Raw genomic sequence first — 55,802 nt, 5'->3', positions numbered from 1 at the left:
CCGAAACACAGTAGCCATCCGCATGCGCGGTTTGGTCTTTCGAAAATACGTTTGGTTCAACCGGACAGAGGCAATAAAAGCGCTTGAAATTGGTGTCTGGTTTGTGTTTGGTTTTTCGCGCAAAACCCCATATCTAGGGTTTTTTTTGCGCCGGGCTACAAGATAATGCGTTTTAGGGGGGGATTGCAACGTACTACCTGTGGATAAACCTGTGCGTAAATTGTGTGTGAAAGAGGGAACCAGCGTGTAGGCCGCGACGCTGCTGGACCGGACCTTTTTTCAGCGATTTTCTGCGATCGAAAACGGTCGGTCGGATTTTTAAGGGCGCGAACCCTATCACAAAAAACCGCGTTGTCCGAACGCATTTACCCGCTTGTGTTCTCGACGGGCGGCGTTTATACATTCGGCCCAGCGTGTATACATATTTGTCCCCCCCGAATCATTACAAAAAAACGGGCGGATCCTTCCTTATTAGTGGTTTTGGCAAGCAGAGGTCACCCGTGGAGCAAGAAGCCTGGCAGGTATTGATTGTGGAGGACGACCAGCGACTGGCCGAACTGACCCGCGACTACCTGGAAGCCAATGGCCTGCGTGTGTCGATCGAAGGGGATGGTGCCCTCGCTGCGAACCGCATTATCAAGGAGCAACCGGACCTGGTGATTCTCGACCTGATGCTCCCCGGTGAAGATGGCCTGAGCATCTGCCGCAAGGTTCGCGCCCGTTATGACGGCCCGATCCTGATGCTCACCGCCCGAACCGATGATACCGACCAGATCCTCGGCCTGGACCTGGGGGCTGACGACTATGTCTGCAAACCGGTACGCCCGCGCCTGCTGCTGGCACGCATCCAGGCCCTGCTGCGCCGTAGCGAAACCCCCGAAGTCGCCCCGGAAAAACAGCGGCGTCTGCAGTTCGGCCCGCTGATCGTCGACAACGCCTTGCGCGAAGCCTGGTTGCAGGGCAACGGCATCGAGCTGACCAGCGCCGAATTCGACTTGCTCTGGCTGCTGGTGGCCAATGCCGGGCGCATTCTCTCCCGGGAAGAGATCTTCACTGCGCTGCGAGGTATCGGTTATGACGGTCAGGACCGTTCCATCGATGTGCGCATCTCGCGCATCCGCCCCAAGATCGGCGATGACCCGGAGCATCCACGGCTGATCAAGACCGTGCGCAGCAAAGGCTATCTGTTCGTTCCCGAGGCTTGCGTAGACCAGACCCTGTGAACTCGATCTTCCTGCGTATCTATGGCGGCATGTGTGCCGCGCTGATTCTGGTGGCGGTGCTCGGTGTGCTGGCCTTGCACCTGCTCAATCAGGTGCGCAGCGAGCAATACCGCGAGCGCCTGGCCCATGGCACGTTTTCGCTGATGGCCGACAACCTGCAACCGATGAACCCGACCGAGCGCCATCGGGCCTTGCTGGTGTGGGAGCGGTTGCTGGGCATTCCGCTGGCGTTGAAAACCTTTGCCGAGACTGACCTGGACCTTACCCAGCGCACTCGTGTGTTGCGCGGCCAGGCTTTGGTGGAGCAGACCGGCCCGCACGCGGCGAAGGTCTACAAGCTGGTCAGCGACAAGGAACAGTTGATGCTGACCGGGGAAGTGCAGCAGATCAGCGAGCAACTGGCCCGGGCGACCATCTACCTGTTGACCGATGAGCTGGTGCGTACCCCCGTTGCTGATCAGCCCCTGCGTCTGGCGCAATTGAAGCAGGACAAGGGCTTTGGCTTCGACCTGCGGCTGGTCACGGTTGACGAGGCGGACATGGACGAAGACCAGAGCCGCCGGGTGTCCGAGGGCGACACCGTGATGGCGCTGGGCAAGGAGGGCGATTCGATCCGGGTGTTTGCCGGCATGGTCGGCACGCCGTGGGTCCTGGAAATCGGCCCGTTGTATCAGATGAATCCTTATCCCCCGCAATGGCTGGTGCTGATCGCCGCGCTGGGCCTGACGCTGATCGGTTTGATCGTTTATCTGTTGGTGCGCCAGCTCGAGCGGCGTTTGCGTGGCCTGGAGGCCGCCGCCACGCGCATTGCCCAGGGCAGCCTGGAAACCCGCGTGCCGGCGCGTGGCGCGGACTCGGTGGGACGGCTGGCCTCGGCGTTCAACGGCATGGCCGAGCACTTGCAGCAGTTGTTGGCGATCCAGCGCGAACTGGTGCGCGCGGTGTCTCACGAATTGCGCACGCCGGTGGCGCGCCTGCGCTTTGGCCTGGAGATGATCGGCTCGGCCACCACGCCGCAAGCCCTGGAAAAATACTGCCAGGGCATGGATAACGACATCGAGGATCTCGACCGGTTGGTGGACGAGATGCTGACCTACGCGCGGCTCGAACAGGGTTCTCCGGCACTGAACTTCCAGCGGATCGATCTGGATGCCTTGGTCAACCAGGTGATTGAGGAACTGGCGCCGTTGCGTGCCGATGTCACGGTACAGCGGGGTTTGTGCCTGTCGGCCGCTGATAACGACGATGCCTGGGTCGAGGCCGAACCGCGTTATCTGCACCGGGCGATCCAGAACCTGGTGAGCAATGCCATGCGCCATGCGCAATCACGGGTGACCATCAGCTATCAGGTAGGGCAGCAACGCTGCCGGGTGGATATCGAGGATGACGGACCGGGGGTGCCGGAGTCGGCGTGGGAGAAGATCTTCACGCCGTTCCTGCGTCTGGACGACAGCCGCACCCGTGCGTCGGGCGGGCATGGGCTGGGGTTGTCGATCGTGCGGCGCATCATTCATTGGCACGACGGGCGTGCGTTGATCGGCAAGAGCAAGAGTCTGGGTGGGGCGTGTTTCAGCCTGAGCTGGCCGCGTAATCAGGAGAAGCGTTGAGATTTCCGGTGAATGTTCAACCGCTTTCGCGAGCAAGCCCGCTCCCACAGGTTTTGTGTCGTACACAAGTCAACTGTGGGAGCGGGCTTGCCCGCGAAGGGGCCCTGCCAGTCGCAAAAAACCTCAGGCCTTGATACTGACCAGACTCAACAACTGCCCATCCTTGACCCCGAACTGCGCATCCAGCTCGGTGCCGTTGCGCCATTCGCGGGACAAATCCGTGAGCAGTCGCAACCGCACCTCACCCGACTCACGCCACTCCAGCACTTCGGCGTGTTCGAAATAAAACCGTTGCTGAACGATCGGATAGAGTGCCTTGAACAGGCTTTCCTTGACCGAGAACGTCAGGGACACCAGCAACGCCCGTTGCTCGCGAGGACCGAGCGCCATGCGCTGTAGCTCCGGCGGGTTGAGGATTTCCCCGGCCAGGCGTTCGGCGCGTTCGACATTGAGCAGGTTTTCCAGGTCCATGCCCAGGCCGCGCCAATGGCTTTTGTTCGCGACAATCGCCGCGGCCCGGCCCGTGCTATGGGTGATCGAACCCGTGATATGAGCAGGCCAGACCGGTGCCCGGTCTTCACCAATGGCCGGAATGACGCTCAAACCTTCCAGACGCTGTAACGCGGCCCGGGCACACACCCGCCCGGCGAGAAACTCCGCCTGCCGCTTGGCGACAGAGCGCTGAATGCTCGCCGGTACTTCCACTGCACTGCGCTGAAAGTCATCGCTGGCCAGTCGGGCGCTATCGAAGTGAGTGCTCAGCAGGACCGTATCGGGCAGCACCAACGGCAGCGGCCAGTGGTCATCGAGGGGGGTGCAGCAGACGGGCAGGGCGGGGGTTGAATTCATGTCAGGCATTTTGCCGGGTTGGCTTGGGACTGGGTAGTAGCCGATGGCGGCGATTTTATGTGGATCGGTCTGCGGTTGTCTTTTCAGTAGTTCGAGCCCGGCCTGGAACCTTGCGCTGGGATGGCAGCCTGGCTGAGCCCGCTCAAGGCCAGCAGAAGGGCAGCGAAGAACATGCGCAGGGTCGGGTCTCCTGTTGAAACGTGTCGAAACATTCGGGAAAGGGCGGTTCAGCTCAGGTTCAGAGTGCGTTCAGGGGGAGTTCAGGGCGCGGTGCGTAACCTTGCCCCGTACCCAAAAAACAACGGAACATGAGGTAACTCGCAATGACTGCATTCAAAAAACTGCTTCTGGCATTCACGGTTCTGAGCGCAAGCACCGCAGCCTTCGCCTCCGACGACAACTTCGCCAGCCTTACTCTTGGGCAGACCAGCGACAAGATCAAAAAATCCCACGCCCTGAACGACAACCTCAATCACCCGAACGCCGATGGTGTGATCGGCAAGGACACCACCTGGGGTGTTCGTCTGGGCCAGCAGAACAGCCAGGGCCGTTACTACGCCACTTATGACAACGTGTCGGGCTCGCACAGCGGCATTAAACTGCGTCAGGAAAACCTCCTGGGCAGCTACGATATGTTCTACCCGGTGGGCGGCAGCACCAAATTGTTCGGCGGCGCCACGGCGGGCCTGACCAAAATGACCCAGGAGTCGCCAGGTTTCAGCCGCGACAGCAATATCGGCTACGCCATCGGTGGCCAGGTGGGTGTGCTGCAACAGGTTTCGCAGAACACCTCGGTTGAACTGGGTTACCGTTACCTGCGCAGCAACGCCAGCACCGAGATGAGTGAGCGCGGTGGCAGCAAGCAGGGTTCGCTGGACCTGACCAGCAGCGCCCAGACTTACCTGTCCGCCAACTACGCTTTCTGACAAGCGTTTCGTGAACGGCCTGCGCCGGATCAGCCCGAGTGACTGATCCGGCGTTGCCCTGTTAGCCATTGAGGTGCGACGTTGTGCCTCTGGAGATGTTGATTTGCCCGGGAGAGCGTTATGAAACTGCTGGTTGTCGAAGATGAAGCGTTGCTGCGTCATCACCTGCAAACCCGCCTGACGGAGAGCGGCCATGTGGTCGAGTCCGTGGCCAACGCCGAGGAGGCGCTGTACCAGACCGCGCAATTCAACTTTGACCTGGCGGTGATCGACCTCGGTCTGCCGGGTATGAGCGGGCTCGACCTGATCCGCCAGTTGCGTTCAAGTGGCAAGGTCTTCCCGATCCTGATCCTCACCGCGCGTGGCAACTGGCAGGACAAGGTTGAAGGCCTGGCCGCCGGCGCCGACGATTACGTGGTCAAGCCGTTTCAGTTCGAAGAGCTGGAAGCTCGCCTGAATGCCTTGCTGCGCCGCTCCAGCGGTTTCACCCAGTCGACCATAGTCGCCGGTCCCTTGCTGCTGGATCTCAACCGCAAGCAGGCGTCCCTCGACGAGCAGCCGCTGGCACTGACCGCGTATGAGTACCGCATTCTCGAATACCTGATGCGCCACCATCAGCAAGTGGTGCCCAAGGACCGCTTGATGGAACAGCTCTACCCGGATGACGACGAGCGTGATCCGAATGTGATCGAGGTGCTGGTCGGCCGTCTGCGCCGAAAACTGGAGGGACCGGGCGGATTCAAGCCGATCGATACCGTGCGCGGCCTGGGTTACCTGTTCAATGAGCGTTGCACTTGATCCGTTCGCTGCGCATTCGCTTGATGCTCGCCGCCACGCTGTTGGCGGTGTTGTTCATGCTGGCGTTGCTGCCGGCGATGCAGGGTGCCTTCAGCCTGGCGTTGCAGGACTCCATCGAGCAGCGTCTGGCATCGGACGTGACTACGTTGATCTCCGCCGCCCGGGTGGAGAACAACAGCCTGCAGATGCCGGCGCAATTGCCCGACGAACGCTTCAACCTCACCGATAGCCGACTGCTTGGCTATATCTATGACCGTGAAGGGCGTCTGGTCTGGCGCTCAAAGGCGACCCGGGAAGAGCGCATCAATTACAAGCCACGCTATGACGGACGTGGTAACGAGTTTGCGCGCATCCGCGAAGCCAACGGCCAGGAGTTCTTCGTCTATGACGTCGAGGTCAAGTTGCTTGGCGGCAAAAGTGCAGCCTTCAGCATCGTGGCGTTGCAGCCGGTTCGCGAGTACGAACTAACCCTCGAGGGCCTGCGGGAAAACCTCTATCTGGGTTTTGGTGCGGCTCTGCTGGTGCTGTTGGCGTTGTTGTGGATCGGCCTGACTTGGGGTTTGCAGGCATTGCGGCGCTTGAGCCAGGAGCTGGACCAGATCGAAGGTGGCACCCGCGAAAGCCTCAGCGAGGAACATCCCAGGGAATTGCTGCGCCTGACCGGTTCCCTCAACCGCTTGCTGCACAGTGAACGTGAGCAGCGCAGTCGCTACCGTGATTCCCTCGACGACTTGGCCCATAGCCTGAAAACGCCCCTGGCGGTGTTGCAGGGCGTCAGTGAAGACATGGCCCAGCGTCCCGAGGATCGCGATCAGGCCTGGGTGCTGCAAACCCAGATCGAGCGCATGAGCCAGCAGATCAGTTACCAGTTGCAGCGCGCCAGTCTGCGCAAGAGCGGTCTGGTACGTCATCAGGTGCACTTGCACCCGGTGCTGAAAAGTCTGTGCGACACGCTGGACAAGGTCTATCGCGACAAGCGCGTGCACGTTGCGTTCGACCTGCCCGACCCGTGCCATGTACCGATCGAGCAGGGTGCTTTATTGGAAATGATGGGTAACTTGCTGGAAAACGCCTATCGCCTGTGCCTCGGCGAAATACGCATCAGCGTGCGTGAAACCCTCAGCGGCACCGAGTTGTGTGTCGAGGACGACGGCCCCGGCGTACCGCTGGATCAGCGCGCACGGATTCTCGAGCGCGGCGAGCGGCTGGATCGTCAGCATCCGGGGCAGGGCATCGGTCTGGCAGTGGTCAAGGACATCATCGAGAGCTACAGCGCCCAGCTGACCCTGGGGGATTCACCGATGGGCGGGGCGGCGTTCCGGATTCACTTTCCGGTGGTTTGACCGGAGTCTGATAGTGCTTCTACTGGCCTCTTCGCGAGCAAGCCCGCTCCCACCTTCGACCGCGTTCCCTCTGCCGGAACAGGGCCAAATGTGGGAGCGGGCTTGCTCGCGAAGAGGCCAGTGAAGACAGCAAAAAAATCGGCCTTGAAATTCAGTGTTCCTGCGCCCGATAAGCCCCCGGTGTCAGCCCGGTCCACTTCTTGAACGCCCGGTGAAACGCCGACGGTTCGGAAAACCCCAGTTGCTCGGCGATCTGTTGCAACGACAGGTCAGCGCGGCTCAGGTGGTAAATCGCGATGTCCCGGCGCAACTGGTCCTTCAGTTCCTGAAAGCTCGAACCCTCTTCCCGCAAATGCCGGCGCAAGGTTTGCGGGCTGATGTGCAAGTGCGCGGCCACGGCTTCCAGGTCGGGCCAGCGTGAACTGTCGCGACTGAGCAAGCGCCGCAAGCGGCTGCTCAAACTGTCGCCATCATCCGGGCGCGAGAGCAGGTCGGCGGGGGAGCGCTCGAGGAAATGCTTGAGGGTGCGCTCATCCTGCAACAGCGGCATGGCCAGGTAGCGGCTGTGAAACAACAGGCTGCTCTGGGGGCTGGAAAACTCAAGCGGGCAGGAAAACAGCAGGTCGTACTCGGCGCCGTGTTCCGGTCGGGAGTAGCTGAACCTGGCCTGCTCCAGGCGAATGCGCTGGCCGATCAGCCAGCTGCCGAAACGGTGCCAGATCACCAGCAGAGCTTCGGTCAGAAAGTGGTCCGGGTCCCAAAACTGCGAGTCGTCCAGGCTCAGGCGGACCCATTCGTCCTCGTGAGTCAGGGTCAAGCGTGGAGCCCCGGGGAATAGGCTGTAAAACAATAAGCCGCGATTGAGTGCCTTATCCAGGCTGCGGCAGTGGATCACGGCATGGCACATCATCGCGAAACTGCCCGGTCTGCTCGGGGCTTGCCCGAACCCCAGGTACTCGTCGTCCAGTGCCAGCCATAAGGCCTGAATCAGTTGGGTGAATTGCTCTGGAGCGATGCGCGCCCGGGGTTCATCAAGCAACTCGGGGCTGATCCCCAGTTGTTGTAGCAGGCCCGAGTAATCGTAGCCGTGCCGACGCGCACCACCGAGGGCGGCGAGGGCGAAATGACTGGCGATGGTGCGTTCGCGCATGGCAGCAGGCCTGACCGTTGAACGACGGATGGTAGCTGCGCACTGCGGGCATGAACAGGGCGGATATCCGCCAAATTGCAGGACGACTTTTAGTGGAAGGGCGGAAATCCGCCACATGCATCTAACCGTTCGGTGACAGGGAGTTTGCTGCGACCCTGATATCAAAAGGCATGCAGGGATTTTACGGAAGGTGGCACGGGCCTTGCGATACAACGTCCAGAGGCCTGCCGTTGCGCAGCTCGAAAAAACAAATCCCTCCAGTGCAGGAGGGTTCGCAATTGCGGTGTTGCGGGCAACAGATGGATGTTGTCACCGGGCACCCTTGAGGAACTTTGCAATGACGACTCGTCAGCCACTGTACAAATCCCTGTATTTCCAGGTGATCGTTGCAATTGTCATCGGTATCGCCCTCGGTCACTACTATCCACAGCTCGGTGTGGCCGTTAAGCCACTGGGCGACGGGTTCATCAAGCTGATCAAAATGATCATCGCCCCGATCATCTTCTGTACCGTTGTCAGCGGCATCGCCGGCATGCAGAACATGAAGTCCGTCGGCAAGACCGGTGGTTATGCGCTGCTGTACTTCGAAATCGTGTCGACCATTGCCTTGCTGGTCGGTCTGGTCGTGGTCAACATCGTGCAGCCAGGTAATGGCATGCATATCGACGTCGCCACCCTCGATGCCTCCAAGGTTGCCGCTTATGTGGCGGCCGGTGCCGACCAAAGCGTCGTCGGCTTCCTGCTGAACGTGATCCCTAGCACCATCGTCGGCGCCTTCGCCACCGGCGACATCCTGCAAGTGCTGATGTTCTCGGTGATCTTCGGTTTCGCCCTGCATCGCCTGGGTGCCTACGGCAAGCCGCTGCTGGACTTCATCGATCGCTTCGCCCACGTGATGTTCAACATCATCAACATGATCATGAAGCTCGCGCCCATCGGTGCCTTTGGTGCCATGGCGTTCACTATCGGTGCCTACGGTGTTGGTTCGCTGGTGCAACTGGGTCAACTGATGGCGTGCTTCTACATCACTTGCCTGCTGTTCATCCTGATCGTGCTGGGCTCCATCGCCCGCATGCACGGTTTCAGCGTGTTGAAAATGATCCGTTACATCCGTGAGGAGCTGCTGATCGTGCTCGGTACTTCTTCTTCGGAATCGGTGCTGCCACGCATGCTGATCAAGATGGAGCGTCTGGGCGCGCAAAAATCCGTAGTAGGCCTGGTGATCCCGACCGGTTACTCGTTCAACCTCGACGGTACTGCGATCTACCTGACCATGGCCGCGGTGTTCATTGCCCAGGCAACCGATACGCCCATGGACATCACGCACCAGATCACCCTGCTGGTGGTGTTGCTGCTGTCTTCCAAAGGCGCTGCGGGTGTGACCGGTAGCGGTTTCATCGTACTGGCTGCAACGCTGTCCGCCGTCGGCCACCTGCCGGTTGCCGGCCTGGCGCTGATCCTCGGTATCGACCGTTTCATGTCCGAAGCACGTGCCCTGACCAACCTGATCGGTAACGCCGTGGCGACCATCGTTGTGGCCAAGTGGGTCAAGGAACTGGACACTGACGTGCTGCAAGCCGAACTGGCTTCGGGCGGGCGCGGCATTGCCGACGAGCCTAAAGACGATGTTTTGGGCCACGTCGAAGAGGTAGCCCCGGCTAGCGCCAGGTAAGCCTTGTCCTGATGAAAAACCCGCTTCGGCGGGTTTTTTCATGTCTGGCGTTTGAGCGTAACGGTCACTGCACGTGGCGCATAAGGTGATTGCTGCAAAGTGATCGGCTGCCTAGGCTGGAGGCATCGTTAGAGGAGAACGTTCATGCTTGGTCCATTGGCATCACTCAAGGTTCTGGATTTCTCGACACTGCTGCCGGGGCCGTTCGCCTCGTTGCTACTGGCGGACATGGGCGCCGAAGTGCTGCGCATCGAATCACCGACCCGCATGGATCTGCTGCGGGTGTTGCCGCCCCACGATCAAGGGGTGTCGGCCAGTCATGCCTACCTCAACCGCAACAAGCGCAGCCTGGCCTTGGATCTCAAACAGCCTGAGGCGCTGGATGTCATCAAGCAGCTGTTGCAGGACTACGACATCGTGCTGGAGCAATTCCGCCCCGGTGTCATGGAGCGACTGGGGCTGGGGTATGAGGCCCTGAAGGCGATCAACCCAAAACTGATTTATGTGTCGATCACCGGCTACGGCCAGACCGGCCCCTACAAGGACCGCGCCGGCCACGATATCAACTATCTGGCCTTGTCCGGGCTGGCGAGTTACACCGGCCGAACCGACAGTGGGCCACTGCCGTTGGGCATGCAGGTGGCGGATGTCGCCGGTGGTTCGCTGCACGGGGTGATTGGCTTGCTGGCGGCGGTCATCGCCCGGCAGCAAACCGGTCAGGGCCAGCACCTGGATGTCAGCATGACCGACTGCGCGTTCAGCCTGAATGCGTTGGCGGGTGCCGGATACCTGGCTTGTGGTGTCGAGCCGGGGCCGGAAAACCAGGTGCTCAATGGTGGCAGCTTTTACGATTATTACCGCACCCGGGATGGGCGCTGGCTGTCGGTGGGCAGTCTGGAGCCGGTGTTCATGAAGCAGTTGTGCACGGCGTTGGGGCTGGAGGAACTGGCTGAGCTGGGCCTGTCACCGCAACCGGCGCATCAGAAAAAGCTGAAAGACGCGCTGAAGGTCGAATTCGAAAAGCATGATTTTGCCGAGTTGCGTGCGCTGTTCGCGGAACTGGATGCGTGCGTCGAACCGGTGTTGAGCCTGGGAGAGGCGCTGTGTCATCCGCAGTTGCAGGCGCGGGAGTTGGTGACCGATGTGCCGCGGGGCGATGGCTCAACCCAGGCGCAGATGGCGTGCCCGTTGAAATTTTCGCAAGGGTTGCCTGAGCCGAAGCATATCGGCGCGGCGCTGGGGCAGCATACCGATCAGGTGTTGGGGGAGTTGGGGTTTAGCGTTGAGCGAATTGAAGAGCTGCGGAGTAGCAAAGTGATTCTTTAGTGTTTGTACTGGCCTCTTCGCGGGCAAGCCCGCTCCCACAGGGGACCTCCGGTATGGCTTAGATCGAGTGTGGGAGCGGGCTTGCTCGCGAAGAGGCCAGTACAGCCACCGCAAATCTCGCTACTCGACCCGCATCTCCCCACTGAACACCAAGGTGTTGCGACACCGCCGGCACAGATACCGCCGTCCTTGCCGCACCAGGCTGTGGCGCTGGGCCGAGAACGGGAAGTCGCTGTCGGCGCACGGGCATTTGTAGATGTAACGGGTCACGCTGCGGCGTTTGACGTCATAGGTGTGGCAGCGGTTGGGTGGCAGTTCGTATACGCCACGCATGATCAATTGCCACTCTTCGCCATGGGGCTGGATGCGGTCGCCGAACAGTTGGTGGGCGATCAGGTGCGCGACTTCATGGGCCACGGTCTGCTTGAGGAAATCCTCGGTATTCTCCCGGTACAGCTGCGGGTTGAAGCGCAGCAGATTCTCGTGCAAATGCGCGACACCGGCTTTTTGCCCACGCAGCTTGAGGCTCACCACGGGGCGCTTGAAAGGTCGTTTGAAAAAGGATTCGGCTAGTTGGAAACAGTCTTCGACGCGGGAATTGAGTTGCTCGGGCATGCTTGATGGATCTCCAGAGCGCTCGAGTATGCCGCAACCCTCGGGCCGTGCGAATCACCAGGTTGCCGAATGGTCGTGGACTTTCTCCTTGCTGAAGAATGAAAAGGCCGCCTCGCGGCGGCCTTGATCGGCATTTCTGACTTTCGGTGATGGGCGGCTAATTGGTGTAGACCGGCCCTACGCCGAGTCCCCAGACAATCACAGTGAACGCCATGATGGCGACCAGCACCACCAGGCCTACGGCGAGCACTGAACTTGAAAACAGGAAGCCCTCGTCAGATGGAATGTTCATGAACGTCGGTAAGCCCACATACAGCAAGTACACCGTGTAGCAGATGGCTGCGGTGCCGACGATCATCCCCAGCCACAAGTGCGGGTACAAGGCCGCGAGGCCGCCGATGAACAAGGGGGTCGCGGTGTAGGTTGCAAATGCAATGCAGCGGGCCAGGCTTGGGTTGGCGTCATAGGTACGGGCCATCCAGTGAATGAATGCGCCCATTACCGCTACACCCCCGAGCATCGCCAGGTACGACATGACCGTCATCCATATCGCGCTTTCTACGGTCAACATCACGGGAGGCCGATTGCCGATGACCCAGCCGACCTGTGTGGTGCCTATGAAGGCAGACACGGCGGGGATGGCCGCCAGGATCAGCGTATGGGTCAGGTACATGTGGCTGATGCTTTCCTCCTGGTCGCCACGGATTTCTTTCCATTCTTGGTCAGGGTGGGTGAAGAGCCCCACTACGTGATGGATCATGCCAGTCACTCCTCTTGTCTTTACCGTCGCCCCCCAGTGGAGCGCCTACGGGCCAATGCGGCCAAGCAAGTCACAGGTCTGAAATATGTAAGCGACCTTATGTCGCAGTATAGGGAGGAGTTTCCCCAGAGGGTGTAGGGGCTTTAGAGCAAATTGCGCTGTAAACCCGGTTGTTAATCGCTGCAGGGTCTGTAGTGAGCTAGAGATGTTGCCCCCTCGCCACAAGTGCAAAGAATTTGCGTAAAATGCCCGCCTTTCGTCACACCTCACGGATTTCGCGTCATGGGCACTCTCACGGTCAACCAGAACAAACTGCAAAAGCGCCTTCGCCGACAGGCCGGTGAGGCGGTTGCCGATTTCAACATGATTGAAGACGGCGACAAGGTCATGGTCTGCCTGTCCGGTGGCAAGGACAGCTACACCATGCTCGATGTGCTGATGCACTTGCAGAAGGTCGCGCCGATCAAGTTCGAGATCGTGGCCGTGAACATGGACCAGAAGCAGCCGGGCTTCCCGGAGCACGTGCTGCCGGCCTACCTGAAAGAACTGGGGATCGAGTACCACATCGTCGAGAAAGACACCTATTCGGTGGTCAAGGAGCTGATTCCGGAAGGCAAGACCACGTGCTCGCTGTGCTCGCGCCTGCGTCGCGGCACGCTCTACACCTTCGCCGATGAAATTGGTGCGACCAAGATGGCCCTGGGTCACCACCGCGACGACATCGTCGAAACGTTCTTCCTGAACATGTTCTTCAACGGTTCGCTCAAGGCCATGCCGCCGAAGCTGCGCGCCGACGATGGTCGTAACGTGGTGATCCGCCCGCTGGCCTACTGCAACGAAAAAGACATCCAGGCCTACTCGGACTTCAAGCAATTCCCGATCATTCCGTGCAACCTCTGTGGTTCCCAGGAAAACCTGCAGCGTCAGGTGGTCAAGGACATGCTGCAGGACTGGGAACGCAAGACCCCGGGCCGTACCGAGAGCATTTTCCGCAGTCTGCAGAACGTGATCCCGTCGCAACTGGCGGACCGCAATCTGTTTGACTTCACCAGCCTCAAGATCGACGAAAGCGCCGCATCGCGCTTCGTCAACGTGGTCAACCTCTGATTAAAGCTGTGGGAGCGGGCTTGCTCGCGAAGGCGTAGTGTCAGTCGACGTCAATGTTGAATGATGCACCGCCTTCGCGAGCCAGCCCGCTCCCACATTTGTTTTTCGTTTCAATCCTCAGGAGAGGGCATGCGCGATTACAAGTGGCTCAATGAATACTGCCTGAACCGCTTCGGTTCGGCGGCTGAACTGGAAGCCCATCTGCCCGTTCCCAAGACTCCCGCGCAACTGCGCAAGATCAGCGACGATCGCTACCTCTCGATGATGGCGCTACGGGTATTTCGCGCCGGGCTCAAGCACAGCCTGGTGGACGCCAAGTGGCCAGCCTTCGAAGAGGTGTTCTTCAGGTTCGACCCGGAAAAAGTCGTGCTGATGAGCGCCGAGCACCTTGAGCGGCTGATGCAGGACACACGGATCATCCGTCACCTGGGCAAGCTCAAGAGTGTGCCGCGCAATGCGCAGTTCATACTGGACGTGGCCCATGAAAAGGGCAGCTTCGGCGAACTGATCGCCGACTGGCCGGTGACCGATATCGTCGGGCTCTGGACCTTCCTGAAAAAACGCGGACATCAGTTGGGTGGCCTGTCAGCCCCGCGCTTCCTGCGGATGATCGGCAAGGACACCTTTGTGCCGAGCTACGACGTGGTCGCGGCTTTGAATGCACAGGACATCATCGACAAGGTGCCGAGCAGCCTGCGCGACCTGGCGTTGGTGCAGGACGTGTTCAACCAGTGGCATGCGGAAAGTGGCGGGCGGCCGATGAGTCAGATTTCGATGATGCTGGCTTACACAGTGAATCATTAAGACCGAGTCGCCCCCTTCGCGAGCAAGCCCGCTCCCACATGGGATCTGTGTCGTTCACAAATTCCCCTGTGGGCTTGCTCGCGAAGGCATCAGATCAGGCGGCGGAGGGCCCGCCTTCGCCCGCCAGCTTGCGGTTCAACTGATAACGCCAGCGCACATACAGCAGTGCCGAGCAAAACACCGCCAGGCTTGCGCCCATCTCCAGCAAACCGAAGATTTGCCGGTTCGGGTCATAAGCGGCCAAAGCACCCTTGATGAAATACAGGTTCACCACAAAGCACATCCATGAATGCCCGCGAGGACTGCCGATGATCATGCCCGGCGCCAGTATCAGCAGTGGCACCAGTTCGATCAGCAGAATCACCCATGGCCGGGCGCCATGCAGGTCGGCGATCAGCAGGTAGTAGACGCACAGCAGTCCCACCAGCCCCAAAAAGCACAGCAGGCTGATGACACGCATCGCCCGCACCCGAGGCTCGAGCCAGTCAATGGCAGGGAGTATCTTCGGCTTCCTGGCCATTTCAGTTCTCCAGTTTCTGTGCAGTCTTGGCCAGGCGCATGCCCAGCGCGCGGCACAGCGCCACTTCATGGCTATCCAGGCCGCTTTTGCCGTCGGCACCGGCGTGGTGGCTGGCGCCGTAGGGTGTGCCGCCGCCCTGGGTTTCCAGCAGTGCCGATTCGCTGTAAGGCAGGCCGGTGATCAGCATGCCGTGGTGCAACAACGGCAACATCATCGACAGCAGGGTCGTCTCCTGGCCGCCGTGCAGGCTCGCGGTGGAGGTGAATACGCCGGCCGGTTTACCCACCAGAGCGCCGGTCAGCCACAGGTTGCTGGTGCCGTCGAGGAAGTACTTGAGCGGTGCGGCCATATTGCCGAAGCGGGTCGGGCTGCCGAGTGCCAGGCCGGCGCAGTTCTTCAGGTCGTCGAGGCTGGCATACAGCGCGCCTTCGTCGGGAATCTGCGGCGCAACGGCTTCGCACTCGGTGGAAATCGCCGGCACCGTGCGCAGGCGGGCCTCAAGCCCGGCCTGTTCGACGCCACGGGCGATCTGCCGGGCCATTTCGTTGGTCGAGCCGCTGCGGCTGTAGTACAGAACCAGAATGTACGGTGCACTCATGGCAACAGTTCCAGGATCTGCTCCGGTGGGCGACCGATGACGGCCTTGTCACCGACTTCGAGAATCGGTCGCTCCATCAGTTTCGGGTGGGCGGCGATGGCGCTAATCAATTGCGCTTCGCTCAGGCTGCTGTCGGCCAGATTGAGAGTCTTGTACTCGTCCTCGCCGGTGCGCAGCAGTTGCCGCGCGCTGATCCCCAGCTTGCCCAGCAGGCGCTGGATTTGCGAGGTGTCCAGCGGAGTGTCCAGGTAACGCACCACGGTCGGGGTCAGGCCACGGGCTTCTAGCAGTTCGAGCGCACCGCGGGATTTCGAGCAGCGCGGGTTGTGATAAAGCGTCAGATCGGTCATGAGCGGTTCGCATCTAGCGTAAGGTGGCGGCTATTCTAACTGTGCAGCGCGCAATCCAGAACCGTGAGAGGCGATGGGTCGCAGGCGCATTCAATTTTTGACAAGGAACACGACATGACAAGGCGACTGGCAGCAGCATTGGCGATCATCGGAGCGTTGATGCTGGGGGGCTGCGGGAATGACTATGGCATCGACCAGAATGGTCAGAAGATCGCCGCCGATCGGCTGGACGGCAAATGGCTGGTGCTCAACTACTGGGCAGAATGGTGCGGGCCCTGCCGTACTGAAATCCCGGAATTGAACACCCTGGCCGAGCAACTCAAGGACAAGAAAATCGGTGTGTTCGGGGTTAACTTCGACAACGTCCAGGGTCAGGAACTGAAGGACGCGAGCGAGAAACTGGGGATCAAGTTCACGGTGTTGGCCCAGGACCCTGCCGAATTGTTCGAATTGCCGCGCAGCGAGGCATTGCCGGTGACGTACATCATCGATGACAAGGGCAAGGTGCGTGAGCAGTTGATGGGTGAACAGACGGCGGCGGGGGTGATGGCGAAGCTTGAGGCGTTGCAGGCTAAAAACTGATGTCTTCACTGCGGTGAGCGGGCTTTTGTGGCGAGGGAGCTTGCTCCCGCTCGACTACGAAGTAGTCGCAAAACTGTTCTGCACAGTGAGACTGACAAAATGAGGTGACTGGGTTTAGGGCTGCTTTGCAGCCCAGCGGGAGCAAGCTCCCTCGCCACAGTCATTCATCAGGATGCAGAAGAGGAGGCGATCAACCTTCCTCAAGCCACCAACGCAGCGGCTTGCCTTCGGCTGGCCAGAAGCGGATCTGCTCGATCGGGGAGACGTCCCAGCGCTGGACGTTTTCCAGGGCCTGCAGGAAGCGTTTTTCCTGCTCCATCAGCGCCGGCGCGCACAGTTTGCGGGTGCTGCCGATTTTGCCGAAGGTCAGTTTGTCGCCCTCCAGGGTGTACGGCGCGAACCAGTGGTTGCAGCCGCCATTGCCGTAGGCCCGGCCATCTTCACCGAGCGTGATGGTCAGGTGGCTGTAGTCCATCAGCGGCCGCTCGCCGATCCACTCCAGGATGTAGCTGCGATTGTGTTCAAGCTGCACCGGCTCGGCGGCGCAGCCCAGCAGGCTGGCACCGGCCATCGCGCTCAGAGCGAGGCGTTTCATCACGCGGGCTCCTGGCATTTCGGGCACAGGTGTTTCTCGCCGACGGTAGTCCAGCCCAGCTCGGCAATTCTTGCGGTGGCGGCAGGTTTTTCCGCCTTGTTGCCCAGCTTGGCGTCGACGGCGAACTCGAAGCTCAGCGCTTTGGCGCAGCTGTCGCAGTTCACTTGCCAGGTATGGATCGCCAGTTCGCCGAACACCGGACCGCTGGCCACCGCGACCCATTGGCCGGGCGGATTGATCAGGTGGCGAACCGTTTCGACGGTCAGGCGCATGGACAAGTCCTTGGCGCCCTTGAGGGTCACGACCAGCACGTCGTTGTTGCGAATCGAGCCACCGTTGCCGGTGACCTGATAACGCCCCGGCACCAGGGCGCGGCATTCGGTGAGGGTGTGTTGCGGGTTCATCAGGCTGTAGCGGAAATCGTGTTCGACCATGGGTCCTCCAAATATGCGCGATATGCTAGCACGGGCTTGCATGCCGCATCGCGCAGGCCGATGACCTTCGATCCGTTTCAGTCGCCCGTGACCAGGTTTTCCGGCGTGCCCGCCACCCAGGCGGCGATGTTGCGCAATGTGGTGGTGGCAATCGCGTCCAGCGCTTCGTGGGTCAGAAAGGCCTGGTGCGCGGTGACGATCACGTTACGAAAGGTCAGCAGCCTGGCCAGCACATCGTCTTGCAACGGCAGGTCGGAACGGTCCTCGAAGAACAGTTGCGCCTCCTCCTCATACACATCCAGCCCCAGATAGCCGAGGCGACCGTCTTTCAACGCGTCGATCAGCGCCGGGGTGTCCACCAGGCCGCCTCGTCCGGTATTGATCAGCATCGCGCCCGGTTGCATGTGCGCCAGTGATTCGCGGTTGATCAAGTGCTTGCTCTGCTCGTTGAGCGGGCAGTGCAGGCTGATGATCTGCGATTCGGCCAGCAGTTGCTGCAGGCTCAGGTAGCGCGCGCCCAAGGCTTCGACCTGCGGGTTGGGGTAGGGGTCATAGGCCAGTAACCGGCAGCCAAAACCGTTCATGATCCTGGCGAATGTGGCGCCGATCTGCCCGGTGCCGACCACGCCGACCGTCTTGCCCACCAGGTCGAAACCGGTCAGCCCTTGCAGTCTGAAATCCCCATCGCGGGTGCGGTTGCAGGCGCGGGGCAAGCGGCGGTTGAGTGCGAGGATCAGCGCCACTGCGTGTTCGGCCACGGCGTGAGGCGAATAGGCCGGGACGCGCACGATGGCCAGTCCCAGACGTTTTGCCGTTGGCAAGTCGACGTGGTTGTAACCCGCCGAGCGCAGGGCGATCAGGCGCGTGCCTCCAGCGGCCAGGCGCTCGAGCACTGCCGCACCGAGGTCATCATTGATGAACGCGCAGACCGCTTCATACCCTTGGGCGAGCGCTACCGTGTCGAGGCTCAGGCGCGCAGGCTGAAATTGCAGCTCGATGCCGGCCGGTTGCCCGACCGCGAGAAAGCTGTCGATGTCGTAGTTCTGGCTGCTGAAAAGAATCGTACGCATGATTTCCTCTTTGCCTCGTTCCTGTAGGCGCTGGCTTGCCGGCGATGAGGGGATCAAACGCTACGTTGCCCTTGAGGCCGCCATCGCTGGCAAGCCAGCTCCCACAGAGCTTACGCTGATACTTGATTCCCACGATTGCGCTGCATCAAGCGTTCATTCGTGCGTGAGCTGCCAGGCGATTGATCGCCCGGTCGAGTTCATCGAGTGCCACGCTGGCTTTCGGGTCCTGTTGCTTGAGCAGGGTTTCGCTGCGTTGGCAGGCCGCACGCAATTGCGGTACGCCGCAATAACGCGTCGCGCCATGCAGCCGATGGACCCGTTCGATCAGGGCGTTGTGGTCATTGCTCTGCTGAGCCAAGCGGATGGCTTCGCGGTCAGCCTCCAGAGACGCGAGCAGCATCGCCAGCATGTCTGCGGCCAGATCAGCCTTGCCCGCGGCCAGGCGCAATCCTTCCTCGTGGTCGAGCACCAACAGGTCATGGGCACCGCCGTGCCCGTCGCCGGAGCGCTCCGGGCTGTGATTGCGCAATGCCAGGCCACTCCACTTCAGTACCACCTGGGCCAGTTGTCGTTCGCTGATCGGTTTGGTCAGGTAGTCGTCCATGCCACTTTGCAACAGTGCGCGTTTTTCGTTGGCCATGGCGTGGGCGGTGAGGGCCACGATCGGCAACGGCGTGCAATGCCGTTCGCTTTCCCACTGGCGAATCGCCTCGGTGCTCTGGCGACCGTCCATGCCGGGCATCTGCACGTCCATCAATACCAGATCGAATGTCTCGTTCTGTACCGCCTTGACGGCGGCATAACCGCTTTCCACCGCAAGCACCTTGGCGCCCATGTCTTCGAGCAGGGTCTGCACCAGCATCAGGTTGGCCGGATTGTCATCGACGCACAGCACCTTCGGTGCACGGCTGGACACCGGTTCGCCCGGCTCGCTGCGCATCGGGCGCGGGCTGACCAGGTCAGACAGGGAGCGTCGCAGTTTGCGGGTACAGGCCGGTTTCGCCTGGAGCTGGCTGTGGGGGTTGGGCACGGAAAGGTGGAACAGCGTCTGCTCCGTGGTCGGGCACAGCACCAGCACTTTGCAGCCAAGGTGTTCGAGGTCCCAGATGTGCTGGTTGAGGCGTTCCGGCGGCATGTCGTTGCTGGTGATACCGAGCACGGCGAGGTCGATCGCCTGATCGGTCTGGTGGGCGGCGGTGACGCCATTGGTCAGGTTTTCCAGGGTATTGAACGGCGTGGTGCTCAGGCCACAGTCTTCCAGTTGATGCTGCAACGCCTGCCGGGCCAGTTCGTGGTTTTCCAGGACCGCCACCCGACGCCCGAGCAAGGGCGCGGCGGGCAGGTCTTCGGCATCGTCGCGGGCTTTCGGCAGGCTCAGGCTGATCCAGAATTCCGAGCCTTCCCCGGGGGTGCTGTCGACGCCGATCTCGCCGCCCATCTGTTCGATCAGGCGTTTGGAAATCACCAGGCCCAGGCCCGTGCCGCCAGGTTGCCGCGACAGCGAGTTGTCGGCCTGGCTGAAGGCCTGGAACAGGGCGCGCACGTCCTGGTTGGACAGACCGATGCCGGTGTCCTGGATGCTGATGCGCAGTTGCACGCTGTCTTCGTGCTCTTCTTCGAGCATGGCGCGGGCGACGATGGTGCCTTCGCGGGTGAACTTGATGGCGTTGCTCACCAGGTTCGTCAGGATCTGCTTGAGCCGCAGCGGGTCGCCGACCAGGGACAGCGGCGTGTCCCGGTACACCAGGCTCACCAGTTCCAGCTGCTTGGCGTGGGCGGCGGGGGCGAGGATGGTCAGGGTGTCTTGCAGCAGGTCGCGCAGATTGAACGGAATATGGTCGAGCACCAGCTTGCCGGCCTCGATTTTCGAGAAGTCGAGAATCTCGTTGATGATGCCCAGCAGGCTGTCGGCGGATTTTTCGATGGTTCCCAGGTAGTCGAGCTGGCGTGGGGTGAGCTCGCTTTTTTGCAACAGGTGGGTGAAACCGAGAATGCCGTTGAGCGGCGTGCGGATTTCATGACTCATGTTGGCCAGGAATTCGGACTTGATCCGGCTCGCTTCCAGGGCTTCCTTGCGCGCCAGGTCCAGTTCGATGTTCTGGATCTCGATGGTTTCCAGGTTCTGGCGCACGTCTTCGGTGGCCTGGTCGATGCTGTGCTGCAATTCTTCCTGGGCGTTTTGCAGGGTGCCAGCCATGCGATTGATGCCGGAGGCCAGTTCGTCCAGCTCCTGGCTGCCGAGGGGCGGCAAGCGGGTTTCCAGATGGCCGTCCTTGAGTTGGGCTACGGCCTGCTTGATCTGGCTCAGTGGCCGGTTGATCGTACGACCCATGCGCAGGGCCAGCAGTGCCGCACCGATCAGTCCGGCTGCGATCAGCATCAGGCTGGCGAACAGGCTGCGGTAACCGCGCAACAGCATACTGTTATGGGACAGCTCCAGTTCGACCCAGCCCAGCAGGCGGTCGGCTTCCTCGGGAATCACGTCTCCGGCCAGGTTGCGGTGTTTGCCGAACACCGGCAGAAGATAGCGGGTCGCATCGTTGCCACTGCGGCGCAGCATCTGCATGCCGCTGCCGGAAGGCGTCTGGTTGAGCATGGTCGGGCCGGCGTGGGCCAGCAGCGTGCGGTCGGGAGACAGGAAGGTCACGGCCCGTACGTCAGTTTGTTCCAGGGCCTGGGTGGCGATGCGTTCGAGCAGTTCGTTGTCCTGATGGCCCATGGCTGGCGCCGCCAGGGGAGCCAACTGCTCGGCGATCATTTCGCCGCGCTGCATGAGTTGGGTTTGCAGGTCAGCCTGTTGCATCCAGGTAAAATACCCCCCCAGCACCAACGCCATCAGGCTGGTTGGCAACAGGGTCAGCAACAGCACGCGGCCTTTGATTCCCAGTTTCTTGAGCACGCCTCTCTCCTGCATCCCGCTGTTCATAGACCTGCACATATATCCGTCGTGCAGCACTTGCGCAGTGTAGCGATTTGCTCGCGGGCAATCTTCGTAAAAATGCGGCTGCCGTTCGTCGGCCCGCGCAGGTCATTGGCGATACAGCCAAGCGGTGGGTTGCCCCTGGCGAGGCAATCTTGAATAATCATTCAACTGAGAATTGTTTGCAGATAGTCATGACTCCCATCACTGCCGGTCTCCCCCGAATCCTGTCCATCGAAGACGACCTTGTGCTCGGCGCCTACGTTCATGAGCATCTGGACCGCAGCGGCTTCCAGGTGACCTGGTGCCAGAACGGCCAGGAAGGCCTGGACATGGCCCGGCGGCAACCTTTCGACGTGGTGCTGATGGATATTCTTCTGCCGGGCTTGGACGGTCTGGCGGTGCTGACCCAATTGCGCCAGAGCCATACCACCCCGGTGTTGCTGATGTCAGCCCTCGGTGCCGAGGCCGACCGCATCAGCGGCTTTCGCCTGGGGGCCGACGATTACCTGCCAAAGCCCTTCAGCATGGTGGAGTTGCGGGTGCGCATCGAAGCCATTCTGCGGCGGGTGGCCCTCGACCGCCGCCCGGTCCCCGCAGTGCCAGCCCCTTCGATGGACAGCCTGCGTTTCGACGATGAAAGCTTCGAGGTGTTTTATGGCGAGCAGGCGGGCGGGCTGACCCGCAGCGAGTACCGATTGCTGGAGACACTGCACCGCAACGCCGACGAAGTCTTGAGCAAAGCCTTCCTTTATCAGCAGGTGCTGCAGCGCGGTTACGCGGCCCATGACCGCAGCCTGGACATGCACATCAGCCAGATCCGCCGCAAGCTAAAGGCCATTGGCTACACCGAATGTGAAGTGCGCACCGTCTGGGGCAAGGGTTACATCCTGAGCGCCGCCGATGAAATGTAACTTGCCGGGCAGGCATTCGCTGTTCTGGAAACTGGCCTGTCTATTGGTCGCGTTCTGTCTGCTGATGATCTGGTTGAGTTGGTCCTGGGGCCGTTACATGGAACAGCGCAACCAGTTCCTCTCCGATGAGGCCCGCGGCACCCTGACGCGCTACGCTGCCGAAGCCGAGCAGGCATGGCAGCAGCGCCAGAGCGCCGGTGTCGATGACTGGCTGCAGAGCATGCATCAGCGGGAAAAAGGCTGGGTCGGTGTCATCGACGGTGATTTGCAGTCCTTGAGCAATCAGTCGCTGACGGACAAGGAAGTCGAACGCCTGACTTTTTTACGCGGCCTCGATTGGCCCATCCACAAGAAAGGCCGGCCGTGGATGCGCATACCGTTTCCCGGTGACTCGTCCGCCGGCAGCCTGGTGATCGAGTTGCCCGAACGCTTTCTGCCTGGACAATACCGGGTGTTCTGGCGGGTGATCACCAACGGCGTGATTCCGGGGCTGTTCACTTTGCTGCTGTGCGTCGGGCTCTACCGTTTGCTGGTGGTGCCACTCAACCACTTGCGTGAGCAGGCCAATGCCTGGCGTGCCGATCAACTGAGCGTACGGCTCTCGAGCCGGACCACCAATCGTTCGGATGAACTGGGTGAGCTGGGCAGGGCGTTCGATCACATGTCTGAACGCCTGCAAAGTACCGTGGCCTTGCAGCAGCAACTGCTGCGCGACCTGTCCCACGAATTGCGCACGCCCCTGAGCCGCTTGCGGGTGGCCAGTGAAAGCGAGCAGGGGCTGGAGCTATTGCGCGAACGTATCGGCCGGGAGGTCGATGGCATGCAGCGCCTGGTGGAAGACACGCTGCAGCTGGCCTGGCTGGACACCGAACGCACCCGCCTGCCCGACGAAGCGATCCAGATCCAGGCGCTGTGGGAGATGCTCACGGAGAATGCCTGCTATGAAAGCGGATGGCCTGATACTCGGCTGCAATGCACGGTGGATGCATCCTGCTGGGTGCGCGGTCATCTCAACACCCTGGCTCAAGCGCTGGAAAATATGCTGCGCAATGCGATTCGGCATTCGCCCGAGGGCGGTGTGGTCCTCCTTGGCGGACAGTGCGAGGGTCAATACTGGCATCTGTGGCTGGAGGATCAGGGCGGCGGTGTGGCAGAAGCTGATCTGGAGCGGATCTTCCTGCCCTTCACACGCCTCGACGGTTCGCGGCCGGGGGATGGCGGGTTTGGATTGGGGTTGAGCATTGCCAGGAATGCGGTGCAGCGTCAGGGCGGACAGCTTTGGGCGCAGAACACCGGGATCGGTTTGCGTTTGAATATGCGGCTGTTGGCGGATGTCAGTAGCGCCAGTGACGACGCCTTCGCGGGCAAGCCCGCTCCCACACTGACTGTGTTTGAACCGCGAAACCTGTAGTCACCCCAGCCCCCTGTGGGAGCGGGCTTGCACCGCGAAGAGGTCCTCACTCCCACCACTGCAACCCCTGTTTTTCATGCTCCGAGTGGCACCGCCACTTACCGCTTGCAGCTCGAAGCTTGCCGCTTATTCCCATAAACCATAAGCACCACACTTTGCGTGATATGGCCTTCCGAGGTTTGCCGGTATGATAGGCGCCCCCGCAGTCTGGATTGCGAATACGCCATGACCTTGCAGTACCCAACCATCGCCGATTGCGTCGGCAACACTCCGCTGGTCCGTTTGCAGCGCCTGCCCGGCGCCACCAGCAATACCCTTTTGCTCAAGCTCGAAGGGAACAACCCGGCGGGTTCGGTCAAGGACCGTCCGGCGCTGTCGATGATCACCCGCGCCGAACTGCGCGGGCAGATCCACGCCGGCGATACGCTGATCGAAGCGACCTCGGGCAACACCGGGATCGCCCTGGCCATGGCCGCGGCGATCAAGGGTTACAAGATGATTCTGATCATGCCGGACAACTCCAGCGCCGAACGCAAGGCGGCCATGACCGCCTATGGCGCCGAGCTGATCCTGGTCAGCCAGGAACAGGGCATGGAAGGCGCCCGTGACCTCGCGCAGAAGATGGAAGCCGAAGGTCGCGGCAAGGTACTGGATCAGTTCGCCAACGGTGACAATCCCGAAGCGCACTACACCACCACCGGCCCGGAAATCTGGCGTCAGACCGAGGGCACCATCACCCATTTCGTCAGTTCCATGGGCACCACCGGGACCATCATGGGCGTGTCGCGCTACTTGAAAGAGCAGAACGACAACGTGCAGATCATCGGCCTGCAACCGATGGAAGGCTCGGCGATCCCGGGCATCCGCCGCTGGCCCCAGGAATACCTGCCGAAGATCTACCAGGCTGACCGCGTGGACCGGATCGTCGACATGGCCCAAAGCGAAGCCGAAGACGTGACCCGTCGGCTGGCCCGCGAAGAAGGCATTTTCTGTGGCGTGTCATCGGGCGGTGCCGTGGCGGCAATGCTGCGCCTGTCCAAAGAAGTTGAAAACGCGGTGATCGTCGCGATCATCTGCGACCGTGGCGACCGTTACCTGTCGACCGGCATTTTCGACGCGCCCAACTGATGGCCAAGCATGAAAGAGGCCTGCGCTTCCAGCCCACCGGTGGCAGCAAGGCCCCGCAAATCCCGACCGGCAAAAAGCAGCGCCTGACTATCGAGCGCCTGGCCAATGACGGTCGCGGCATCGCGTTTTTCGAAGGCCGCACCTGGTTCGTCATCGGCGCATTGGCCGGTGAGGAGATTGAAGCGCGTGTGCTCGGCGCCCACGGCAAAGTGGTCGAGGCGCGCACCGAACGGGTGTTCAAGGCCAGCGAATCGCGCCGCCCGGCACCGTGCGCCCATGCCGGCCGTTGCGGCGGTTGCAGCGTGCAGCATCTGCCTCATAACGAGCAACTTGCCCTGAAACAGCGCATGCTCGCCGAGCAGTTGTCGAAGGTCGCGGGCGTCGAACCCGAAGAGTGGGCGCCACCTTTGAGCGGTGCGGAGTTCGCCTACCGGCGTCGCGCCCGCGTGGCGGTACGCTGGGACATGAAGGCGAAAAAACTCGAAGTCGGTTTCCGTGCCGCCGGCAGCCAGGACATCATCGGCATCGATGATTGCCCGGTGCTGGTACAGCCCTTGCAACCGATCATGACCCGCTTGCCGGAAATGCTGCGGCGCTTGAGCAAACCTCAGGCACTGGGGCACGTGGAGTTGTTCAGCGGCTCGACGCTGGCGGTTTTGCTGCGGCACATGGCACCGTTGTCTGAAAGTGACATGACCATCCTCAAGGATTTCTGCGCGTTCCATGAGGCCCAGTTGTGGCTGCATGGCGACGGTGAGCCGCAACCGGTCGAGGCTGACCAGTCGCTGGGCTATCGTCTTGAACAGTGGGACCTGAAGCTGGCGTATCGGCCGGGAGATTTCATCCAGGTCAACGCTGGCGTCAACGAAGCGATGGTTGCCCAGGCGCTGGACTGGTTGAAGCCGAGGGCGGATGAGCGCGTACTCGATCTGTTCTGCGGCCTGGGCAACTTTGCCTTGCCGCTGGCCAAGGCTGCTCGCGAAGTGGTGGCAGTGGAGGGTGTGCAGGTGATGGTCGATCGGGCAGCGGCGAATGCGGCTAGCAACAATCTGCATAACGCGAAGTTTTTTCAGGCCGATTTATCCCAGCCTTTGACGGACGCCGAATGGGCCGCCGAAGGCTTTTGTGCGGTACTCTTGGACCCACCGCGTGACGGTGCTTTCGAGGTTGTGCGCAAGCTCAAGACCCTGGGCGCCGAGCGGTTGGTGTATGTGTCATGCAACCCGGCAACGCTGGCGCGCGACACGGTCGAATTGATCAAGCAGGGCTACCGGTTAAAACGTGCCGGGATTCTCGATATGTTTCCTCAAACGGCACATGTCGAGGCCATGGCGTTATTTGAAGCGAGCTAGGACGCTCGTCTGGTCCGACTGGCCCGCCCGTGCAGCCGCGCACCGAGCCCGACGTGGGCGCACAGGTAACGAAGGTCAGCGATTTGACGCATTGAATCTGCGTCGTAGGGAAGGTAAGCAAGATGGTACAGGTGAGAGCACACCAGCCGATCAACACTGACGGCAGTATCAATCTCGAGGCTTGGCTCGATCACGCGGTGAGTGTCGATCTGGCACTGGATCGCGAAGCCTTGAAGGAAGCCTGCGAGTACGCTCGCGAGGCCGAACAACAAGCCAATGCGGCACAGAATCTGTGGTCGGAAGGTAACTCGACTTTCCGTACCGGACTTGAGATCGCCGAGATCCTCGCCGATCTCAAACTCGACCAGGACTCTTTGGTCGCCGCGATCCTGTATCGAGGCGTACGCGAAGGCCAGATCAAGTTGCCGGCGGTCAGCCAGCGCTTCGGTCCGGTGGTGGCCAAACTCATCGATGGCGTGCTGCGCATGGCCGCGATCAGCGACAGCCTGAGCCCGCGCAAATCTCTGGTGCTGGGCACCCAGGGCCAGGTGGAAAACCTGCGCAAGATGCTGGTGGCCATGGTCGATGACGTTCGCGTCGCCCTGATCAAGCTGGCCGAGCGCACGTGCGCCATCCGTGCGGTGAAAACCGCCGATGACGAAAAGCGCAACCGCGTGGCCCGTGAAGTCTTCGACATTTATGCGCCACTGGCCCACCGCCTGGGTATCGGCCACATCAAGTGGGAACTGGAAGACTTGTCCTTCCGTTACCTGGAGCCGGACCAGTACAAGCAGATCGCCAAGTTGCTCCATGAGCGGCGACTGGATCGCGAGCGCTTCATCAGCGACGTGATGAGCCAGCTGAAAAACGAATTGCAGGCCACCGGCGTCGATGCCGACATCAGCGGTCGGGCCAAACACATCTATTCGATCTGGCGCAAAATGCAGCGCAAAGGCCTGGAGTTCAGCCAGATCTACGACGTGCGTGCCGTTCGTGTGCTGGTGCCGGAAATGCGCGACTGCTACACCGCGCTCGGCATCGTCCACACCCTGTGGCGGCACATCCCGAAAGAGTTCGACGACTACATCGCCAACCCCAAGGAAAATGGCTATCGCTCGCTGCACACGGCGGTGATCGGGCCCGAGGGCAAGGTGCTGGAAGTGCAGATCCGCACCCATGCGATGCATGAGGAAGCCGAGCTCGGCGTGTGCGCGCACTGGCGCTACAAGGGCACCGACGTCAAGTCCGGTTCCAATCACTACGAGGAGAAAATCTCCTGGCTGCGTCAGGTGCTGGAGTGGCACGAAGAGCTGGGCGACATCGGTGGCCTGGCCGAACAGCTGCGGGTCGATATCGAGCCCGACCGGGTCTATATCTTCACCCCGGACGGCCACGCCATCGACTTGCCCAAAGGGGCGACGCCGCTGGACTTCGCTTACCGCGTACATACCGAAATCGGCCACAACTGCCGTGGCGCCAAGATCAACGGGCGCATCGTGCCGCTCAACTACAGCCTGCAAACCGGTGAACAGGTCGAGATCATCACCAGCAAGCACGGCACTCCGAGCCGTGACTGGCTGAACCCGAACCTGGGTTACGTCACCACGTCGCGGGCACGGGCGAAGATCGTTCACTGGTTCAAGCTGCAGGCTCGTGATCAGAACGTCGCGGCTGGTAAAACCCTGCTTGAGCGTGAGCTCAATCGCCTCGGTCTGCCGGCGGTGGATTTCGACAAGCTGGCCGACAAGGCCAACATGAAAACCGCCGAAGACCTGTTCGCCGCCCTCGGTGCCGGCGACTTGCGTCTGGCGCAACTGGTCAACCTGGCGCAGCAACTGGTCGAGCCGGAGCGCGGCAACGAACAGCTGGAATTGATTCCGCGCAAAGCCACGGGCTACAAACCGGGCAAGCGCGGGGATATTCAGATCCAGGGCGTCGGCAACCTGATGACCCAGATGGCCGGCTGCTGCCAACCGTTGCCGGGCGATGCAATCGTCGGTTACATCACCCAGGGTCGTGGCGTGAGCATTCACCGCCAGGACTGCGCCTCGGTGCTGCAGCTGGCCGGGCGCGAGCCGGAGCGGATCATCCAGGTCAGTTGGGGGCCGGTGCCGGTGCTCACCTATCCGGTGGACATCGTCATTCGCGCCTACGACCGTTCCGGTTTGCTGCGTGATGTGTCGCAAGTGCTGCTCAACGAGCGGATCAACGTGCTGGCGGTCAACACCCGCTCGAACAAGGAGGACAACACCGCGCTGATGTCCCTGACCATCGAGATTCCGGGGCTGGATGCGTTGGGGCGGTTGCTGGGGCGGATTTCCCAGTTGCCGAACATCATTGAAACGCGGCGTAACCGGACACCATAAGACATGTAGGAGCGAGCTTGCTCGCGATGGACGTTAACGATGACGCGAGCAATCAGGTTAAACGCGCCGTCCTCAGGTTCTTCGCGAGCAAGCTCGCTCCTACAAAGAGCGGGCAGAGATTGATCGATGTATTCACTTGAAGATTTGCTACACCTGATGAACCGCCTGCGCGACCCGCAGTACGGTTGCCCTTGGGACATCAAGCAAACGTACGCCACCATCGTCCCGCACACCCTTGAGGAAGCCTACGAAGTCGCCGACGCGATCGAACGCGGTGACTTCGATCACTTGCAGGGCGAGCTGGGCGATCTGTTGTTCCAGGTGGTGTATTACAGCCAGTTGGCTCGCGAAGAAGGGCGCTTCGAATTCGTCGGCGTAGTCGACAGCATCACCCGCAAACTGATCCGCCGTCATCCCCACGTGTTCCCCACCGGTGACCTGTATGCGCCTCTGGATGTTCCGCGCCTGAGCGAAGAGCAGGTCAAGCAGCGCTGGGAAGAGATCAAGGCCGAAGAGCGCGCGGAGAAATCTTCGGCACCCGAACAGTTGTCGTTGCTCGATGACGTCCCCGCTGCATTGCCGGCGCTGTCGCGTTCGGCAAAATTGCAGAAACGCGCGGGGCAGGTCGGCTTTGACTGGCCGGACGCCTTGCCGGTGCTCGATAAAGTGCGTGAAGAGCTCGATGAAGTGCTCGAAGCCATGTCCGAAAACGATCCCGAAGCCGTGGCCGACGAGATCGGCGACCTGCTGTTTTCCGTGGTCAATCTGGCGCGGCATCTCAAGGTTGATCCGGAAACTGCACTGCGTGGTGCCAACGGCAAGTTTGAAAGACGCTTTCGTTTTATCGAACAGGCATTGCGCGATACCCGTCGTCCCATGGAAGATTGCACCCTCGAAGAGTTGGACGCCTTGTGGGGCGAAGCCAAACGTCAGGAAAAGAATTTGCCCAGCTGCGGTTGAGCCGTGGCCCAAGTGAGTAATAAGCACCATGAGCATTTCCCTTCGCGACCAGTTGCTCAAAGCAGGGCTGGTCAACCAGAAGCAGGCCAAGCAGGTCAGCAAAGACAAGCAGAAACAACAGCGACTGGCCCACAAAGGCCAGATCGAGCTGGATGACTCCCAGCAGCGCGCGGCGCAGGAAGCCATGGCCGAGAAGGTCAAGCGCGATCAGGAGCTCAACCGCCAGCAGCAGGAGAAAGCCGAGGCCAAGGCCCGTGCCGCGCAGGTCAAGCAACTGATCGAAGTCTCGCGCCTGCCGAAACTGACGACCGAGGATTACTACAATTTCGTCGACGACAAGAAGGTCAAGCGCATCTGCGTCAACACCCTGATGCGCAACAAGCTCAGCAGCGGATCGTTGGCCATCGTGCATCACGCTGGCGGCTACGAAGTGATTCCGCGCGAGGCGGCGCTGAAGATTCAAGAGCGCGATCCGCAGCGCATCGTGCAGCTCAATGTGCAGACTGAAGAGGTCATCGCCGAGGACGATCCGTACGCGGCCTATAAGATCCCGGATGACCTGATGTGGTAACAGCTTCAATGTTCTAGCGGGCTTACATGTTTGCTAGTACTTTGCATGATTTATACATTGAGCCCGAAAGATTGTATCGATACGATCTTTCGGGTTTTCTTTTGCCAGGAAATAATGTCTTTTTATAAGGGTGTTTGTGTCTTGAGAAAGAAGATGGAATGAACTTTAGTATCCAAGGATGGAATAAATGTTTGTCAGTATCGCTTCGTTACGCCAATCCACTTTCAAGTCGCAGCTTTCACAGGCGCGACCGCTTGGGCAATCCATTCACGATTATCTGGACGATGAACTTGTCGCTCGTGCCGAGCTTGTACGTCGAAAAATCAAGATCGCTGCAAAAGCTGCTCGCGAGGATCATGGCGAGACCGCTTGTGTTTTCTTTACCCTGCCTGAGTTCTTCTGGAACATTCCCTGGCGCGAGGTCCGCAATGAAGATGAGCTCCATGAGCTGAACTCTGCCTATCTGGAGAAAGTGCCAGCGTGCATAGCTTTATTGATGACCGAACTGCCAGTGGAACGCTATGGCAAGATTGTATTGCTGGCGGGAAGCTGTGCGACACTCATCAAGGTTGGAGAAGGTGAGTCGAGTTATTACGATGTTATTAATTACTTGCTGGCGATCACCAATAAAGAATATGAAGGCGATATTCCTTTGATGTCGATGTGGCCAAAGCGCCATGTATCAGGTATCGATTTTGGCAAGCACCTGGCTTCGCTAGGAGACTTTTGGCTATTCAAGATTTCCGAGGAAATCGAGATCAGGGTGAAGAAGCTCGGCAGCGTGTGGGCTGAACACAGTTATTTCGGGGGTTATGAAGGGAAGTTCATCAATAGCCTCGTCAATGGCTGCCCTTTTGCAATCAACTTGTGCCTGGATTACTACAGTCTCAAAGAAGGTGAGCGCGACGTTCAGGTTGAGCTGACCGAGGCGAAAATCGATTTCCTGATCGCCTGCGGCATGAGTTTCGACTATGCCAAGCGTCATCCGTCTTCGCTGCAGTTTTCGATCCGCAATGACGGAATGGGCGATGGCGAGGTCGAGGTGGTCAGGCTTCAAGCGGGCTGGATTGTTGAAAGTGTCCCTTCGGTGCCAATCGAAGATGACCTGCATTTGACACTGATCGAGGTTGTCTGATGTGGATGCAGCCTGCCCGGCAGAAAAGGGCAGGCGGCACGGTGGTGGAGTCTGTTTTCAACCGGTAGCGAACTCGCGTTTACGCTCGAGCATTTCCAGTTCGGCCCTGTAGTTTTGCGCGTCGGCCTCGGAATGGAACATGCCGACCAGCAGGTCTTGTTGGTGCACGTCCCAGATCCGGATGCCGGCGGCTACACCCTCGTGGGATTTATGTGAATCGTCGCGTTCAGTTACTTTGACAGTCATCTGCTAGCTCCAATCTCTGTTATCTGCAGCAAGGCGTGTGCAGGCTTCTGTTATAGATTTTGGTAGCTTGCTAAGTAAATAACCGACTTTGGTAATGGTTCTTTGCAAAAACGGAAACAGTCCTGCAGCCCGCTAACCACGCGACATTCGGTCGCAGGTCATTGAGTTTCATGACAAAGGTTTCATGTTTGCGACGATGAAACTGCAGGCTGAATGCAAAACCTGTGGGAGCGGGCTTGCTCGCGAAAGCGATTTAACATTCAACATGGATGTCGGCTGACACACCGCTTTCGCGAGCAAGCCCGCTCCCACAAGGATGTGGTGTGCCCTGTTTTCAGACGAAAAAAAAACGCCCCGAACCAGTCGGGGCGTTTTCATGTACGGCTCAGCAGCGGGAAATTACTTGCCTTCCCAGCGCTTCAGTACCAGCGTGGCATTGGTGCCACCGAAACCGAAGCTGTTGCTCATCACGGTGTTGATGGTAGCGTTTTCGCGGGTCTTGGTCAGCACCGGCAGGTCGGCCACTTCAGGGTCCAGTTCGTCGATGTTGGCGGAACCGGCAATGAAGTTGCCTTCCATCATCAGCATGCAGTAGATCGCTTCGTGAACGCCGGCGGCGCCCAGGGAGTGACCCGACAGGCTCTTGGTGGAGCTGATGGCCGGAGCCTTGTCGCCGAACACTTCACGCACGCCTTTCATTTCCGCGACGTCGCCGACCGGAGTCGAGGTGCCGTGGGTGTTCAGGTAGTCGATCGGGGTATCGACGGTGGACAGCGCCTGCTGCATGCAGCGGATCGCGCCTTCGCCACTTGGGGCAACCATGTCGTAGCCGTCGGAGGTCGCGCCGTAGCCGACGATTTCCGCGTAGATCTTCGCGCCGCGGGCCAGAGCGTGTTCCAGCTCTTCGACCACGACCATGCCGCCACCGCCGGCGATGACGAAACCGTCACGGTCGGCGTCGTAGGCACGGGAGGCCTGTTCCGGAGTGTCGTTGCGCTTGCTGGACAGGGCGCCCATGGCGTCGAACAGGAACGACTGGCTCCAGTGCTCTTCTTCACCGCCACCGGCGAAGACGATGTCCTGCTTGCCCATCTGGATCTGTTCCATGGCGGTACCGATGCAGTGAGCACTGGTGGCGCAGGCAGAAGCGATGGAGTAGTTCAGGCCCTTGATCTTGAACGGAGTGGCCAGGCAAGCGGAGACGGTGCTGCTCATGGTCCGCGTGACGCGGTATGGGCCGACGCGCTTGACGCCTTTCTCGCGCAGGATGTCCAGCGCTTCCATCTGGTTCAGGGTCGATGCGCCACCGGAGCCGGCGATCAGGCCGGTACGCGGGTTGGACACCTGCTCTTCGGTCAGGCCCGAGTCGGTGATGGCGTCTTTCATGGCCAGGTAGGCATAAGCTGCCGCATGGCCGACGAAGCGATAGATCTTGCGATCGATCAGTTCTTCAAGGTTGAGGTCAATGGAGCCGGAAACCTGGCTACGCAGACCCATTTCGGCATATTCCGGGTTGAACCGGATGCCAGGGCGGCTTGCACGCAGGTTAGCGGAGACGGTCTCTTTGTCATTGCCCAGGCAAGAAACGATGCCCAGACCAGTGATAACGACGCGGCGCATGCGGATAACCCTTAGAAGTTGTCAGTGGAGGTGAACACGCCGACCCGGAGGCCTTCGGCGGTGTAGATTTCGCGACCGTCGACAGTGACCGAACCGTCGGCGATGGCCAGGTTCAGCTTGCCCTTGAGGACGCGCTTGATATGAATGTTATAGGTGACTTTCTTGGCGGTCGGCAGGACCTGGCCGAAGAATTTCACTTCGCCCGAACCCAGCGCACGGCCACGGCCCGGCAGGCCTTGCCAGCCCAGGAAGAAACCGACCAGTTGCCACATGGCGTCGAGGCCCAGGCAGCCCGGCATCACCGGATCGCCTTCGAAGTGGCAGGCGAAGAACCACAGGTCCGGATTGATATCCAGCTCGGCGACCAATTCACCCTTGCCGTACTTGCCACCTTCTTCGCTGATCAGGGTGATGCGATCAACCATCAGCATGTTCGGGGCGGGCAGTTGCGCATTACCTGGGCCGAACAGCTCACCGCGACTGCAGCGCAGCAGGTCTTCCCGGGTAAAGGCGTTTTGTTTGGTCATGCGAGCTCCTCAATAGTCCCATGCGGCAGGTGGGGCAAATCTTCCCGGCCGATCGAAGCGTTCATGCCTCGAACCGGCAGCCTACTCATAGACTATTGCGTTGTGGTGAAAGTCACAGCACCAAGGACATGAATGTACACTTGTGCACTGAAATTATTATTCAAGCCCCTTTTCGGGCCTGTCGAGGTGCCTAAGACTGCCGCACTTTCGCCTTTCACGCCAGTCACAGATGGTCGAAAGGCCTGTACTACTGCACCCACCGTTGCAGAATTTGTTGCAGATCAGTCCGTTTGAATGGCTTGGCCAGGTAATCGTTCATCCCAGCCGACAGACAGGCCTCGCGATCGCCCTGCAAGGCATTGGCGGTCAGGGCGATGATCGGCAGGTCGGTGCACCCGGGTAACTGGCGGATTTGCCGGGTGGCTTCATAGCCATCGATGATCGGCAAGCGGCAGTCCATCAGGATCGCTTCGAAAATCAGGCTCTCGGCACTGCGTACCGCCTGCGCGCCGTCGGCGGCGACACTGACCTTGAAGCCCAGGCTGCGCAACATGGCTTCGATGACCGTCTGGTTGACCGGGTTGTCTTCGACCAGCAGCACATTGCGCCCTTCGCCGTCGCTGTTGCCGGTTTGCGCGCGGGGGAGCAACAGTGGCTGCGTCTGCTGGTGCAGGGCCAGGGGAATTTCCAGGGTGAACACCGAGCCGCGGCCTTCCTCGCTCTGCGCGCGCAAGGTGCCGCCCATGCGCTCGGCGAGGGTGCGGGCAATCGGCAGGCCCAGTCCGGTGCCGCCGTAGCGCCTTGAAATGGAGCTGTCGGCCTGCTGGAAAGCGTTGAACATCAATTCCAGGCTTTCGGCCGGGATGCCGATGCCGCTGTCGCGCACGGTGCAGGTGAACCACAGCAGTTCGTGATCCAGCGACTGCCATTGCGCCTCCAGGGTGACGCGGCCCTGCTCGGTGAACTTCAGCGCGTTACCGACCAGGTTGACCAGTATCTGCCGGATACGCGTCGGGTCGCCCTTGACCTGCAAGCCGCGCATGTCGTCGGGGATCATCAGTTGCAGGTCGAGACCGCGTTGCGCGGCGCTGTGCTGGAACGACTGGGCGCAACTGCCTATCAGGTCGGCGAGGTTGAAGGGGATGTGCTCCAGTTCCAGCTCCGAACGTTCGATACGCGAGAAATCCAGGATGTCGTTGATGACCTTGAGCAAGTGCTCGGTGGACTCCGAGGCCAGCGCCGCGTACTCCACCTGCTCTTCGGTCATGTCGGTGGTTTCCAGCAACTGCAGCATGCCCAGTACGCCATTCATCGGCGTGCGCAGTTCATGGCTCATCATGGCGAGGAAGTCGGATTTGGCGTTGTTGGCTTTTTCCGCCTCTTCGCGGGTCTGGATCAACTGCGCCATGGCCTGATGCTGTTCGCGGCTGGCCTGTTCGAGACCGCTGGCGAGGTTGTTGATGTGTTGCGACAGTGCCCCCAGCTCGGTGTCATCGACAATCGGCAGCGGTGTTTTGTAATCGCCGGCCTGGATCGCCTTGACGGCATTGCCGATATCACGGATCGGTTGCGACAGGCTGCTCGCCAGGCGTCGGGCCACGAGGAAGGTAAACAGCAGGGCAAACAGCGCCAGAATGGCAGCCTTGAGCACGATTTCCTGCTGGCGCCGGCTGAAGGCATCGTTGGACAGCCCGACGATCACCCGGCCGAGGTAGTCCTCGGTGGGGGCGGCAGTGGCGGTTTTGCTGCTCTGGAAAAAGTCATTGTGCAAAGCGATTCGCTGGAGCCGTATGGGTGCCTGGAACACTTCGAGCTGTTGCGCGCGATTGTGGTGTTCGTTCGGTTGTTCGACGTATACCAGAACCCGGTTGGCGCTGTCCTGGACTTCCAGAAAGCTCACGTTGGGCGTGGCCAGCGTCGCCTTGAGCAAGGTTTCAAGCACTTCGCTGTTGCCCGAAATCACCCCGTACTCGGCGGCGGGGGCCAGTTGGTTGGCAATCAACTGGCCGGTGTGGGAGATTTCCTGACGCAGATCCTGGATACGCACGAAGGTGAAGAAGCTGATCAGCAGCAAGGTCAGCAGCAGGGCAGGGCCGAGGCTGATGAGTTGGGTGCGGGTGTTGATGTCCCAGCGACGGCGCAGGCTCATGGACGGCGTTCTCCTTCAGCCAGCAATGTGGCGACAGACGCTTCGTTTATCTCTTCGATACCCAGGGAGCGCGCCACCTGGGGATTGCTCGCGACCTTGAATCGATGGGGATAGTGCGAGCGCGGCCAGGTGGCCGGTGGCCGGTCGAGCAATTCGTCGAGGACCGCCAGCCAGTCACTCTGGTCGCTGTAGGTGCTGGCCAGGCTCCCGGCCTTGACGAAACTCGCGTTGGGGCCGATCAGTGCCATTTGCCGCGAGTAGCTGCTCAGCAGCAGGTTCTTTGCGGTTTGCGGGTTGTACAGGTCGGCGTCGTCCAGTCCCAGCAACACGTCGCTGTTCTTGAGCAAGGTCTGTAACGGGCGGCTGTCGTGAATGTTGTTCCAGCGTTGGGTGACCACCTCAAGGCCCAGGGGGAGGGCGGCCTGACGCAGTTCATCCAAGAGGAATTCACTGTGGTTGTCGTAGAGCACGCCGATGCGTTTGGCTTGGGGCAACAGGGTGCGGGTCAGGCGTAACTGGCGGTCCGGCGGTGGATCGCTCCACAGCAGGCAAAGGCGCGCCGGCAGCGAGCTGTTCAAGCGCTGCCGGGCTTGCAGGCGGTTGATGCGCAGCACCAGTGTCGCCGGGCCCTGGTCGTCCTGCAGGCGCCAGTCGAGGCTGGGCAGGTCGAGGAGAATCAAGCGGATATTTTCCGGCAGTTGTTCCGGTACCGGCAAACTGGCCAGCGCCTGGAATCGCACGTTGTCGTTCGGTCGCAACTCGCTCAGGGCCCGGGTAAACGCCCGCACACCGGGGCTGTCTTCGGCCCCCGTGAGCAAAATCTCGGCCGCATTGCTCGCCTGGCTGCCCAGCATGCCGGTGAACAACAGGCAAAGCATCGCCAGTAACCGGCCCAAGGTCGGTGTTCTCCAGGCCGGGCGATACGGCATCTTAAAGTTCCAGCTCAGCACTGAAGTACATCACATGGCGCTGGTCATAATGGTTATCGATGAAGGTGGTCGGCTGATTGTCCAGGCGTTGCTGGAGCACCCCGGCCAGCTCCAGGCTGGCCTTGCCCAGGGCGATACGTTTGGCGATGCGCGCATCGACCCGTTCGAAGCGGTAGCCGTTGAGGGCGTCGTCGCCATAATAGAAAAGCGCACTGTTCCAGCCCTGGCCCCAATCGCGCAGCCATCCGGCCGAACCACTGTTGCTTGCAGTCTGCCTGGCATCCAGCGGATTGCTGGCGTCGGCATCGACGTAGGCAAAGGTCAGTCGCAGCCGATCGAAGCTGCCGACACGCCAGTCGAGCTGGGTTTCGGCTCCCGAAAAACGCTCCTTGTTGGCGTTGCTGGCGATGTACTGATTGTTGCGCAGCGGTTCACTGATCATGCCGGTGATTTCGTCGTGGAACAGCTTCACGTCGAGTGCCAGCCCCGCTTCGGGGAAGTAGCCGTTGTAGCCCAGCTCCCGGGAGCGCATGTGCTCTTGATCGAGGTCGCCGGGGCCACGGGTCTTGACGAAGTAACGGGCGCTGGACTGGCCAAAGGCACCAGGCCTGAGGTTGGTGACCTGATAACTCCAGTTGACGTTGTTCTCGAACATGTCCGGCGAACGGATGGCCTCGGAGTACACCGCACGCAAGCCGTGGCGCGGGTTGATCAGGTAGTTGACCGCCACGCGGGGTGTCAGTGAGCTGCCGATCAATCGGGCATCTTCGAACATGGTACCGCCTTGCAGCAGCCAGTGTTCGCTGGCACGCCACTCGATCTGGCCAAACACCCGCCAGGTCTTGTCATCGAGTGTGCCGTTGAAATAAGTCTCGGAATCCGCCCGGTCGTAACGATAGTTCATCCCGCTGACCAGCCGCAGGTTATCGGCAAGGCTCAGGGTGTCCTGCAGTTCAAGGTCGTAGCGCGTTTCCCGGGTGCTCTGGTCGATGTCACCGCAAACGGTCTGGTTCGCACCGTTGCGCCATTGATCGAGTACCTGGTTGGCCAGCGCCTGCTCGGCGGGTGTGCCAGCCGGGGCACCACGGCCGGTGAAGCGTGTGATGTTGCGGGCAAGGCGTTCGGTGTAGTTCGGGTTCAGTTGCCAGAGCTCGGTCAATTGCGGGCTGAACGAGATTTCTGCGTCGCAGGCGCGCCAGGTTTGCTGGCGATCCCAGTGTTGGGCCGAGCCCTGGATATAAAGGCTGTGATCGGGATTGATGTCCAGGTTCCAGCGCAATGACCCGGCGTAGTCCTTGGCGGTGACGTCGGAGTCGTTGCCGGCGCGGGTAATTCCCGGAAACACCGGCCGGTAGGTATAGGGCCGCTGGTTGGTGCCGTCCTTGGCATTCAATTGCCAATCAAGGCTTTGCCGTTCGTCGAGGCTCTGGCTGACGGCGAGGTTGAAGCGATCGAGGCGACGACTGTCATGGTAATCAGCGCCGGTTCGGTCGGTGTCGAAGCCGTCGTCTTGCTGGCCGGACAGGGACAGGCGCATGTCACCATCCTCCCAGCCCAGGCCCTGGCTGGCGTAAAAGTCGTTGATGCCGCGTTGGCCCCGGGTGACCTTCATGCGCGTACCGTGACTGTCGGCCGGCCGCCGGGTAATGATGTTCACCACCGCCATCAGGGCATTGGCGCCGTAGCTGACGGTATTGGGCCCGCGAAAGACTTCGATGCGCTCGATGTCTTCCATGGCCACCGGAATGTCGCTCCAGTCGACGGTGGCCAGGCCGGCGCGATACACCGAGCGCCCGTCGATCAGCACTTGCATGCGTCGCGCTTGCGTCGCATTGGTGCCGTGGTAGTTCACCGACGCCTGGTTGCCGCTGATGTTGCCGACCATCATCCCCGGCACCAGGCGCAGCAGTTCGCTGATGTCGCGGGCACCGCTGGCGTGGATCAGGGCGCTGTCGATCACCGTCATGCTGCCCGGCACGGCAGCGGGCGACTGCTTCAGGCGCGTGGCCGTGAGCACTTGCGGCAGCGGTTCGCTGTCCAGAAACAGGTCGTCGGCCAGCACCGGCGAGCTGAAAATCAGCGCCAGTACCAGAGGCGAACGCGGTGAAGGAGCACCCGGAGACACAACACATCCCTGTCAGTGATTGATGGCGCGCATGTTAACCGAGCCGAATGACTTTTCCATTCACGATGTCTGCATTTTCCTCGGTTTTATTGGTCTTCTTCCTGCGGGTGCAGGTATTTGATGTCGGGGCTGGCCGCCGATGGGCTGCCCCGTATAATGCCGACATCGCCACTGGTATGGATTAACGGATTGCATATGACTGAACAGCGCCCGATTGCGGTCCTGGGAGGCGGAAGTTTTGGAACCGCCGTGGCTAATCTGCTGGCCGAGAACGGGCATCAGGTCCTTCAGTGGATGCGTGACCCCGAACAGGCCGAGGCCATTCGGGTCAATCGCGAAAACCCGCGTTACCTCAAAGGCATCAAGATTCTGCCCGGTGTTACCCCGGTCACCGACTTGCAAGCCACTCTGGACGCCTGCGAGCTGTGTTTCGTCGCACTGCCCTCCAGCGCGCTGCGCTCGGTGCTGGTGCCGCACGCCGAACGCTTGACCGGCAAAATGCTGGTGAGCCTGACCAAAGGCATCGAAGCCCACACATTCAAGTTGATGAGCGAGATCCTCGAAGAGATCGCCCCGCAGGCACGCATCGGTGTCCTGTCCGGCCCCAACCTGGCCCGCGAAATTGCCGAACATGCGCTGACGGCCACGGTGGTCGCCAGTGAAGACGAAGAACTGTGCCAGCAGGTTCAGGCCGCGCTGCACGGCCGCACTTTTCGTGTCTATGCCAGCGCCGACCGTTTCGGCGTGGAACTGGGCGGGGCGTTGAAAAACGTCTACGCGATCATCGCCGGCATGGCGGTGGCGCTGGGCATGGGGGAAAACACCAAGAGCATGCTGATCACCCGGGCACTGGCGGAAATGACCCGCTTCGCGGTGAATCAGGGCGCCAACCCGATGACCTTCCTGGGCCTGGCCGGTGTGGGCGACTTGATCGTGACCTGTTCTTCGCCAAAGAGCCGCAACTATCAGGTCGGCTTCGCCCTCGGCCAGGGCCTGAGCCTGGACGAGGCCGTCACGCGCCTGGGCGAAGTCGCCGAAGGGGTCAACACCCTTAAGGTACTCAAGGCCAAGGCCCAGGAGGTTGGTGTGTACATGCCGCTGGTCGCCGGGCTGCACGCAATCCTGTTCGAAGGCCGCACGCTGGAGCAGGTCATCGGTCTGTTAATGCGTGGCGAGCCGAAAACCGACGTCGACTTTATTTCCACCAGTGGTTTCAATTAATCACGCTTGCCAGAAAAGCAGGGAGTTGCGCATGAACGATCCAAAAGTAGAAGCCAAGTATGAATCCATCCTGCTGCGCGTGTTGTGGATGATCGTCTTCGTGCTGGTGTGGCAAGTCGCGCAGTTCATCCTCGGCGCCGTCGTGCTGGTGCAGTTGATCTATCGTTTGTTCTATGGCGCCCCGAGCGCCAGCCTGATGAACTTCGGCGACAGCCTGAGCCAGTTTCTGGCGCAGATCGGTCGTTTCGGCAGCTTTCACAGCGACCAGAAGCCTTGGCCGTTCGCCGACTGGCCGACGCCGCGTACACTGGAAGGTGAGGCGCCGCATGTCGTGGCACCGGCACCGCATCCGGCCCGAGATGAGGAACCCAAGCTATGAAACTCTGGGTATTGCGTCATGGTGAAGCTGTACCGCACGGCTCCCGGCCCCACGATTCGGAGCGGGAGTTGACGGACCACGGTCGTAAGGAGGTGTTGAGCAGCGCCGCGCGCTTGATGGGCCAGCCGCTGACGGCGATCTATGCCAGCCCCTATCTGCGCGCGCAGCAGACGGCACAATTGGTGCGCGAGGCGTTGGGTTTCGAGCCCGAGATCCGCACCGTGGATTGGCTGACCCCGGAAACCGACCCGGATAAAGTCGCCGAGCAACTTGTTTCCGTGAGCAACGTCCTTTTGGTCAGCCACAACCCGCTGGTGGGGAACTTGCTGAGCTACCTGCAACACGGCGCCGGATATCCGCCGGAAAAGGTCAGCACCGCGGGATTGGCCGAGCTCAAGGCAGATGAATTGCTGGTCGGGTCGATGACGCTCGACAGCATCAAGCATCCTTAGCGCCGCTTTTCTGTGGGAGCGTGGCTTGCCCGCGAAGGCATCGACTCGGCTATGCCTGATAAACCGCGGAGCCTGCATCGCGGGCAAGTCACGCTCCCACAGGTACGTCATAACCCGAAAAGTTTTGTATGAAATAGTCAACCAAGCACTTGCTTGGTTGACTACGCTTGCTCCAGAACAAAAACACAGGAGCGAGTCATGTCTGCTGCTTTTCGTTTGCCGCTGGACGTTTTCTACGAGCGTGAGGCCCGTCATCCCCGTCAGCGCTTTCTGGTCCAGCCTGTCGGCGGCGGCCAGGTCGAGACCCTGACCTGGGCCGATGTCGGTCATCAGGCACGCTGTGCCGCCCACTGGCTGCGAGCACGGGAACTGCCACAGGGCAGCCATATCGCCCTGATCTCGAAGAATTGTGCGCACTGGATCATTGCCGACCTGGCGATCTGGATGGCCGGGCATGTTTCGGTGCCGTTGTACCCCAACCTCACCGCCGAGTCGGTTGCCCAGGTGCTCGAACACTCGGAGGCGGCGCTGGCGTTCATCGGCAAGCTCGATGATTGGCCAGGCATGTCCCGTGGCGTCAGCCCCGACCTGCCGACCATCAGCCTGCCCCTGCATCCGCCAGGTGCGTTCGATTTCAGTTGGGCCGACCTGCAAGGCAGTTCGCCAATCCAGGACGATCCGAAACCTGCCGCCGATCAACTGGCGACCATCATTTACACCTCCGGCACCACGGGCATGCCAAAAGGCGTGATGCACAGCTTCGGCACTCTGGGGTTCGCCACCACACGCGGCACTGCGTTGTTTGGCCTCAACGAGTCGGACCGGTTGTTGTCCTACTTGCCGCTGTGCCACGTTGCCGAACGGATGTTCGTCGAACTTGCGTCCATTTATACCGGCCAAACGGTATTTTTCGCCGAGAGCCTCGATACCTTCCTCACCGACCTGCAGCGTGCACGTCCGACCGCACTGTTTGGCGTGCCGCGTATCTGGACCAAATTCCAGATGGGCGTGTACAGCAAGATCCCGGCAAAACGTCTCGACTTCCTGCTTGGCCTGCCGATCATCGGCAAACGGGTCGGGCATAAAGTCCTCGTCGGGCTGGGTCTGGATGCGTTGCGCATCGCGTTGTCCGGCGCGGCTCCGGTGCCGCAGACCTTGTTGCAGTGGTACCGCAAACTGGGACTGGACGTGCTGGAGGTCTACGGCATGACCGAGAGTTGCGGTTACTCCCACATCGGCATGCCAGGCCAGAACAAACCGGGCTGGATCGGCAAGCCGTGCCCGGAAGTTGAAGTGCGGATCGCCGAGACGGGGGAGGTCATGGTACGCAGTGGCGCGACCATGCTCGGCTATTTCAAGGAACCGGAAAAAACCGCCGACACCATTAGCGAGGATGGCTTCCTGCGCACCGGCGACAAGGGCGAGCAAGACGCCGAAGGCAATCTGCGCCTGACCGGGCGCCTGAAGGAAATCTTCAAGACCAGCAAAGGCAAATACGTGGCGCCAGCACCGATTGAAAACCGCCTGGCCGTGCATTCGCGTATCGAACAGGTGTGCGTGGTGGGTGATGGCTTGAGTGCACCGTTGGGGTTGTGCGTGTTGTCGGCGGTCGGCCAACAGGATGCCGGCGGGGCCGCACGCGCCGGTTTGCATTCGAGCCTGGAAAAGCTGCTGGAAGAGGTCAACGGCGCGCTCGACAAGCATGAACAGCTGCGGCGCCTGGTGGTGGTCAAGGACAGTTGGGCCGTGGAAAACGGTTTTCTCACCCCGACGCTGAAGATCAAGCGCAATGTGATCGAGGCGGCGTACGGTGAGCGTTTTGAAGAATGGAGCGAGCGCAGCGAAGCGGTGCTGTGGCAGGATTGATCCACCAACAAAACCAGCAAGGAACCCCTGCGATGAGTCTGTGGCGCACCACCCCGAACATCGAGCAGTTGAACGCGATCCAGAAAAATACCATCGGCGAAGTGCTGGACATCCGTTTCGAGGCTTTTGACGATGAGTCCCTGACCGCCAGCATGGTCGTCGATCACCGTACCCATCAGCCTTACGGCTTGCTGCATGGCGGCGCGTCGGTGGTGCTGGCCGAATCGGTCGGCTCGATGGCCAGCTACCTGTGCATCGATGCCAGCAAGTTCTATTGCGTGGGCCTGGAAATCAACGCCAACCATTTGCGCGGCCTGCGCAGCGGGCGGGTGACGGCGGTGGCCAAGCCGATCCACATCGGCCGCACGACCCATGTCTGGGACATTCGGCTGACCAGCGATGAGGGCAAGGCCAGCTGTGTGTCGCGGTTGACCATGGCGGTGGTGCCGCTGGGTGAGAATCCGCCGTTACGTTGACGGTTTGAAATCAAAAGATCGCAGCCTGCGGCAGCTCCTGCCACCATTCCTGGTAGTTATGGTCATTGCTGTAGGACACGGTCTTACGGACAATCAACGTCTGTTTTCGCTCATGGATTTGCAGGTATGTCGCAACAGATCTTTTTCGCCCACGCCAATGGTTTTCCTTCGGGGACCTACGGCAAGTTGTTTGCGGCGCTGGCACCCGAGTTTCAGGTGACGCATCTGGAGCAGCACGCCCACGACCCGCGTTACCCGGCGGACGACAACTGGTACAACCTGGTGGATGAGCTGATCCATCACCTGCAACAACAGGCTGAACCCGTGTGGGGCGTCGGTCACTCCTTCGGCGGGGTGTTGCACCTGCATGCGGCCTTGCGCTGCCCTGAGCTGTATCGCGGGGTGGTGATGCTCGACTCGCCAGTGCTGACCCGAGCCGATCAATGGGTCATACGTGCGGCCAAACGCTTCGGTTTCATCGACCGTCTGACGCCGGCCGGCCGTACCCTGGGTCGCCGTGAAGAGTTCACCGACCTGGAAAGTGCCCGGAAATACTTTGCCGGTAAAACCCTGTTTCGCGGTTTCGACCCCGAATGCTTCGATGCCTACCTGCAACATGGCTTGCACCAGGTCGGCGACAAGCTGCGCCTGCGGTTCGACCCGGCCACGGAAATCAGCATCTATCGCGGCGTGCCGCACACCAGCCCGGGCAGCACCCGCAAGTTGCAAGTGCCACTGGCGGTGGTTCGCGGGCACAACAGCCGCGTGGTGATGCGCCATCACGCCAGTTCGGTCGACCGCCTGCCGTTGGGCGAGTCGTTGACCATGCCCGGCGGCCACATGTTTCCGCTCGAGCGTCCCCTTGATACCGCGCAAATGCTCAAAGGCCTGTTCCATCGCTGGGGCGGTCGTCAACAACAGGATTGTGCATGAGCCACGCCGTCGAAGAAGTCCGCCTGAACCTGCCGCACATCGAACTGGCAGCGCACCTGTTCGGTCCTGAAGACGGTTTGCCGGTCATTGCCCTGCATGGCTGGCTGGACAACGCCAACAGCTTTGCCCGACTGGCCCCCAAACTCAAAGGCCTGCGCATCATCGCGCTGGACATGGCCGGTCACGGTCATTCCGGGCATCGCCCGCCAGGAGCCGGTTACGCCATGTGGGACTATGCCCACGATGTGCTGCAAGTCGCCGAACAGCTTGGACTGAAGAAGTTTGCGCTGATGGGGCATTCGATGGGCGCCATCGCTTCGCTGATCATCGCCGGGTCGATGCCCGAGCGGGTCACCCACCTGGCGTTGATCGACGGCATCATTCCTCCTACAGACAAAGGTGAAAACGCTGCCGAGCGCATGGGCATGGCCCTGCAGGCGCAACTGGATCTGCGAGAGAAACGCAAACCGGTCTACGACACCCTCGACCGTGCCATCGAAGCGCGCATGAAGGGCCTGGTGGCGGTCAGCCGCGAGGCCGCGGAACTGCTGGCGCAGCGTGGTCTGATGCCGGTATCGGGTGGTTATACCTGGCGCACCGACAATCGCCTCACGCTGCCATCGCCGCTGCGCCTGACCACCGAGCAGGCCATGGCCTTCGTCCAGCGGGTCACATGTCCTGCAACGCTGGTGGTCGCTGCCGACGGCATGCTCGCCAAACACCCCGAGTTGCTGGAGCGTCTACCCTTTAGCCGGGAACAACTGCCAGGCGGCCACCATTTGCACCTGAATGACGAGTCCGGTGCCGATCTTGTCGCAGACTGTTTCAATCGGTTTTTCGCCATTCCTTGACTTGCGCCGGGCAACTGTCGAGGCTTGGCGGGTTGAAAAGGGAGACAACCATGATAGATCTCTACACCGCTGCGACCCCGAATGGCCACAAGGTCTCTATCGTGCTCGAGGAACTCGGCCTGCCCTACAGGGTGCATGCCTTGAGTTTCGACAAGAAGGAGCAGAAGTCTGCGGACTTCCTCAAGATCAACCCCAATGGCCGGATTCCGGCGATTGTCGACCGCGCCAACGGCGATTTCGCCGTGTTCGAGTCCGGCGCCATCCTGATTTACCTCGCAGAACAGACCGGCAAACTGATGCCGAGCGACCCGAAGGGACGTTCGCTGGTGTTGCAGTGGCTGATGTTCCAGATGGGTGGCATCGGCCCGATGCAGGGCCAGGCGAATGTGTTCTTCCGCTACTTTCCGGAAAAACTCCAGGGCGCCATCGACCGCTATCAGCATGAAACCCGTCGCCTCTACGAAGTGCTCGACACGCGTTTGCAACGCGTGGAGTTCCTCGCCGGCGAATACAGCATTGCCGACATCGCCACCTTTCCCTGGGTGCGCGGTTACGAGTGGTCGGGCGTCTCGGTGGAGGGCTTGACGGCGTTGCAACGCTGGATGACCACCCTGGAGGTCCGGCCGGCGGTGCAACGTGGTCTGCAGGTACCGCAACGCGCCGATGAAGCCAGTGTCATCAAGGGCGCCCAGGCCATGCTGATCCGATGAGTCTATCCATGCGTTCATTCAGTTTGCTGGTGCTGTGCAGTTTCAGTCCCTTGTTGTTCGCCGCCGATGTTCCGGGCAGTCAGGACCTGCCAATAGTGCCGCGCATGGTCGACGCCCAGATTGTCGACTATCGCCCTGCCGCCGAACTGGAGCGGATCTACCCCTTGGGCTCGATCCGCAAGATCAGTGGCCAGTTACGTTTCGACGGTCAGGTCAGTGCCCGCGGCAACGTCACTTCGGTGACCTACGAGTTGCCAGCGGAGCATTCATCCATCGAGGCGTTCACCGCGGCCCGCGAGGCTTTGCAAAAACAGGACGCCGGGTTGCTCTTTTGGTGCCAGGCGCGCGATTGCGGCGAAAGCAGCCTCTGGGCCAATGAAGTCTTTGGCAACGCCAAGCTGTACGGTGCCGACGATCAACAAGCCTATTTGCTGCTGCGACTTGCCGCGCCACGGGATAACACGCTCGTCGCGCTGTACAGCATCACCCGCGGTAATCGCAAAGCCTACCTGCATGTCGAGCAGTTCGACGCTTCGGCACCGCTGGGCGAGTTGTTTCCGACGTCCGCGACCTTGCTGCGTGAGCTCAAGAGCACCGGCGAACTGGATTTTTCCACGTTGAACAGTGCACCAGACGAGACCTGGCTGCGCCTGATTTCCCGCGGACTGAATCTGGACACCACCTTGCGGGTCAGTATTTCCGGAGCGAACGCCGAAGCCTGGCGTCAGGCCCTGATTGCCCAGGGCGTGCGTGCCGCGCGGATGGAAGCCGGCAGTGCCGAGGGCTCTGGCCTGCACATCGAGCTATTGCGGTAGGCTGTACCGGGCGAGCGTGCATACTGCGTTCGTCTACTCTTTTGCTGACTGATATTTTCGGGATTTTCGATGATCAATAACGATCGCCTGTTGGTGCAGATCCTGCTCGTGGTGCTGTTCGGCGCGAGCTTCTGGGTGATGGCACCGTTCTGGTCGGCGATGTTCTGGGCCGCAGTCCTGGCATTTGCCAGTTGGCCGCTGATGCGCTTGCTGACCCGTTGGCTCAATGGCCGCGAGTCTCTGGCGGCGGCATTGCTGACACTGGGCTGGATGTTGCTGGTCGCGGCACCGCTGGTGTGGCTGGGTTTCAACCTTGCCGATCATGTGCGTGATGCCACCGCATTCATCAAGGATGCGCAGGTCGAGGGGTTACCCGAAGCACCGGTCTGGCTGGGTTCGATTCCCTTGGTGGGCGAGCGGTTGGTCGGGATCTGGAACAGCATCGATGAGCAGGGCGCGGCGATGATGGTGGCGCTCAAGCCTTATCTGGGGCAGGTGGGTAACTGGTTGCTGGCGCGCAGCGCGCAGATCGGCGGCGGTATTCTCGAACTGACCCTGAGCATGGTCTTCGTGTTCTTTTTCTATCGTGACGGACCGCGCCTGGCGGCGTTTGTGCACACATTGCTGGAACGGCTGATCGGTGAACGGGCCGGCTACTACATTGAACTGGTGGCAGGCACGGTGCAGCGGGTGGTGAACGGTGTAATTGGCACAGCGGCGGCCCAAGCGATCCTGGCGCTGATCGGGTTCCTGATTGCTGGCGTACCGGGTGCGCTGGTACTCGGCATTGTCACCTTCATGCTCAGCCTGATCCCGATGGGGCCGCCGCTGGTGTGGATTCCGGCGACCGCGTGGCTGGCCTGGAAAGGCGAGTACGGGATGGCCATATTCCTCGGCATCTGGGGCACATTCGTCATCAGCGGTGTCGACAACGTGCTCAAGCCGTACCTGATCAGCCGTGGCGGTAACCTGCCGCTGGTCATTGTGCTGCTTGGGGTGTTTGGCGGGTTGATTGCCTTTGGCTTTATCGGCCTGTTTATCGGCCCGACATTACTGGCGGTGGCCTATAGCCTGTTGATCGACTGGAGCAAGACTCAGGCACGGGCTGAGGATCGCCTGCCCTGAAGGTCCAGGATCCGTAGCCCACTGAGCCGCTGAGGGGCAGTGGGCTTTTTGTTGCGGTACAGGGCCTCATCGCGAGCAGGCTCGCTCCCACAAAGGGGCTGTGTGGCTTACAAATACGTGGTAGACGGATAACTGCACTCAGACCGCCACCCGGGGGTTCTTCCAGTGTCAACTGCCTGCCCTATGGCCTCGGGGGCTAGTCTTGCCTGAGCCATTTCGACGATTTACCGATCATCGGGTCCCGCAGTGGCGCTGGTTCCGCTACAATGCGCGCCGATTTCGACTTGCCTGAGAGCCCACTCATGTCCGCCTGCCAGACTCCTATCATCGTCGCCCTGGATTTCCCTACCCGTGACGCCGCACTGAAGCTGGCCGATCAGTTGGACCCGAAGCTGTGCCGGGTCAAAGTCGGTAAGGAACTCTTCACCAGCTGTGCTTCGGAAATCGTCGGCACCCTGCGCGACAAGGGTTTCGAAGTGTTCCTGGACCTCAAGTTCCACGACATCCCGAACACCACCGCGATGGCCGTCAAGGCCGCTGCGGAAATGGGCGTGTGGATGGTCAACGTGCATTGCTCCGGCGGCCTGCGCATGATGGCCGCGTGCCGTGAGGTGCTGGATCAGCGCAGCGGTCCCAAACCACTGCTGATCGGCGTAACCGTGTTGACCAGCATGGAGCGTGAAGATCTGGCAGGTATCGGTCTGGACATCGAGCCGCAAGAGCAGGTTCTGCGCCTGGCCGCCCTGGCGGAAAAAGCCGGGATGGACGGCCTGGTGTGCTCGGCCCTGGAAGCCCAGGCGCTGAAATCGGCACATCCGTCGCTGCAACTGGTGACCCCGGGGATTCGTCCGGCGGGCAGTGCCCAGGACGATCAGCGTCGCATCCTGACGCCACGTCAGGCACTGGATGCCGGTTCCGACTATCTGGTGATCGGCCGTCCGATCAGCCAGGCGGCTGATCCGGCGAAGGCGTTGGCCTCGGTCGTGGCTGAACTGGCTTAACCCGACACCGAAAATCAAAATGTGGGAGCGGGCTTGCTCGCGAATGCGGTGGATCAGTCAATAAATATGTCGGCTGACACACCGTATTCGCGAGCAAGCCCGCTCCCACAGTGGTTTTGGGGTTAGTTCAAATATCGGGTCAAACCTTCAGCACCAGCTTCCCGAAATTCTCGCCGTTGAACAATTTCATCAGCGTCTCCGGGAAAGTCTCCAGTCCTTCGACGATGTCTTCCTTGCTCTTGAGTTGCCCCTTGGCCATCCAGCCGGCCATTTCCTGGGCGGCGCTGGCGTATTGGGCGGCGTAGTCCATCACCACAAAACCTTCCATGCGCGCGCGGTTGACCAGCAGCGACAGGTAATTGGCCGGTCCCTTGACCGCTTCCTTGTTGTTGTACTGGCTGATGGCACCGCAAATCACCACCCGCGCCTTCATGTTCAGGCGGCTCAACACCGCATCGAGAATGTCGCCCCCCACATTATCGAAATACACGTCGACACCTTTCGGGCACTCGCGCTTGAGGCCGGCGAGGACGTCTTCGCTCTTATAGTCGATAGCACCGTCGAAACCCAGTTCATCGATCAGGAACTTGCACTTGTCCGCGCCGCCGGCGATGCCAACCACCCGGCAGCCTTTGATCTTGGCGATCTGCCCGGCAATGCTGCCCACAGCGCCGGCCGCACCCGAGAGCACCACGGTGTCACCGGCCTTCGGCGCGCCGACGTCGAGCAGGGCGAAGTAGGCCGTCATCCCGGTCATGCCCAGTGCTGACAGGTAACGTGGCAGCGGTGCCAGTTTCGGATCGACCTTGTAGAAACCTCGCGGCTCGCCGAGGAAAAAATCCTGCACCCCGAGGGCGCCGTTAACGTAGTCCCCGACCGCGAAGCCCGGATTGTTCGACGCGATGACTTTGCCCACGCCCAAGGCGCGCATGACTTCGCCGAGCCCGACCGGCGGGATGTAGGACTTGCCCTCGTTCATCCAGCCGCGCATGGCCGGATCCAGGGACAGGTATTGGTTTTCGACCAGGATCTGGCCCTCCGCCGGCTCACCGACCGGTACTTGCTGGTAGGTGAATGTCTCGCGGGTCGCCGCGCCAACCGGACGTTTGGCGAGCAGGAATTGGCGATTGGTCTGGGAGGTCATGACAGGCACTCAAGATGAATGAAGCTTTGTTGATAGCCGGTCAGCGCCGATGCCGCAAGTTTGGCTGATGCGGCGAATGCAGGTTGATCCAGTGCAGTGATAGTTGGTACGGCAGTTCCATCACTGCAACTCATGGGCGCCCAACCGGAGTCCTGATAGTGCTGCCGCGTTCAGCACCTCCATGGCTAGACTGGCCCTGCGCGATACCCCGCTTAATTCTCTTCGAGGACATAACAATGAGCATGACGTTTTCCGGCCAGGTGGTTGTGGTGACAGGCGGGGCGGCCGGTATTGGCCGCGCGACCGCCCAGGCATTTGCCGCCGAGGGCCTTAAGGTCGTAGTGGCCGATATGGACACGGCGGGCGGCGAGGGCACGGTGGCGCTGATTCGTACGGCCGGTGGCGAGGCGACCTTCGTGCGCTGCAACGTTACCCTGGAAAACGATGTGAAAAATCTGATGGAGGAGGTGATCAATACTTACGGTCGCCTTGACTATGCCTTCAACAATGCCGGCATCGAAATCGAAAAAGGCAAGCTGGCCGACGGTTCGCTTGACGAGTTCGACGCAATCATGGGCGTTAACGTCAAAGGCGTCTGGCTGTGCATGAAATACCAGTTGCCGTTGCTGCTGGCGCAAGGGGGGGGCGCGATCGTCAATACGGCATCGGTGGCGGGCCTCGGGGCAGCGCCGAAAATGAGCATCTACGCCGCCTCCAAGCATGCGGTGATCGGCCTGACCAAGTCGGCGGCCATTGAGTACGCCAAGAAAAAGATCCGGGTCAACGCCGTGTGCCCGGCGGTGATCGACACCGACATGTTCCGTCGCGCTTATGAAACCGACCCGAAAAAAGCCGAGTTCGCCAATGCCATGCATCCGGTCGGTCGCATCGGCAAGGTCGAAGAAATCGCCAGCGCGGTGCTGTATCTGTGCAGCGATGGCGCGGCCTTCACCACAGGGCACTCATTGGCCGTGGACGGTGGCGTGACAGCGTTCTGAAACTGCACTCCACAATGCAGAAAACACGGAACCTGTGGGAGCGGGCTTGCTCGCGAATGCGGTGGATCAATCAATAAATATGTCGACTGACACGCCCTCTTCGCGAGCAAGCCCGCTCCCACAGTTTTTTTGGTTCCTCGAAGGGGCCGGGCAATGTGTTTCAAATAATTAGATCGAATGGTTTTGGCGGCGTTGTCGCACATGCCTTCGAATCCTCCTGTGATTAACTGCTTCCCGCAAAATCAACAGGAGTTTGCTTGCTCATGGAGTTGAGAATCGACCGACAGGCGCTGGTGCCCGTCGTACAGCAAATTGTTGACGCGCTGACCTGCTGGCTCCATTCCAGCGGGGTATCGCCCGGTACACGCCTGCCTTCGGTGCGACAGATCGCGCGGATCAATTTGCTCAGTCAGTCAAGCGTCACTCAGGCCTGTGAACGCCTGGTGACGCAGGGGATGCTGGCGGCAGGTCATGGGGCCGGCTATACGGTTGCCGACCCGGCATTGGTCGCGTACGCAAGTCACGAGCCCGCGTGGTTTGAGGGGGCCGAACCCGAGTACGGGCCGTGGTCGGGTGAGTTGAAGCTGGGCTGTGGCGGGCTGCCTGAAAGCTGGCGCGAGACCGACGATCTGATTTACGCAATCCGGCAAGTCAGTCGTACCGATACGGCCAGTCTGTTCAACTACAGCACCCCGCTGGGTTTGCCAGCCTTGCGGCAACAGATACTCAAGCGCCTCAGGCAGCTGGACATCCAGGTGCAGGACAACCGGATCATGACCACGGCGGGTGCCAGTCAGGGACTCGACCTGATTGTGCGGGCACTGTTCAAGGCCGGTGATTGTGTGGTTGTGGAGAGCCCCGGTTATCCGCTGCTGTTCGATCTGCTCAGGCTGCACGGCATCCACATGGTCGAGGTGCCGCGAACACCGCGCGGGCCGGACGTGGACGTGCTCGAATCGGTGCTGGCCAAGCACCGGCCTCAAGGGCTGCTCATCAATAGCTTCTTTCACAACCCGACCGGCAGCAGCCTTTCGCTCGGGGTGGCGCGTCGTGTGCTGCAACTGGCCAGGGCCTTTGGCGTGCAGGTGATCGAGGACGACGTCTATGCGGATTTGCGCAGCGGTTGCGGTACGCGACTGGCTGCGCTGGACGACAGCGTGGTCTACGTTGGCAGCTATTCAAAGACCCTCAGCAGTTCCTTGCGGGTCGGTTTCGTGGTGGCCGATTGCACAGTCATTACGCGTCTGGCCGAGGTCAAGATGATCTCTGGCATGGGCGCCTCGCGATTTTGCGAGGCGGTGCTGGCGTGCCTGTTGGCTAATGGTGCCTACGGCAAACTGGTGCAACGTCAGCGCCAACGCTTGAACAACGACCGGCTGGCGGTGTTGCAAATGCTCGAGGATGCCGAATGGGAAGTCTTCGGCAAGCCGGCGGGAGGCCTGTTTGTCTGGGCGCGATCACGAATGTCCGACTACGATCAGGTGCTGGCCCGGGCACGCCGTCTGGGTGTGGTGTTGTCATCGAAGAGCGCCTTCAACGCCTCGGGTGGGGTCAGTGACTGGCAGCGTATCAATGTGGCCTATGCTTGCGACCCGCGTGCCCGTGCGTTCTTTCAGGCCACTGCTCGGGATCGACCTCGAGCGTTCTGAAAGCGACGCTGGCGTAGCTTTTTGCCATTATTCCGGCGCCAGAGCCTTGTGTTGCCACTGGCCCGTTGCGAATCTGCGTCTACAGACTTTGGCAGGGGACTAAGTGCAATGAATTCGGCCGTGCAAGGACGTTTTGCCAACCTCGGTATGGCGAAAAAACTGGGTGTCGGGTTTGTCCTGGTGCTGTTATTGACTGCACTGGTGGCGGGCATTGGCGTGTGGTCCCTGCAAACCATCAGCCAGCGCTTCGACGGACTCAAGCAAATGTCATCGCTCAACAGCGGTTTGCTCAAGGTCCGGTTGCTGGAGCAGGAATACGCCTTGCACGGCAATCCGAAAACCGTCGATGCCCTGCACGAGGGCGTCGATGGCTTGATCGCACTGGCCGGCCAGCTCAAGGCCGCGTCGGCGGCCAATGTGCCAGTGATGAATGATGTCGAACAGTCACTGGGCGCTTATCGCAAGGCCTTCGACGAGTTTGTCTCGCTCACCCAGGCCAAGGACCTGGCGCTGGAAATGGCCAGTTGGTCGGTGTCCAGCGTGGCCAATAATCTTGATGTATTGCAATCGGGGCTTGCCGATGACGGCGCTTATACGCTGAAAGATTCCGAAGGCAAGGACGGCGCGCAATTCATCGAGCAGGCCGGTCAGGTCAGCCAGGTTTCACGCTTGATGCTGCAAGCCATGAATGAAGCGCGCGTGCGCCTGGATCAAAGCCGCAAAGGCGACGACAGCGCCGGGCAGGGCAAGATCGAACAGGCCAGCCAGGCATTGGCCCAGGCCGAGCAGCTCAAGACCGCGGTCAAGGACGAGGGTTACCAGACCGTCCTCAATGAGGTGACGGGTCATATCGCCGGTTTCAGTGACAAGCTCGCCGAGTACACCGGCCTGCTGGAACAGGAAAAAACCGTTTATCAACAGTTGCACCAACGCGCAGCCCAAGTGGTTGAGCGGGTGGATCAGGCTTATGTCGCTGAAGATCAGGCAATGCAGGCCGAACTGAAAAAGAACTCGATGCTGATCCTCGGCTCTTCCGCTCTGGCGTTGCTGGTCGGGCTGGTTGCTGCGTGGTTCATCACCCGGTTGATCGTGGCGCCGCTGCGCAGTGTGATCCAGGTGGCGCAGCAGATTGCTTCAGGGGATTTGAGTGCGACCATCGACGTGACCCGGCGTGACGAAATTGGCCAGTTGATGCAGGCCATGCAACAAATGGGCACCGGGCTCAGCCATATCGTCAGCGGCTTGCAGTCGGGTATCGAACAATTGGCCACTTCCGCCCAATCGCTGTCGGCAGTGACGGAACAGACCAATCTCGAAGTCAGCACGCAGAAAGAGGAAACCGAACAGGTCGCCACCGCGATGAATCAGATGACGGCCACGGTGCATGATGTCGCGCGCAACGCAGAGGAAGCAGCCCTGGCGGCGCAAACGGCTGACGGCAAGGTTGAAACTGGTCAGCAGGTGGTGCGCCAGAGCATGGCGCGGATCGAGCAATTGGCGGACTCGGCCAACTCGGCCAGCTCGAGCATTGAAAGCCTGAGTGCGGAAATCCAGAACATCGGCACGGTCTTGAGTGTGATCAAAAGCGTGGCAGAGCAGACCAACCTGCTGGCATTGAACGCGGCGATCGAGGCGGCCCGTGCGGGTGAGCAGGGCAGGGGCTTTGCGGTGGTGGCCGATGAAGTGCGTGCACTGGCCAGGCGAACCCAGCAATCGACCGAGGAAATCGAACGCCTGGTCAGCGCTTTGCGCTCGGCGGCGCAGTCGTCAGTGCAGCAGATCCAGAGCAGTGGCGAGTTGGTGAAGCTGGCGGTCAGCGATGCCTTGCAGACCGAGAGCGCACTGGGAAGTATTGCGGCGGCGGTATCGTTGATCCAGCAGATGAACCAGCAGATCGCCGCGGCAGCCGAGGAACAGAGCTCGGTGGCCGAAGAGATCAACCGCAGTGTCACCAGTATTCGCGCCAGTGCCGATCAATCATCGCTGGCGATGCAGGGCAATGCCGCCTCCAGTATCGAGTTGGCGCAACTGGGGGTTGAGCTGAAGGGGATGGTGGGGCATTTCAGGCTTTGAAATGATCATCGGCCAGGCCAAAAAAAGGATCATCACGCAATACCGGGAAACTGTAGGAGCAGCCGGTCGACGCTCGATTGCTGGCGATGGGCTCAAGTGCGCCACGTTTATCCAGTTTGCGCGTCATCGTTAAAGTCCATCGCGAGCAAGCTCGCTCCTACAGAAGAGCAAAAAAAAACCACCTTGCGGTGGCTTTTCTGTTTTCGCTGATCAGTCGTAGATCACTTTCTTTTTCCAGTCCGCGTCAGCTTCGACGTCTTTGAGGCCTTCGGTCAATTGGTTGACCTCGCCTTCGACCGGCGCAATGCGATCCATGACCTGGTCATTGGCGCGGGCCAGGAGTTTTTCCAGGTATTCCAGTTGCTCGGCGTAGACCTGTGGTTCCTGTTGCTTGCGCAGGTATTGCACGCCGCGCTCGAATGCCAGGCGAGCCTGCCCGGGCTGGTTCTGTTGCAGAGAGTGCTGGCCGAGGTTGTTGAAGAACTCGATGTGCAGCAGCACCAGGATGTGGCGCACTTCACGAATCCAGCGCTTGGCTTCGCTGGGGGGCAGGAAGCCGTCCTGTGCCGCGCGGGTGATTTGCCCGTGCAGGGCTTCTAGCAGAAAACGTACATCCTTGGCCTTGGCTTCGGTCTGGATCGGTGCCGGCGGATTGTTGACCGGGATCGATTCACCCTGGCCGACAAGGGCCTCCAGTTCGGCGATCCGTGCCTTGAGGTTGGCACTGGATTTTTCCAGGTTGAGCAGGCGCTGGCAGACATTGAGCTCCAGGCGGGTCAACAGCAGTTTGAGTGCCGGGGTCATCAACTGGCCGGGGAAAGTCTCGGTGATTTCGCCGCAGCGTCGCAGGCGATCGTTGAGCTCGATCTTGGTACGGGCCTTTTCCAGCTTGTTGTTTTCCACCACATGGTTCATGTAGCCAATGGCGATCAACAGGGCGATCCCGACTACAACTAGCAGGGTGATCATGAGTGGCGTCACCGGTAAGACCTCTTTTTAGGGTACGCATGCGAGTCTGGTGGCTTGGCATTTGAGCGCCTGGGCCCGCATGAAGGGTTGGATCGGACATGCCTGCGCTTATATCGGCCGCAGCCTTGCTTCTATGAATGGTGGCACGCGATATACAGATTGCCATCACTGGCGGACTATAACGTCTTGGCGGGTGCCAGAATATAGGCGTCAAACACCGGGCAGCGGAAAATCCGCAAAGGCGTCCAAAAGCAGGTCGAAGTCATTGATTTAAATAAATTTATATCAGGGGGTTGACGACCTCTCAATCCATCCATAGAATGCGCGCCACTTGCAGCGTAAAGCACACAGCGAAACGAAGCAGGGAGTGAATGTTGTACGTGTGTCCCCTTCGTCTAGTGGCCTAGGACACCGCCCTTTCACGGCGGTAACAGGGGTTCGAGTCCCCTAGGGGACGC

At 60.5% G+C, this 55,802-nt stretch carries 52 protein-coding genes, 1 tRNA gene and 2 pseudogenes; 34 read left to right on the top strand and 21 right to left on the bottom strand.

Translation table 11 applies throughout. From position 1 onward, the window contains the following. Positions 1 to 500 precede the first annotated feature (500 nt). Both AC3WN7_RS17825 and AC3WN7_RS17820 read left to right on the top strand, forming a co-directional pair. Entirely contained in the window at positions 501 to 1,223 is a 723-nt protein-coding gene (locus AC3WN7_RS17825) for a response regulator (protein ID WP_007980115.1), read from the top strand. After that, entirely contained in the window at positions 1,220 to 2,830 is a 1,611-nt protein-coding gene (locus AC3WN7_RS17820; protein ID WP_102674709.1) for an ATP-binding protein, read from the top strand. Before AC3WN7_RS17825 ends, AC3WN7_RS17820 begins: the two co-directional genes overlap by 4 nt. A gap of 123 nt (positions 2,831 to 2,953) precedes the next feature. Here AC3WN7_RS17820 and AC3WN7_RS17815 read toward each other — a convergent pair whose 3' ends face one another. Together AC3WN7_RS17815 and AC3WN7_RS17810 are read right to left on the bottom strand one after the other, a co-directional pair. Continuing rightward, complete coding sequence (locus AC3WN7_RS17815) at positions 2,954 to 3,679, bottom strand: 4'-phosphopantetheinyl transferase family protein (protein ID WP_218276768.1); 726 nt, start codon at positions 3,677 to 3,679, stop codon at positions 2,954 to 2,956. 36 nt (positions 3,680 to 3,715) lie between these two features. After that, positions 3,716 to 3,793: pseudogene (locus AC3WN7_RS17810) on the bottom strand (hypothetical protein); the annotation flags it as partial. A 209-nt stretch (positions 3,794 to 4,002) separates the two neighbouring features. Between AC3WN7_RS17810 and AC3WN7_RS17805 the strand changes: the two are divergent. The 3 genes from AC3WN7_RS17805 (at position 4,003) to AC3WN7_RS17795 (ending at position 6,746) form a co-directional block, all read left to right on the top strand. Beyond that, positions 4,003 to 4,605: a hypothetical protein gene (locus AC3WN7_RS17805; RefSeq protein WP_102674707.1), complete on the top strand. Its 603-nt coding sequence runs from the start codon at positions 4,003 to 4,005 to the stop codon at positions 4,603 to 4,605. A 120-nt stretch (positions 4,606 to 4,725) separates the two neighbouring features. Further along, positions 4,726 to 5,403, top strand: a complete 678-nt coding sequence (locus tag AC3WN7_RS17800) for a response regulator transcription factor (protein ID WP_095963686.1) — start codon at positions 4,726 to 4,728, stop codon at positions 5,401 to 5,403. Then, positions 5,400 to 6,746 (top strand): ATP-binding protein, encoded by a 1,347-nt coding sequence (locus tag AC3WN7_RS17795; protein ID WP_095963687.1) that lies wholly within the window; start codon positions 5,400 to 5,402, stop codon positions 6,744 to 6,746. The genes AC3WN7_RS17800 and AC3WN7_RS17795 overlap by 4 nt, the downstream gene beginning before the upstream one ends. 151 nt (positions 6,747 to 6,897) lie before the next feature. Here the strand turns inward: AC3WN7_RS17795 and AC3WN7_RS17790 are convergent, their stop codons facing one another. Continuing rightward, complete coding sequence (locus AC3WN7_RS17790; protein ID WP_095963688.1) at positions 6,898 to 7,896, bottom strand: AraC family transcriptional regulator; 999 nt, start codon at positions 7,894 to 7,896, stop codon at positions 6,898 to 6,900. A 337-nt stretch (positions 7,897 to 8,233) separates the two neighbouring features. Here AC3WN7_RS17790 and AC3WN7_RS17785 point away from each other — a divergent pair, with 337 nt between their 5' ends. Together AC3WN7_RS17785 and AC3WN7_RS17780 are read left to right on the top strand one after the other, a co-directional pair. After that, complete coding sequence (locus AC3WN7_RS17785) at positions 8,234 to 9,568, top strand: dicarboxylate/amino acid:cation symporter (protein ID WP_095963689.1); 1,335 nt, start codon at positions 8,234 to 8,236, stop codon at positions 9,566 to 9,568. Positions 9,569 to 9,712: 144 nt separating this feature from the next. Next, positions 9,713 to 10,894 carry a CaiB/BaiF CoA transferase family protein gene (locus tag AC3WN7_RS17780; RefSeq protein ID WP_095963690.1) on the top strand — a complete coding sequence of 394 codons (1,182 nt, stop codon included), beginning with the start codon at positions 9,713 to 9,715 and terminating at the stop codon, positions 10,892 to 10,894. Between the two features lie 120 nt (positions 10,895 to 11,014). Here AC3WN7_RS17780 and AC3WN7_RS17775 read toward each other — a convergent pair whose 3' ends face one another. Then, positions 11,015 to 11,509, bottom strand: coding sequence for a SprT family zinc-dependent metalloprotease (locus AC3WN7_RS17775; protein ID WP_007980095.1), 495 nt, complete (start codon positions 11,507 to 11,509; stop codon positions 11,015 to 11,017). Between the two features lie 157 nt (positions 11,510 to 11,666). Continuing rightward, the gene (locus AC3WN7_RS17770; protein WP_015096459.1) at positions 11,667 to 12,269 is read right to left on the bottom strand and encodes a Yip1 family protein; all 603 of its coding nucleotides are present in this window, start codon (positions 12,267 to 12,269) and stop codon (positions 11,667 to 11,669) included. Positions 12,270 to 12,551: 282 nt separating this feature from the next. On the opposite strand from AC3WN7_RS17770, the gene ttcA reads away from it, so the two are divergent. Together ttcA and AC3WN7_RS17760 are read left to right on the top strand one after the other, a co-directional pair. Then, positions 12,552 to 13,376 carry a tRNA 2-thiocytidine(32) synthetase TtcA gene (gene ttcA / locus AC3WN7_RS17765; protein ID WP_095963691.1) on the top strand — a complete coding sequence of 275 codons (825 nt, stop codon included), beginning with the start codon at positions 12,552 to 12,554 and terminating at the stop codon, positions 13,374 to 13,376. Positions 13,377 to 13,505: 129 nt separating this feature from the next. Beyond that, on the top strand, positions 13,506 to 14,180 hold the full coding sequence (locus tag AC3WN7_RS17760) for a DNA-3-methyladenine glycosylase I (protein ID WP_095963692.1): 675 nt from the start codon (positions 13,506 to 13,508) through the stop codon (positions 14,178 to 14,180). Between the two features lie 94 nt (positions 14,181 to 14,274). On the opposite strand, the gene AC3WN7_RS17755 is transcribed toward AC3WN7_RS17760, so the two are convergent. Genes AC3WN7_RS17755 through arsC form a run of 3 tightly spaced genes read right to left on the bottom strand, consistent with a single transcriptional unit; the run spans position 14,275 to position 15,648 of the window. Then, complete coding sequence (locus AC3WN7_RS17755) at positions 14,275 to 14,700, bottom strand: DUF2069 domain-containing protein (RefSeq protein ID WP_095963693.1); 426 nt, start codon at positions 14,698 to 14,700, stop codon at positions 14,275 to 14,277. A 1-nt stretch (position 14,701) separates the two neighbouring features. Beyond that, positions 14,702 to 15,298, bottom strand: coding sequence for an NAD(P)H:quinone oxidoreductase (gene wrbA, locus AC3WN7_RS17750; RefSeq protein ID WP_095963694.1), 597 nt, complete (start codon positions 15,296 to 15,298; stop codon positions 14,702 to 14,704). Then, positions 15,295 to 15,648 (bottom strand): arsenate reductase (glutaredoxin), encoded by a 354-nt coding sequence (gene arsC, locus AC3WN7_RS17745; protein WP_095963695.1) that lies wholly within the window; start codon positions 15,646 to 15,648, stop codon positions 15,295 to 15,297. Before arsC ends, wrbA begins: the two co-directional genes overlap by 4 nt. 114 nt (positions 15,649 to 15,762) lie before the next feature. On the opposite strand from arsC, the gene AC3WN7_RS17740 reads away from it, so the two are divergent. Further along, a complete protein-coding gene (locus AC3WN7_RS17740) occupies positions 15,763 to 16,230 on the top strand; it encodes a TlpA disulfide reductase family protein (RefSeq protein WP_095963696.1) in 468 nt (155 codons plus the stop codon). Positions 16,231 to 16,420: 190 nt separating this feature from the next. Here the strand turns inward: AC3WN7_RS17740 and AC3WN7_RS17735 are convergent, their stop codons facing one another. The 4 genes from AC3WN7_RS17735 to AC3WN7_RS17720 form a co-directional block, all read right to left on the bottom strand. Further along, positions 16,421 to 16,825, bottom strand: a complete 405-nt coding sequence (locus tag AC3WN7_RS17735) for an META domain-containing protein (protein ID WP_095963697.1) — start codon at positions 16,823 to 16,825, stop codon at positions 16,421 to 16,423. Further along, positions 16,825 to 17,259 (bottom strand): hypothetical protein, encoded by a 435-nt coding sequence (locus AC3WN7_RS17730; protein WP_015096451.1) that lies wholly within the window; start codon positions 17,257 to 17,259, stop codon positions 16,825 to 16,827. Before AC3WN7_RS17730 ends, AC3WN7_RS17735 begins: the two co-directional genes overlap by 1 nt. Positions 17,260 to 17,336: 77 nt before the next feature. Continuing rightward, positions 17,337 to 18,329, bottom strand: coding sequence for a 2-hydroxyacid dehydrogenase (locus AC3WN7_RS17725; protein ID WP_102674706.1), 993 nt, complete (start codon positions 18,327 to 18,329; stop codon positions 17,337 to 17,339). A gap of 145 nt (positions 18,330 to 18,474) precedes the next feature. After that, complete coding sequence (locus AC3WN7_RS17720) at positions 18,475 to 21,228, bottom strand: response regulator (RefSeq protein ID WP_102674705.1); 2,754 nt, start codon at positions 21,226 to 21,228, stop codon at positions 18,475 to 18,477. Between the two features lie 215 nt (positions 21,229 to 21,443). Between AC3WN7_RS17720 and AC3WN7_RS17715 the strand changes: the two genes are divergently transcribed. The 8 genes from AC3WN7_RS17715 to AC3WN7_RS17680 all read left to right on the top strand — a co-directional run bounded on the left by AC3WN7_RS17715 (position 21,444) and on the right by AC3WN7_RS17680 (position 31,086). Beyond that, the gene (locus tag AC3WN7_RS17715; protein WP_095963700.1) at positions 21,444 to 22,163 is read left to right on the top strand and encodes a response regulator transcription factor; all 720 of its coding nucleotides are present in this window, start codon (positions 21,444 to 21,446) and stop codon (positions 22,161 to 22,163) included. Further along, complete coding sequence (locus AC3WN7_RS17710) at positions 22,153 to 23,574, top strand: sensor histidine kinase (protein WP_102674704.1); 1,422 nt, start codon at positions 22,153 to 22,155, stop codon at positions 23,572 to 23,574. Before AC3WN7_RS17715 ends, AC3WN7_RS17710 begins: the two co-directional genes overlap by 11 nt. Positions 23,575 to 23,799: 225 nt before the next feature. Then, positions 23,800 to 24,702 carry a cysteine synthase CysM gene (gene cysM / locus AC3WN7_RS17705; protein ID WP_015096444.1) on the top strand — a complete coding sequence of 301 codons (903 nt, stop codon included), beginning with the start codon at positions 23,800 to 23,802 and terminating at the stop codon, positions 24,700 to 24,702. Then, a complete protein-coding gene (gene rlmD, locus AC3WN7_RS17700; protein ID WP_102674703.1) occupies positions 24,702 to 26,054 on the top strand; it encodes a 23S rRNA (uracil(1939)-C(5))-methyltransferase RlmD in 1,353 nt (450 codons plus the stop codon). Before cysM ends, rlmD begins: the two co-directional genes overlap by 1 nt. 122 nt (positions 26,055 to 26,176) lie before the next feature. Further along, positions 26,177 to 28,420 carry a GTP diphosphokinase gene (gene relA, locus AC3WN7_RS17695; protein WP_015096442.1) on the top strand — a complete coding sequence of 748 codons (2,244 nt, stop codon included), beginning with the start codon at positions 26,177 to 26,179 and terminating at the stop codon, positions 28,418 to 28,420. A gap of 126 nt (positions 28,421 to 28,546) precedes the next feature. Then, complete coding sequence (gene mazG, locus AC3WN7_RS17690; RefSeq protein WP_095963703.1) at positions 28,547 to 29,380, top strand: nucleoside triphosphate pyrophosphohydrolase; 834 nt, start codon at positions 28,547 to 28,549, stop codon at positions 29,378 to 29,380. A 28-nt stretch (positions 29,381 to 29,408) separates the two neighbouring features. After that, on the top strand, positions 29,409 to 29,951 hold the full coding sequence (locus tag AC3WN7_RS17685) for a DUF2058 domain-containing protein (RefSeq protein WP_015096441.1): 543 nt from the start codon (positions 29,409 to 29,411) through the stop codon (positions 29,949 to 29,951). A 187-nt stretch (positions 29,952 to 30,138) separates the two neighbouring features. Beyond that, positions 30,139 to 31,086, top strand: coding sequence for a hypothetical protein (locus tag AC3WN7_RS17680; protein WP_102674702.1), 948 nt, complete (start codon positions 30,139 to 30,141; stop codon positions 31,084 to 31,086). Between the two features lie 57 nt (positions 31,087 to 31,143). Here the strand turns inward: AC3WN7_RS17680 and AC3WN7_RS17675 are convergent, their stop codons facing one another. From AC3WN7_RS17675 to AC3WN7_RS17650, 6 genes are all read right to left on the bottom strand, one after another. Next, complete coding sequence (locus AC3WN7_RS17675; protein ID WP_102674701.1) at positions 31,144 to 31,332, bottom strand: hypothetical protein; 189 nt, start codon at positions 31,330 to 31,332, stop codon at positions 31,144 to 31,146. Positions 31,333 to 31,731: 399 nt separating this feature from the next. Next, positions 31,732 to 32,952: a beta-ketoacyl-ACP synthase I gene (gene fabB / locus AC3WN7_RS17670; RefSeq protein WP_015096439.1), complete on the bottom strand. Its 1,221-nt coding sequence runs from the start codon at positions 32,950 to 32,952 to the stop codon at positions 31,732 to 31,734. 11 nt (positions 32,953 to 32,963) lie between these two features. Further along, positions 32,964 to 33,479 (bottom strand): 3-hydroxyacyl-[acyl-carrier-protein] dehydratase FabA, encoded by a 516-nt coding sequence (gene fabA / locus AC3WN7_RS17665; RefSeq protein ID WP_003227150.1) that lies wholly within the window; start codon positions 33,477 to 33,479, stop codon positions 32,964 to 32,966. A 247-nt stretch (positions 33,480 to 33,726) separates the two neighbouring features. Next, positions 33,727 to 35,628, bottom strand: coding sequence for an ATP-binding protein (locus AC3WN7_RS17660; RefSeq protein WP_102674700.1), 1,902 nt, complete (start codon positions 35,626 to 35,628; stop codon positions 33,727 to 33,729). After that, positions 35,625 to 36,557: an ABC transporter substrate-binding protein gene (locus tag AC3WN7_RS17655; RefSeq protein ID WP_102674699.1), complete on the bottom strand. Its 933-nt coding sequence runs from the start codon at positions 36,555 to 36,557 to the stop codon at positions 35,625 to 35,627. The genes AC3WN7_RS17660 and AC3WN7_RS17655 overlap by 4 nt, the downstream gene beginning before the upstream one ends. A gap of 1 nt (position 36,558) precedes the next feature. Continuing rightward, positions 36,559 to 38,682, bottom strand: a complete 2,124-nt coding sequence (locus AC3WN7_RS17650) for a TonB-dependent receptor plug domain-containing protein (protein WP_102674698.1) — start codon at positions 38,680 to 38,682, stop codon at positions 36,559 to 36,561. A 195-nt stretch (positions 38,683 to 38,877) separates the two neighbouring features. On the opposite strand from AC3WN7_RS17650, the gene AC3WN7_RS17645 reads away from it, so the two are divergent. From AC3WN7_RS17645 to pyrF, 11 genes are all read left to right on the top strand, one after another. Next, entirely contained in the window at positions 38,878 to 39,903 is a 1,026-nt protein-coding gene (locus tag AC3WN7_RS17645; RefSeq protein ID WP_095963707.1) for an NAD(P)H-dependent glycerol-3-phosphate dehydrogenase, read from the top strand. A gap of 31 nt (positions 39,904 to 39,934) precedes the next feature. Next, complete coding sequence (locus tag AC3WN7_RS17640; protein WP_102674697.1) at positions 39,935 to 40,282, top strand: DUF4389 domain-containing protein; 348 nt, start codon at positions 39,935 to 39,937, stop codon at positions 40,280 to 40,282. After that, positions 40,279 to 40,734 carry a phosphohistidine phosphatase SixA gene (gene sixA / locus AC3WN7_RS17635; RefSeq protein WP_095963708.1) on the top strand — a complete coding sequence of 152 codons (456 nt, stop codon included), beginning with the start codon at positions 40,279 to 40,281 and terminating at the stop codon, positions 40,732 to 40,734. The genes AC3WN7_RS17640 and sixA overlap by 4 nt, the downstream gene beginning before the upstream one ends. 198 nt (positions 40,735 to 40,932) lie before the next feature. Then, entirely contained in the window at positions 40,933 to 42,600 is a 1,668-nt protein-coding gene (locus AC3WN7_RS17630) for an AMP-binding protein (protein ID WP_102674695.1), read from the top strand. Between the two features lie 32 nt (positions 42,601 to 42,632). Then, positions 42,633 to 43,076, top strand: a complete 444-nt coding sequence (locus tag AC3WN7_RS17625; protein ID WP_095963710.1) for a hotdog fold thioesterase — start codon at positions 42,633 to 42,635, stop codon at positions 43,074 to 43,076. Between the two features lie 126 nt (positions 43,077 to 43,202). Continuing rightward, positions 43,203 to 44,009, top strand: coding sequence for an alpha/beta fold hydrolase (locus tag AC3WN7_RS17620; RefSeq protein WP_095963711.1), 807 nt, complete (start codon positions 43,203 to 43,205; stop codon positions 44,007 to 44,009). Then, positions 44,006 to 44,860 carry an alpha/beta hydrolase gene (locus AC3WN7_RS17615; protein ID WP_095963712.1) on the top strand — a complete coding sequence of 285 codons (855 nt, stop codon included), beginning with the start codon at positions 44,006 to 44,008 and terminating at the stop codon, positions 44,858 to 44,860. The genes AC3WN7_RS17620 and AC3WN7_RS17615 overlap by 4 nt, the downstream gene beginning before the upstream one ends. 50 nt (positions 44,861 to 44,910) lie before the next feature. Further along, complete coding sequence (locus AC3WN7_RS17610) at positions 44,911 to 45,570, top strand: glutathione S-transferase family protein (protein WP_102674694.1); 660 nt, start codon at positions 44,911 to 44,913, stop codon at positions 45,568 to 45,570. Positions 45,571 to 45,578: 8 nt separating this feature from the next. Then, complete coding sequence (locus AC3WN7_RS17605; protein WP_102674693.1) at positions 45,579 to 46,385, top strand: DUF4892 domain-containing protein; 807 nt, start codon at positions 45,579 to 45,581, stop codon at positions 46,383 to 46,385. A gap of 69 nt (positions 46,386 to 46,454) precedes the next feature. After that, on the top strand, positions 46,455 to 47,510 hold the full coding sequence (locus AC3WN7_RS17600; RefSeq protein WP_015096426.1) for an AI-2E family transporter: 1,056 nt from the start codon (positions 46,455 to 46,457) through the stop codon (positions 47,508 to 47,510). Positions 47,511 to 47,812: 302 nt separating this feature from the next. Continuing rightward, positions 47,813 to 48,511 (top strand): orotidine-5'-phosphate decarboxylase, encoded by a 699-nt coding sequence (gene pyrF, locus AC3WN7_RS17595; protein WP_007974578.1) that lies wholly within the window; start codon positions 47,813 to 47,815, stop codon positions 48,509 to 48,511. 139 nt (positions 48,512 to 48,650) lie between these two features. On the opposite strand, the gene AC3WN7_RS17590 is transcribed toward pyrF, so the two are convergent. After that, positions 48,651 to 49,655 carry an NADP-dependent oxidoreductase gene (locus AC3WN7_RS17590; RefSeq protein ID WP_095963716.1) on the bottom strand — a complete coding sequence of 335 codons (1,005 nt, stop codon included), beginning with the start codon at positions 49,653 to 49,655 and terminating at the stop codon, positions 48,651 to 48,653. A 236-nt stretch (positions 49,656 to 49,891) separates the two neighbouring features. Between AC3WN7_RS17590 and AC3WN7_RS17585 the strand changes: the two genes are divergently transcribed. From AC3WN7_RS17585 to AC3WN7_RS17570, 4 genes and pseudogenes are all read left to right on the top strand, one after another. Next, a complete protein-coding gene (locus AC3WN7_RS17585) occupies positions 49,892 to 50,653 on the top strand; it encodes an SDR family oxidoreductase (RefSeq protein ID WP_095963717.1) in 762 nt (253 codons plus the stop codon). A 263-nt stretch (positions 50,654 to 50,916) separates the two neighbouring features. Further along, the gene (locus tag AC3WN7_RS17580; RefSeq protein ID WP_102674692.1) at positions 50,917 to 52,302 is read left to right on the top strand and encodes an aminotransferase-like domain-containing protein; all 1,386 of its coding nucleotides are present in this window, start codon (positions 50,917 to 50,919) and stop codon (positions 52,300 to 52,302) included. 108 nt (positions 52,303 to 52,410) lie between these two features. Beyond that, positions 52,411 to 53,514: pseudogene (locus tag AC3WN7_RS17575) on the top strand (HAMP domain-containing protein); the annotation flags it as partial. After that, positions 53,494 to 54,375, top strand: a complete 882-nt coding sequence (locus tag AC3WN7_RS17570) for a methyl-accepting chemotaxis protein (RefSeq protein WP_442963892.1) — start codon at positions 53,494 to 53,496, stop codon at positions 54,373 to 54,375. The pseudogene AC3WN7_RS17575 and the gene AC3WN7_RS17570, both read left to right, overlap by 21 nt. Here the strand turns inward: AC3WN7_RS17570 and AC3WN7_RS17565 are convergent. Further along, positions 54,365 to 54,502, bottom strand: coding sequence for a hypothetical protein (locus AC3WN7_RS17565; RefSeq protein ID WP_158247843.1), 138 nt, complete (start codon positions 54,500 to 54,502; stop codon positions 54,365 to 54,367). The genes AC3WN7_RS17570 and AC3WN7_RS17565 overlap by 11 nt on opposite strands. Positions 54,503 to 54,585: 83 nt before the next feature. Further along, positions 54,586 to 55,344 (bottom strand): hypothetical protein, encoded by a 759-nt coding sequence (locus AC3WN7_RS17560; RefSeq protein WP_172435660.1) that lies wholly within the window; start codon positions 55,342 to 55,344, stop codon positions 54,586 to 54,588. A gap of 384 nt (positions 55,345 to 55,728) precedes the next feature. Between AC3WN7_RS17560 and AC3WN7_RS17555 the strand changes: the two genes are divergently transcribed. Next, positions 55,729 to 55,801, top strand: a tRNA-Glu gene (locus AC3WN7_RS17555). The last annotated feature ends 1 nt before the right edge of the window (position 55,802 follow it).

This window comes from Pseudomonas sp. FW305-70, assembly GCF_058783925.1.
The sequence above is the reverse complement of the archived record's forward strand: the minus strand, read 5'-3'. Positions and strand labels throughout refer to the sequence as shown.

Excerpts from the sequence above, each read along its gene's own strand:
- AC3WN7_RS17815 (WP_218276768.1), bottom strand. The coding sequence starts at position 3,679 with ATGAATTCAACCCCCGCCCTGCCCGTCTGCTGCACCCCCCTCGATGAC.
- AC3WN7_RS17805 (WP_102674707.1), top strand. The coding sequence starts at position 4,003 with ATGACTGCATTCAAAAAACTGCTTCTGGCATTCACGGTTCTGAGCGCA.
- AC3WN7_RS17800 (WP_095963686.1), top strand. The coding sequence starts at position 4,726 with ATGAAACTGCTGGTTGTCGAAGATGAAGCGTTGCTGCGTCATCACCTG.
- AC3WN7_RS17790 (WP_095963688.1), bottom strand. The coding sequence starts at position 7,896 with ATGCGCGAACGCACCATCGCCAGTCATTTCGCCCTCGCCGCCCTCGGT.
- AC3WN7_RS17785 (WP_095963689.1), top strand. The coding sequence starts at position 8,234 with ATGACGACTCGTCAGCCACTGTACAAATCCCTGTATTTCCAGGTGATC.
- AC3WN7_RS17780 (WP_095963690.1), top strand. The coding sequence starts at position 9,713 with ATGCTTGGTCCATTGGCATCACTCAAGGTTCTGGATTTCTCGACACTG.
- AC3WN7_RS17775 (WP_007980095.1), bottom strand. The coding sequence starts at position 11,509 with ATGCCCGAGCAACTCAATTCCCGCGTCGAAGACTGTTTCCAACTAGCC.
- AC3WN7_RS17770 (WP_015096459.1), bottom strand. The coding sequence starts at position 12,269 with ATGATCCATCACGTAGTGGGGCTCTTCACCCACCCTGACCAAGAATGG.
- ttcA (WP_095963691.1), top strand. The coding sequence starts at position 12,552 with ATGGGCACTCTCACGGTCAACCAGAACAAACTGCAAAAGCGCCTTCGC.
- AC3WN7_RS17760 (WP_095963692.1), top strand. The coding sequence starts at position 13,506 with ATGCGCGATTACAAGTGGCTCAATGAATACTGCCTGAACCGCTTCGGT.
- AC3WN7_RS17755 (WP_095963693.1), bottom strand. The coding sequence starts at position 14,700 with ATGGCCAGGAAGCCGAAGATACTCCCTGCCATTGACTGGCTCGAGCCT.
- wrbA (WP_095963694.1), bottom strand. The coding sequence starts at position 15,298 with ATGAGTGCACCGTACATTCTGGTTCTGTACTACAGCCGCAGCGGCTCG.
- arsC (WP_095963695.1), bottom strand. The coding sequence starts at position 15,648 with ATGACCGATCTGACGCTTTATCACAACCCGCGCTGCTCGAAATCCCGC.
- AC3WN7_RS17740 (WP_095963696.1), top strand. The coding sequence starts at position 15,763 with ATGACAAGGCGACTGGCAGCAGCATTGGCGATCATCGGAGCGTTGATG.
- AC3WN7_RS17735 (WP_095963697.1), bottom strand. The coding sequence starts at position 16,825 with ATGAAACGCCTCGCTCTGAGCGCGATGGCCGGTGCCAGCCTGCTGGGC.
- AC3WN7_RS17730 (WP_015096451.1), bottom strand. The coding sequence starts at position 17,259 with ATGGTCGAACACGATTTCCGCTACAGCCTGATGAACCCGCAACACACC.
- AC3WN7_RS17725 (WP_102674706.1), bottom strand. The coding sequence starts at position 18,329 with ATGCGTACGATTCTTTTCAGCAGCCAGAACTACGACATCGACAGCTTT.
- AC3WN7_RS17715 (WP_095963700.1), top strand. The coding sequence starts at position 21,444 with ATGACTCCCATCACTGCCGGTCTCCCCCGAATCCTGTCCATCGAAGAC.
- AC3WN7_RS17710 (WP_102674704.1), top strand. The coding sequence starts at position 22,153 with ATGAAATGTAACTTGCCGGGCAGGCATTCGCTGTTCTGGAAACTGGCC.
- cysM (WP_015096444.1), top strand. The coding sequence starts at position 23,800 with ATGACCTTGCAGTACCCAACCATCGCCGATTGCGTCGGCAACACTCCG.
- rlmD (WP_102674703.1), top strand. The coding sequence starts at position 24,702 with ATGGCCAAGCATGAAAGAGGCCTGCGCTTCCAGCCCACCGGTGGCAGC.
- relA (WP_015096442.1), top strand. The coding sequence starts at position 26,177 with ATGGTACAGGTGAGAGCACACCAGCCGATCAACACTGACGGCAGTATC.
- mazG (WP_095963703.1), top strand. The coding sequence starts at position 28,547 with ATGTATTCACTTGAAGATTTGCTACACCTGATGAACCGCCTGCGCGAC.
- AC3WN7_RS17685 (WP_015096441.1), top strand. The coding sequence starts at position 29,409 with ATGAGCATTTCCCTTCGCGACCAGTTGCTCAAAGCAGGGCTGGTCAAC.
- AC3WN7_RS17680 (WP_102674702.1), top strand. The coding sequence starts at position 30,139 with ATGTTTGTCAGTATCGCTTCGTTACGCCAATCCACTTTCAAGTCGCAG.
- AC3WN7_RS17675 (WP_102674701.1), bottom strand. The coding sequence starts at position 31,332 with ATGACTGTCAAAGTAACTGAACGCGACGATTCACATAAATCCCACGAG.
- fabB (WP_015096439.1), bottom strand. The coding sequence starts at position 32,952 with ATGCGCCGCGTCGTTATCACTGGTCTGGGCATCGTTTCTTGCCTGGGC.
- fabA (WP_003227150.1), bottom strand. The coding sequence starts at position 33,479 with ATGACCAAACAAAACGCCTTTACCCGGGAAGACCTGCTGCGCTGCAGT.
- AC3WN7_RS17660 (WP_102674700.1), bottom strand. The coding sequence starts at position 35,628 with ATGAGCCTGCGCCGTCGCTGGGACATCAACACCCGCACCCAACTCATC.
- AC3WN7_RS17655 (WP_102674699.1), bottom strand. The coding sequence starts at position 36,557 with ATGCCGTATCGCCCGGCCTGGAGAACACCGACCTTGGGCCGGTTACTG.
- AC3WN7_RS17645 (WP_095963707.1), top strand. The coding sequence starts at position 38,878 with ATGACTGAACAGCGCCCGATTGCGGTCCTGGGAGGCGGAAGTTTTGGA.
- AC3WN7_RS17640 (WP_102674697.1), top strand. The coding sequence starts at position 39,935 with ATGAACGATCCAAAAGTAGAAGCCAAGTATGAATCCATCCTGCTGCGC.
- sixA (WP_095963708.1), top strand. The coding sequence starts at position 40,279 with ATGAAACTCTGGGTATTGCGTCATGGTGAAGCTGTACCGCACGGCTCC.
- AC3WN7_RS17630 (WP_102674695.1), top strand. The coding sequence starts at position 40,933 with ATGTCTGCTGCTTTTCGTTTGCCGCTGGACGTTTTCTACGAGCGTGAG.
- AC3WN7_RS17625 (WP_095963710.1), top strand. The coding sequence starts at position 42,633 with ATGAGTCTGTGGCGCACCACCCCGAACATCGAGCAGTTGAACGCGATC.
- AC3WN7_RS17620 (WP_095963711.1), top strand. The coding sequence starts at position 43,203 with ATGTCGCAACAGATCTTTTTCGCCCACGCCAATGGTTTTCCTTCGGGG.
- AC3WN7_RS17615 (WP_095963712.1), top strand. The coding sequence starts at position 44,006 with ATGAGCCACGCCGTCGAAGAAGTCCGCCTGAACCTGCCGCACATCGAA.
- AC3WN7_RS17610 (WP_102674694.1), top strand. The coding sequence starts at position 44,911 with ATGATAGATCTCTACACCGCTGCGACCCCGAATGGCCACAAGGTCTCT.
- AC3WN7_RS17605 (WP_102674693.1), top strand. The coding sequence starts at position 45,579 with ATGCGTTCATTCAGTTTGCTGGTGCTGTGCAGTTTCAGTCCCTTGTTG.
- AC3WN7_RS17600 (WP_015096426.1), top strand. The coding sequence starts at position 46,455 with ATGATCAATAACGATCGCCTGTTGGTGCAGATCCTGCTCGTGGTGCTG.
- pyrF (WP_007974578.1), top strand. The coding sequence starts at position 47,813 with ATGTCCGCCTGCCAGACTCCTATCATCGTCGCCCTGGATTTCCCTACC.
- AC3WN7_RS17590 (WP_095963716.1), bottom strand. The coding sequence starts at position 49,655 with ATGACCTCCCAGACCAATCGCCAATTCCTGCTCGCCAAACGTCCGGTT.
- AC3WN7_RS17585 (WP_095963717.1), top strand. The coding sequence starts at position 49,892 with ATGAGCATGACGTTTTCCGGCCAGGTGGTTGTGGTGACAGGCGGGGCG.
- AC3WN7_RS17580 (WP_102674692.1), top strand. The coding sequence starts at position 50,917 with ATGGAGTTGAGAATCGACCGACAGGCGCTGGTGCCCGTCGTACAGCAA.
- AC3WN7_RS17570 (WP_442963892.1), top strand. The coding sequence starts at position 53,494 with ATGCAGGCCATGCAACAAATGGGCACCGGGCTCAGCCATATCGTCAGC.
- AC3WN7_RS17565 (WP_158247843.1), bottom strand. The coding sequence starts at position 54,502 with ATGACGCGCAAACTGGATAAACGTGGCGCACTTGAGCCCATCGCCAGC.
- AC3WN7_RS17560 (WP_172435660.1), bottom strand. The coding sequence starts at position 55,344 with ATGATCACCCTGCTAGTTGTAGTCGGGATCGCCCTGTTGATCGCCATT.